53 protein-coding genes, 1 tRNA gene and 1 other RNA gene (1 of these 55 running past the window's edge) are annotated in these 42193 nt (G+C 46.9%); 39 read left to right on the top strand and 16 right to left on the bottom strand.

The features are described 5' to 3' along the window. Positions 1-75: 75 nt before the first annotated feature. A complete protein-coding gene (locus tag HPY28_RS26120; protein WP_017246883.1) occupies positions 76-486 on the bottom strand; it encodes a DoxX family protein in 411 nt (136 codons plus the stop codon). 199 nt (positions 487-685) lie between these two features. Between HPY28_RS26120 and HPY28_RS26115 the strand changes: the two genes are divergently transcribed. Further along, positions 686-1033, top strand: coding sequence for a winged helix-turn-helix transcriptional regulator (locus HPY28_RS26115; protein WP_017246884.1), 348 nt, complete (start codon positions 686-688; stop codon positions 1031-1033). 95 nt (positions 1034-1128) lie between these two features. Here HPY28_RS26115 and HPY28_RS26110 read toward each other — a convergent pair whose 3' ends face one another. Next, positions 1129-1485: a helix-turn-helix domain-containing protein gene (locus tag HPY28_RS26110; RefSeq protein ID WP_026042917.1), complete on the bottom strand. Its 357-nt coding sequence runs from the start codon at positions 1483-1485 to the stop codon at positions 1129-1131. A gap of 166 nt (positions 1486-1651) precedes the next feature. Between HPY28_RS26110 and HPY28_RS26105 the strand changes: the two genes are divergently transcribed. Together HPY28_RS26105 and HPY28_RS26100 are read left to right on the top strand one after the other, a co-directional pair. Then, complete coding sequence (locus HPY28_RS26105) at positions 1652-1864, top strand: helix-turn-helix domain-containing protein (RefSeq protein ID WP_017246886.1); 213 nt, start codon at positions 1652-1654, stop codon at positions 1862-1864. 22 nt (positions 1865-1886) lie between these two features. Continuing rightward, on the top strand, positions 1887-2138 hold the full coding sequence (locus HPY28_RS26100; protein WP_174231703.1) for a hypothetical protein: 252 nt from the start codon (positions 1887-1889) through the stop codon (positions 2136-2138). A gap of 18 nt (positions 2139-2156) precedes the next feature. On the opposite strand, the gene nagE is transcribed toward HPY28_RS26100, so the two are convergent. From nagE to HPY28_RS26070, 6 genes are all read right to left on the bottom strand, one after another. Continuing rightward, complete coding sequence (gene nagE, locus HPY28_RS26095; RefSeq protein ID WP_174231702.1) at positions 2157-3596, bottom strand: N-acetylglucosamine-specific PTS transporter subunit IIBC; 1440 nt, start codon at positions 3594-3596, stop codon at positions 2157-2159. A 152-nt stretch (positions 3597-3748) separates the two neighbouring features. Beyond that, positions 3749-5461, bottom strand: a complete 1713-nt coding sequence (ptsP, locus tag HPY28_RS26090; protein ID WP_174231701.1) for a phosphoenolpyruvate--protein phosphotransferase — start codon at positions 5459-5461, stop codon at positions 3749-3751. 31 nt (positions 5462-5492) lie between these two features. Continuing rightward, positions 5493-5759: an HPr family phosphocarrier protein gene (locus HPY28_RS26085; protein ID WP_012683821.1), complete on the bottom strand. Its 267-nt coding sequence runs from the start codon at positions 5757-5759 to the stop codon at positions 5493-5495. 30 nt (positions 5760-5789) lie between these two features. Continuing rightward, positions 5790-6287 carry a PTS sugar transporter subunit IIA gene (locus HPY28_RS26080; protein ID WP_174231700.1) on the bottom strand — a complete coding sequence of 166 codons (498 nt, stop codon included), beginning with the start codon at positions 6285-6287 and terminating at the stop codon, positions 5790-5792. A 129-nt stretch (positions 6288-6416) separates the two neighbouring features. Next, complete coding sequence (gene glcT, locus HPY28_RS26075; RefSeq protein WP_017246891.1) at positions 6417-7274, bottom strand: glucose PTS transporter transcription antiterminator GlcT; 858 nt, start codon at positions 7272-7274, stop codon at positions 6417-6419. A gap of 369 nt (positions 7275-7643) precedes the next feature. Further along, positions 7644-8141, bottom strand: coding sequence for a ribonuclease H-like YkuK family protein (locus HPY28_RS26070; protein WP_017246892.1), 498 nt, complete (start codon positions 8139-8141; stop codon positions 7644-7646). 184 nt (positions 8142-8325) lie between these two features. On the opposite strand from HPY28_RS26070, the gene tadA reads away from it, so the two are divergent. Further along, the gene (gene tadA, locus HPY28_RS26065) at positions 8326-8808 is read left to right on the top strand and encodes a tRNA adenosine(34) deaminase TadA (protein ID WP_017246893.1); all 483 of its coding nucleotides are present in this window, start codon (positions 8326-8328) and stop codon (positions 8806-8808) included. Positions 8809-8847: 39 nt separating this feature from the next. Here the strand turns inward: tadA and HPY28_RS26060 are convergent, their stop codons facing one another. After that, positions 8848-9567, bottom strand: a complete 720-nt coding sequence (locus tag HPY28_RS26060) for a pseudouridine synthase (RefSeq protein ID WP_174231699.1) — start codon at positions 9565-9567, stop codon at positions 8848-8850. Positions 9568-9725: 158 nt separating this feature from the next. Between HPY28_RS26060 and HPY28_RS26055 the strand changes: the two genes are divergently transcribed. Beyond that, positions 9726-9814 (top strand) — tRNA-Ser (locus HPY28_RS26055). A 490-nt stretch (positions 9815-10304) separates the two neighbouring features. On the opposite strand, the gene HPY28_RS26050 is transcribed toward HPY28_RS26055, so the two are convergent. After that, complete coding sequence (locus HPY28_RS26050) at positions 10305-11510, bottom strand: MFS transporter (protein WP_017246895.1); 1206 nt, start codon at positions 11508-11510, stop codon at positions 10305-10307. Positions 11511-11650: 140 nt separating this feature from the next. Then, positions 11651-11953 carry an ArsR/SmtB family transcription factor gene (locus HPY28_RS26045; RefSeq protein ID WP_026042918.1) on the bottom strand — a complete coding sequence of 101 codons (303 nt, stop codon included), beginning with the start codon at positions 11951-11953 and terminating at the stop codon, positions 11651-11653. A 720-nt stretch (positions 11954-12673) separates the two neighbouring features. On the opposite strand from HPY28_RS26045, the gene HPY28_RS26040 reads away from it, so the two are divergent. Beyond that, positions 12674-13027 carry a hypothetical protein gene (locus tag HPY28_RS26040; protein ID WP_017246897.1) on the top strand — a complete coding sequence of 118 codons (354 nt, stop codon included), beginning with the start codon at positions 12674-12676 and terminating at the stop codon, positions 13025-13027. Positions 13028-13461: 434 nt separating this feature from the next. Here HPY28_RS26040 and HPY28_RS26035 read toward each other — a convergent pair whose 3' ends face one another. Beyond that, positions 13462-13920 (bottom strand): hypothetical protein, encoded by a 459-nt coding sequence (locus tag HPY28_RS26035; RefSeq protein WP_217368928.1) that lies wholly within the window; start codon positions 13918-13920, stop codon positions 13462-13464. Between the two features lie 436 nt (positions 13921-14356). On the opposite strand from HPY28_RS26035, the gene HPY28_RS26030 reads away from it, so the two are divergent. Beyond that, on the top strand, positions 14357-14938 hold the full coding sequence (locus HPY28_RS26030; protein WP_174231698.1) for a DUF3238 domain-containing protein: 582 nt from the start codon (positions 14357-14359) through the stop codon (positions 14936-14938). Positions 14939-15327: 389 nt separating this feature from the next. On the opposite strand, the gene HPY28_RS26025 is transcribed toward HPY28_RS26030, so the two are convergent. After that, on the bottom strand, positions 15328-15756 hold the full coding sequence (locus HPY28_RS26025; RefSeq protein WP_173624242.1) for a DUF4275 family protein: 429 nt from the start codon (positions 15754-15756) through the stop codon (positions 15328-15330). Positions 15757-15931: 175 nt separating this feature from the next. Between HPY28_RS26025 and HPY28_RS26020 the strand changes: the two genes are divergently transcribed. The 8 genes from HPY28_RS26020 to HPY28_RS25985 all read left to right on the top strand — a co-directional run bounded on the left by HPY28_RS26020 (position 15932) and on the right by HPY28_RS25985 (position 21421). Beyond that, the gene (locus HPY28_RS26020; protein WP_017246901.1) at positions 15932-16513 is read left to right on the top strand and encodes a sulfurtransferase TusA family protein; all 582 of its coding nucleotides are present in this window, start codon (positions 15932-15934) and stop codon (positions 16511-16513) included. A gap of 13 nt (positions 16514-16526) precedes the next feature. Further along, the gene (locus HPY28_RS26015; protein WP_017246902.1) at positions 16527-17678 is read left to right on the top strand and encodes an MBL fold metallo-hydrolase; all 1152 of its coding nucleotides are present in this window, start codon (positions 16527-16529) and stop codon (positions 17676-17678) included. Between the two features lie 216 nt (positions 17679-17894). Beyond that, positions 17895-18119 carry a sulfurtransferase TusA family protein gene (locus HPY28_RS26010; protein WP_173624239.1) on the top strand — a complete coding sequence of 75 codons (225 nt, stop codon included), beginning with the start codon at positions 17895-17897 and terminating at the stop codon, positions 18117-18119. Positions 18120-18446: 327 nt separating this feature from the next. Continuing rightward, complete coding sequence (locus HPY28_RS26005) at positions 18447-19235, top strand: sulfite exporter TauE/SafE family protein (protein WP_174231697.1); 789 nt, start codon at positions 18447-18449, stop codon at positions 19233-19235. A gap of 84 nt (positions 19236-19319) precedes the next feature. After that, the gene (locus HPY28_RS26000) at positions 19320-19805 is read left to right on the top strand and encodes a DsrE/DsrF/DrsH-like family protein (RefSeq protein ID WP_174231696.1); all 486 of its coding nucleotides are present in this window, start codon (positions 19320-19322) and stop codon (positions 19803-19805) included. Between the two features lie 114 nt (positions 19806-19919). Next, positions 19920-20186 carry a metal-sensitive transcriptional regulator gene (locus tag HPY28_RS25995; protein WP_012683835.1) on the top strand — a complete coding sequence of 89 codons (267 nt, stop codon included), beginning with the start codon at positions 19920-19922 and terminating at the stop codon, positions 20184-20186. Between the two features lie 24 nt (positions 20187-20210). Continuing rightward, a complete protein-coding gene (locus HPY28_RS25990) occupies positions 20211-20600 on the top strand; it encodes a rhodanese-like domain-containing protein (protein ID WP_017246906.1) in 390 nt (129 codons plus the stop codon). Positions 20601-20788: 188 nt separating this feature from the next. Continuing rightward, complete coding sequence (locus HPY28_RS25985; RefSeq protein WP_017246907.1) at positions 20789-21421, top strand: NAD(P)-dependent oxidoreductase; 633 nt, start codon at positions 20789-20791, stop codon at positions 21419-21421. Between the two features lie 78 nt (positions 21422-21499). Here the strand turns inward: HPY28_RS25985 and HPY28_RS25980 are convergent, their stop codons facing one another. After that, complete coding sequence (locus tag HPY28_RS25980) at positions 21500-21808, bottom strand: DUF4870 domain-containing protein (RefSeq protein WP_017246908.1); 309 nt, start codon at positions 21806-21808, stop codon at positions 21500-21502. Between the two features lie 238 nt (positions 21809-22046). Here HPY28_RS25980 and HPY28_RS25975 point away from each other — a divergent pair, with 238 nt between their 5' ends. Together HPY28_RS25975 and HPY28_RS25970 are read left to right on the top strand one after the other, a co-directional pair. Further along, positions 22047-22646: a class I SAM-dependent methyltransferase gene (locus HPY28_RS25975; protein ID WP_017246909.1), complete on the top strand. Its 600-nt coding sequence runs from the start codon at positions 22047-22049 to the stop codon at positions 22644-22646. A gap of 12 nt (positions 22647-22658) precedes the next feature. Then, positions 22659-23318: a DedA family protein gene (locus HPY28_RS25970; RefSeq protein ID WP_173624236.1), complete on the top strand. Its 660-nt coding sequence runs from the start codon at positions 22659-22661 to the stop codon at positions 23316-23318. A 117-nt stretch (positions 23319-23435) separates the two neighbouring features. Here HPY28_RS25970 and HPY28_RS25965 read toward each other — a convergent pair whose 3' ends face one another. Next, entirely contained in the window at positions 23436-24326 is an 891-nt protein-coding gene (locus HPY28_RS25965; protein ID WP_173624235.1) for an EamA family transporter, read from the bottom strand. A 214-nt stretch (positions 24327-24540) separates the two neighbouring features. On the opposite strand from HPY28_RS25965, the gene HPY28_RS25960 reads away from it, so the two are divergent. From HPY28_RS25960 to HPY28_RS25915, 10 genes are all read left to right on the top strand, one after another. Then, a complete protein-coding gene (locus HPY28_RS25960; RefSeq protein ID WP_174231695.1) occupies positions 24541-26301 on the top strand; it encodes an HD domain-containing phosphohydrolase in 1761 nt (586 codons plus the stop codon). Between the two features lie 55 nt (positions 26302-26356). Then, positions 26357-26621: signal recognition particle sRNA large type (gene ffs / locus HPY28_RS25955), an RNA gene on the top strand. Between the two features lie 231 nt (positions 26622-26852). Next, positions 26853-28286 (top strand): PAS domain-containing sensor histidine kinase, encoded by a 1434-nt coding sequence (locus HPY28_RS25950; protein ID WP_174231694.1) that lies wholly within the window; start codon positions 26853-26855, stop codon positions 28284-28286. A 140-nt stretch (positions 28287-28426) separates the two neighbouring features. Then, positions 28427-30130, top strand: a complete 1704-nt coding sequence (gene dnaX / locus HPY28_RS25945; RefSeq protein ID WP_017246914.1) for a DNA polymerase III subunit gamma/tau — start codon at positions 28427-28429, stop codon at positions 30128-30130. A gap of 45 nt (positions 30131-30175) precedes the next feature. Next, entirely contained in the window at positions 30176-30487 is a 312-nt protein-coding gene (locus HPY28_RS25940) for a YbaB/EbfC family nucleoid-associated protein (protein ID WP_026042919.1), read from the top strand. Positions 30488-30515: 28 nt separating this feature from the next. Continuing rightward, positions 30516-31112: a recombination mediator RecR gene (gene recR, locus HPY28_RS25935; protein ID WP_017246916.1), complete on the top strand. Its 597-nt coding sequence runs from the start codon at positions 30516-30518 to the stop codon at positions 31110-31112. A gap of 75 nt (positions 31113-31187) precedes the next feature. Next, positions 31188-31661 carry an SRPBCC family protein gene (locus HPY28_RS25930; RefSeq protein WP_106836613.1) on the top strand — a complete coding sequence of 158 codons (474 nt, stop codon included), beginning with the start codon at positions 31188-31190 and terminating at the stop codon, positions 31659-31661. 59 nt (positions 31662-31720) lie between these two features. Beyond that, positions 31721-32698, top strand: coding sequence for a CPBP family intramembrane glutamic endopeptidase (locus tag HPY28_RS25925; protein WP_069852540.1), 978 nt, complete (start codon positions 31721-31723; stop codon positions 32696-32698). Positions 32699-32713: 15 nt separating this feature from the next. Further along, complete coding sequence (locus HPY28_RS25920; RefSeq protein ID WP_012683849.1) at positions 32714-32944, top strand: DUF2508 family protein; 231 nt, start codon at positions 32714-32716, stop codon at positions 32942-32944. A 12-nt stretch (positions 32945-32956) separates the two neighbouring features. Further along, positions 32957-33223: a pro-sigmaK processing inhibitor BofA family protein gene (locus HPY28_RS25915; RefSeq protein ID WP_007719887.1), complete on the top strand. Its 267-nt coding sequence runs from the start codon at positions 32957-32959 to the stop codon at positions 33221-33223. 16 nt (positions 33224-33239) lie between these two features. On the opposite strand, the gene HPY28_RS25910 is transcribed toward HPY28_RS25915, so the two are convergent. After that, the gene (locus tag HPY28_RS25910; protein WP_174226444.1) at positions 33240-33767 is read right to left on the bottom strand and encodes a hypothetical protein; all 528 of its coding nucleotides are present in this window, start codon (positions 33765-33767) and stop codon (positions 33240-33242) included. Between the two features lie 209 nt (positions 33768-33976). On the opposite strand from HPY28_RS25910, the gene HPY28_RS25905 reads away from it, so the two are divergent. The 12 genes from HPY28_RS25905 to rsmI all read left to right on the top strand — a co-directional run. Beyond that, complete coding sequence (locus tag HPY28_RS25905; RefSeq protein ID WP_174226445.1) at positions 33977-34966, top strand: hypothetical protein; 990 nt, start codon at positions 33977-33979, stop codon at positions 34964-34966. Between the two features lie 60 nt (positions 34967-35026). Continuing rightward, positions 35027-35209 carry a sigma factor G inhibitor Gin gene (locus tag HPY28_RS25900; RefSeq protein ID WP_007719893.1) on the top strand — a complete coding sequence of 61 codons (183 nt, stop codon included), beginning with the start codon at positions 35027-35029 and terminating at the stop codon, positions 35207-35209. A gap of 104 nt (positions 35210-35313) precedes the next feature. After that, positions 35314-36786, top strand: a complete 1473-nt coding sequence (locus tag HPY28_RS25895; protein WP_174231693.1) for an aminotransferase class I/II-fold pyridoxal phosphate-dependent enzyme — start codon at positions 35314-35316, stop codon at positions 36784-36786. A 39-nt stretch (positions 36787-36825) separates the two neighbouring features. Then, the gene (gene tmk, locus HPY28_RS25890) at positions 36826-37467 is read left to right on the top strand and encodes a dTMP kinase (protein ID WP_017246923.1); all 642 of its coding nucleotides are present in this window, start codon (positions 36826-36828) and stop codon (positions 37465-37467) included. A gap of 171 nt (positions 37468-37638) precedes the next feature. After that, on the top strand, positions 37639-37968 hold the full coding sequence (locus HPY28_RS25885) for a cyclic-di-AMP receptor (protein ID WP_007719896.1): 330 nt from the start codon (positions 37639-37641) through the stop codon (positions 37966-37968). 90 nt (positions 37969-38058) lie between these two features. Continuing rightward, positions 38059-38505: a YaaR family protein gene (locus HPY28_RS25880; protein ID WP_007719898.1), complete on the top strand. Its 447-nt coding sequence runs from the start codon at positions 38059-38061 to the stop codon at positions 38503-38505. 16 nt (positions 38506-38521) lie between these two features. Beyond that, on the top strand, positions 38522-39502 hold the full coding sequence (gene holB / locus HPY28_RS25875; protein WP_069852552.1) for a DNA polymerase III subunit delta': 981 nt from the start codon (positions 38522-38524) through the stop codon (positions 39500-39502). Between the two features lie 3 nt (positions 39503-39505). After that, positions 39506-40321 (top strand): PSP1 domain-containing protein, encoded by an 816-nt coding sequence (locus HPY28_RS25870; RefSeq protein WP_017246925.1) that lies wholly within the window; start codon positions 39506-39508, stop codon positions 40319-40321. A gap of 28 nt (positions 40322-40349) precedes the next feature. Continuing rightward, positions 40350-40721, top strand: a complete 372-nt coding sequence (gene yabA / locus HPY28_RS25865; RefSeq protein WP_017246926.1) for a DNA replication initiation control protein YabA — start codon at positions 40350-40352, stop codon at positions 40719-40721. A gap of 108 nt (positions 40722-40829) precedes the next feature. Further along, positions 40830-41597 carry a tRNA1(Val) (adenine(37)-N6)-methyltransferase gene (locus HPY28_RS25860; protein WP_017246927.1) on the top strand — a complete coding sequence of 256 codons (768 nt, stop codon included), beginning with the start codon at positions 40830-40832 and terminating at the stop codon, positions 41595-41597. Beyond that, a complete protein-coding gene (locus HPY28_RS25855; RefSeq protein ID WP_069852557.1) occupies positions 41572-41847 on the top strand; it encodes a GIY-YIG nuclease family protein in 276 nt (91 codons plus the stop codon). Before HPY28_RS25860 ends, HPY28_RS25855 begins: the two co-directional genes overlap by 26 nt. Then, positions 41844-42193, top strand: the 5' portion of a protein-coding gene (gene rsmI, locus HPY28_RS25850; RefSeq protein WP_017246929.1) for a 16S rRNA (cytidine(1402)-2'-O)-methyltransferase. Its footprint extends 523 nt past the window's final position; 350 of the gene's 873 nt are visible here — the first part of the coding sequence; the start codon lies at positions 41844-41846; its stop codon lies beyond the right edge, outside the window. Before HPY28_RS25855 ends, rsmI begins: the two co-directional genes overlap by 4 nt.

Here is a 42193-nt window from a genome sequence, read left to right as displayed (position 1 = left end):
ACTTAAATATAATACGTGTCCAACTTTATGGGGTCATTTCACTTCAGACTGGCTTTTATACGTGTAACAATGGAATTACTCAACCGAGCTTTTTCCAAACAGAATAGTGTCCAGTGCGAACTTGGAGCTGCCGCTGATGCCAAGAGCAACCAACATCGCAAGCAAGGCCAGATCCAATTCATAACCAGCTCCACCTTCACCGCCCAAGAAGCCAGCAGCGAGCTTGGCTGTAAAGATGGCACCAATCATAACAACAGACAAAGCACCTGCGAACACGCGAGTACCCAGACCCAGAATCAAGGCGATACCACCGACTACCTCCAAGAAGGCTACGAGATAAGCAATGAATGCAGGAAGTCCCATGGTTCCGAAGAAACCAGCGACATTTTCCAGCCCCATTTGGAATTTAGCCACTCCATGAATGGCAAAAGTAAGACCAGCAATCACACGTAGAATAAGTGCGCTCCATTCAAAACGATTTGACATGTATGAATCCCTCCGATAAATTTAAATGTGTAACAAAGTTACTTTTCGTTAGTAAGTATACAATAATAATTTCTTAAGTCAAGTCATTCGATTAAAATCCCAACGGTTGGCAAGTGCAATTTTCAAGGTTGATTCGCATCATTGGTTTTGATGGATTGAACAAAGAGCGGTATACTGAAAGGAGAATGAGGTGATACCTATGAAAGAGTCTACCCTCTGTCCGAAGTTCGAAAAAGGTATGCAGTTGTTGGGAAAGCGATGGACAGGTCTAATCCTATACCAGTTGTTGTCGGGACCACAGCGATTTTGTGCATTGGAAGGGGCACTGCCAGTTAGCGGAAGGCTACTTTCTGAGCGTTTGAAGGATTTGGAGAAGGAAGGACTCGTGCATCGGCAGGTGTTTACTGATTCTGCACCTGTCCGCGTAGAGTATTCCTTAACGGAGATGGGGAAAGCTCTGACTCCAGTGCTCAAAGGGATTGAGACCTGGTCGCAGAGCTGGATCGAGTTGAATGCAGACGAAATGGCTAACGACAGCGAAGAATAACACAGCCTATATAAAAAAGCATCAGGTGAGTACGCCTGACGCTTGCCACGATGAAAACCCCTGGAGACAGGGGTTTTTCTGTTATCTGTTCATCTTTACGAAGGATCTTCGTTCTTTTCTTGCAAAGCCTTCCACTTTAAAAATTCAATATGGCGCTTGACCTCAACCAGCTCGTCCTCTGACAGGCCATCGACATCTAAGAAGGTCGCCGGTGTTTCCCGGACAGAACCGCGTTGCCAGGTTGGTTCCTCCGTGCGCCCGTGGAGAAAATCGGTGGATACTTCAAATAAATCTGCGACTTTGGAAATCAGATGAAAATCGACGCCCTTCTTTTCGCCTGACTCGATCCGCGAAAGTACGGTATTATGTATGCCCAGCTTTTCAGCTAATTGAAGTTGAGACCATTGTTTTTGTTCGCGCAGCCATTTTATGCGTTGACCAATTATGGACATCGTGAGACCACCTTTATCGTTTTGGCAATTCCATTCTAACAATTTTCCAAAACGGAAAAAACAAGATTGCTAATATGACAAAATCTGTATTGACTTTGCTAAAATTGAAAGGATATGATGTAACTATAAATATTTGCCATTTTTGCAAATCAGGAGGGGATAACTGGTGGAACGACTCAACCTCCCTTTTATCGCGCAACGACGTAATGAGTGCAAGCTGACCTTGCAAGAGATGGCGGAAGCACTCGGGTTTCGAAATGCTTCGACATACTTGAAGTACGAGAAGGGAGAATATGACTTCAAGGCTAATCATTTGCCAGTGTTGGCTAAAAAACTAAGATGTAACATGCTTGATCTTTTTATCCGAATGGTTTGCTGATTTAGCAAAAGGGGTGGGGGGCTTGAACGCTTGGGAGGCAAATAGAAGGCAGCTGGAAATATGGAGAAAAACCGTCGCTTACGAAATTGAAATGATGGCGCCACAGAGTATGCCGGCTTGCGAGGGATTTCTCGAGCGCTTGGTACTATTTGAAAAGGAGTTGGAAAACAACGCGGGATGCCCATATCGTACGACACATGGTGGGAATGATGCCGGGTCGCGTCCGTTACCCGTTCAGGAAACAGAAAAAAGCCCGGTACGGACTTCACCGTGACCGGGCATTCGTTGTATTTTATAGCTTGCTGATCTCTTCTTTTAGCAGCTCCGAATGGGTTCCGAAGACGACTTGCACGCTTCCTTGACCCAGTCGCATAACACCTGCTGCACCGAGGTCCTTCAAGGCTTTGTCGTTGACCTTCTTGTCATCCTTCAAGACGAGACGCAAACGAGTGATGCAAGCGTCTACGCTAACGACGTTTTCTTTTCCACCAATGTGAGTGAGCACTTGGATCGCTTTATCCTGCATCGAATTGTTCCTTCCTGTAGCTGTAACTGTCATTTCTTCGTCATCTTCTCGTCCTGGCGTCTTGAGGTTCAGCTTCACGATCAGGAAACGGAACAGGAAGTAGTAGACCACGGCGAATGCCAGACCAATCGGAATGATCATCCAAGCATTCGTAGAGAGGTGGTAGTTGATGCCGTAGTCGATCAGACCCGCTGAGAATCCAAAGCCGTGCTTGATACCCATAGAGGTCACGATATACCCGGACACACCCGTCAATATCGCGTGAACAAAATACAGGAGTGGAGCAGCGAACATGAACGCAAATTCAACTACCTCGGTAATCCCGGTCAGGAACGAAGCGAGAGCTGCACCGATAAACATAGAAGCAACTACTTTGCGTTTTTCAGGACGCGCTGAGTGAATAATAGCGAAAGCCGCTCCAGGAAGTGCGAACATCATGATCGGATAGAAACCAGTCATAAACATTCCTGCTGATGGGTCTCCCGCAAAGAAACGATGCAAGTCGCCGTGTACGACTTTTCCTGTCGCATCGGTAAAGTCACCGATCTGGAACCAGGCAATCGCATTGAGTACGTGGTGCAGACCAAATGGAACGAGCAATCGGTTGAAGAATCCGAACAAGAAAGAACCTGTTGCGCCGAGACCTACGATCCAAGAGCCCAATGAGTCAAGGGCAATCTGGATGGGCCCCCAAATGATCCCGAAAATCAAACCGATGACAACCATGGAAAGAGAAGTGATGATCGGGACGAAGCGTTTTCCACCGAAGAAGCCTAGCCATTCTGGTAGCTTGATCGAATGGTAGCGGTTGTAGAAAAACGCTGCCATACCACCCGCCATAATACCGCCGATGACACCCATGTTCAGTTTTATATCATCCGCGATGAAAGGCAAGGCAGCAGGAACAGCTGCAAGTACTTTCGTTAATACGACGTAGGCGATGACAGCAGCCAAAGCAGCAACAGCATCTCCTGCCAATCCAATGGCAACACCGACAGCAAAGATTAAAGCCAGGTTGTCAAAAATGGCTGAACCACCAGCAGCCAAAAGCGGAGCGATGTAGGAGTCCATGAATGCACCAAAGGCGCCGAGATTGAGGTCCTTCTCGAATTTGAGAAGACCAAAGCTTTGCAAAATCGCTGCGGCTGGCAACGTTGCAACCGGGAGCATGAGGGCTCTCCCAATCTTTTGCAGAAAAGCGAGCATAGGATAAAACCTCCTTGGAATGAAATGAATTTATCAGGGAAGCCGCTCTCCGGATGAATGGCAAAATGATGAGGGCACAAGGAATAAGCCGGAGAGAGACCATTCTGATCGATATGTTGAAAGCGCTTACACTACTCAGGCGACAAAACCTTTTATAAGGCTTTGTCTTTCAGATAGTGAACAACCTCGTCTACAGTAGAGAGTGTAAGAACGTGTATGGCCAGTTGCTTCGCTTCCTCTACGCTGGTGGAGCGGATACGTTCTTTGACTTTTGGCATCACCGAAGCGGCACCGCTGAACTCATCGAGTCCCAATCCGAGCAGGAGCTTGGTTGCCAACGGATCTCCCGCCATTTCTCCACACAGCCCAGTCCAAATGCCCGCCCGATGGGAAGCCTCGATGACTTGGGAAATCAATCGTAATACGGCCGGATGGTAGTAGCTGTACAGCTCGGCAATATTGGCATTCATCCGGTCTACGGCCAGCGTATATTGAACGAGATCATTCGTGCCGATGCTGAAAAAGTCTACCTCTTTCGCAAACGCATCTGCTTGCAGGCAAGCACCCGGAATCTCCATCATCATGCCTACTGCGATCTTCTCGTCAAAAGCAATTCCTTCTGCCCGAAGCTCTGCTTTCGCTTGCTCTAACAATCGTTTGGCTTCACGCAGCTGCTCCAGATGGGAAATCATCGGGAACATGATCAGCAGGCGACCAAATGCACTGGCACGCAAGAGAGCGCGTAATTGCACCAGGAACAATTCCGGTCTGGCTAATGAGATGCGCATTGCGCGGAAGCCAAGGAACGGGTTTTCCTCCTGTGGAAGCGCGAGTGCTGGCAAATGCTTGTCACCGCCAACATCTAAGGTGCGAATGATGACTGGCTTGTCGCCAAAAGCAGCGGCTACATGCTTATATGCAGCAAATTGTTCGGCCTCATCGGGAAGGGTGCTGCGATCCATGAACAAAAACTCGGAGCGGAACAACCCGATTCCTTCTACACCAGATGCGACCAGTGCATCCGATTCTTCTGGCACGGCCATGTTTGCCATCAGGTGAACGCGGTGCCCATCGGTTGTTTCGGCAGGCAGCTCCTTAATGGCTTCGTACATTTTGCGTTCCTTTTCTTCCTGCGCGGCTTTTTCCTGATAGGCTGCCAGTGTATCCGCATCAGGCGAAACAATCAGCTGTCCAGAGGTTCCATCGATGATCAGCAAACTTCCGGAGTCTACTTTTTCCATTAAGGTATCGCCTGCACCCATGACAGCGGGAATACCGAGAGAGCGTGCCAATATGGCTGCATGAGAGGTAGCGCCACCTTTGGCCGTGACAATTCCTCGTACATGCTGGAGTGGAAGCTGAAGCGTCTCAGATGGGGTGACGTCCCATGCAACCAGGATGAAAGGCTCTTCCGGGTAGGAGATGACGGTGTCACCGCCCGAAATATTTCGAATCAGACGGCGGCTCACATCACGAATATCATCCGCACGCTCTTTCATGTAGGCATCGTCCATACTCTCAAAGAGAGCAATGAATTGATCGGCTACTTGCGAGACGGCGGCAGATGCCGCCAGTTGTTGATTTTCGATGAGCGCACTCATCTCCCCGACAAATGCCGGGTCATCCAAAAAGGCGATATGAGCAGAGAGGATGGCCGCTTTTTCCGAGCCTAATTGTTCCTCTGTCTGTTCCTTTAGCTTTTCCAGTTGTTCGCGTGCTTGCTCTACGCTTTTGCTAAGTAGTCCTAGCTCCTGCGTCGTATCCACTGGAGTGGTGGACTCTGCCTGCGCGATGGCTGTTTCGTGTGTGAGGCGTAAAACAGGGGCAATCGAAATGCCAGCGGAAACCGGGATTCCTTTTAACATACATCCTTCACCTTCCTGTCCGTCGTTTACACTATATGTTTGACGAGGATTGCTCCAATAGCTGCTGAATCGCAGTGGCTACGTTTTGTTCATCCGCGCCGTCGATCTGAACGGTCAGGGTGTCGCCTTGGGAAACACCCAACGTCATGATGCCGAGAATGCTTTTGCCATCTGCGTGTTTTGTCCCTTTGCTCAGCGTAATTTTTGACTGAGATTGCGACGAACAATTCACGAGCAGAGCTGCTGGTCTCGCGTGGAGCCCACCCTCTACATTGACGGTTACTTCAAATTGAACCATGTTGTACCTCCTTCAACCATGCGCTTCGCTTTATTTTAAGACGACAGTCATCAGTGGCTCTTGACCTGCTTGCACAGTTGCTTTTGCCACCACATTTTTTTCAGCAACCCGATCACCGTTTGTAATAACGATCGGTGTTACAATCGGACAACCCGCCTCTTCCAGTACGCTCTTGTCGAATTGGATGAGCTTGTCGCCAGCTTTCACTTGATCGCCAACGGAGACAAATGGGGTAAAGCCTTTCCCGTTTAATTTCACGGTATCGATTCCAATATGCATCAATATCTCAAGACCACTTTCAGTCGACAGCCCGATAGCATGGTGAGTAGGGAAAAGATGCGTTACCTTTCCATCGACAGGGGAGACGAGAGTGTCTGCACTTGGCAAAATCGCTACTCCATCACCGACGACTTTCCCTGCGAATACAGGATCAGGAACTTCGGACAGGGGGAGTACGGTACCTGTTAAAGGTGCAAGACAGGTTACCTCTTGTTGTTGTTTTTTCCGGGAAAAAAGACTGCGTAGCATAGTATCCTCCTTTTGCGTCTGAACCAAAAAAGGCATGAGACGGTTGAATTCATACGACGACATACTTACTATGTCCGTATGATCTCACCGCTCATGCCTAGTCGAGCTAGTAACACGCAGGATTATGATTTAATTTTGTTGTAATAAGCGATAAAGGTGCAGAGCCATGTAACCAACCTCGTCTTCTGGTACAGCGATCTCGAGACGGGTGGAGATGTATTCAGCCAGCTCTGTTGCCAATTGATAGGCTTCTGGCATGGTGGTTTTGACTCGGTCCAGAAGCGGGTTCTTGATGAATTTTTGTTGACGGATGCGCTCAACGGCAAAGCGCAAATGGGTAATGAGGCGAACGTAGTCAATGGTACTGCGTTCAATCGTAATAGCTGTTCGCTCTTCAATCAGGCTTACCAAATCCGTGATGATGTTGGTGAATTGGACAGCCTTTTTTACTGGGACGTAGCTGATCGCGGAGTGAATGTGCAAGGCCAGAAATCCGATTTCACTATCGGGAATGTCCAGGTCGAATGCGTTCTTGATCATATCCGCTGCCCGGTTCGCCAGCGCGTACTCCTTCGTGTACAGCGTCTGGATTTCGAACAAGAACGGATTCACGATTTCCATGCCGTTATTGAGCCGATAGATGGCAAACTGGATATGGTCAGGCAAGGCAACGTGGACGTGTTCGTTCAATTCTGGCGTAATCTCACTCGCAATGAGAGCGATAATTTCTTCCGCAATTCCTACGACAGCAGGATCTACTTGGCTCAAGATGTTCTGATACTGCTTCTGATGGTTCTCATTTTCGAGCCTGAAGCGCTTTTCCACACGCGAGTCATGGGCGGGGATGGTATTCCCGGGTTTTGCGCCAAATCCGATTCCTTTTCCGAACAGGACAATTTCTTGTCCGGGTCCGGGTTCTTCCACGAGTACGACGTTATGGTTCAACACACGCGTAATTGCGTACGTTTTTTCCTTTTCACGGGACAATCCATTCCACCACCTTTAGATAGACAAAAACGGTCCATGACCGTATTTGCTTACCGCAAGCGGTCACATCCAATTTAATGAAAAATGTCGATGAACCATGACATTAATCAGAAAAAAGAGCCGAAAAAACCTTTTTAACAAGAAAAAGATCTTCTCGGCTCATGCCTGCATTACCAGTAACACGCCTTGTGAAAACGCTTCAATTAAAGCTTATAATAGCTCACGTCTCGTACATTGTCAATCACCCTGTTAACGGGAAAAAACACGGTGGGCAGGAGAAGCAGAAGCCTGTCCCGAATTGTTTGAACCAAGCAGGATAAGGGCAAAACAAAGCCAAGCGGACGCCTCATTAGCAATCCGCCTGGTTTGTTACTTGGTGTACTTGTCGGCAATCGTAGATGCACAGAAGGAGTTCGGTTTGATTTCGGCACGAAAGTGATTGGTTTCTGCTAAGCTCAACAAAGACTGGATAAACTTACGGGTAGGGCCATTCGTACCGATATCAAAATGCAGGCGGATGGGAGTATCTAAGTGGTGGTCCCGCAAATATTGGCGTACTTCTGTGGCAAGTCCGACTGCGTACATCGCTTCCTGAAATATACGCTGTTGCAAGGATGCGTACCGGCGTTCTTGAAATTTGTGATAAAAGAAGGTGCCCCCATGGCCGGGACGAATCACTGTGATCACAAGAGCAAAAAAAGTCCCGCGGCTTTTTAATTGAGAGTCGGCCCCCACAATAATTTCAAATGGACCACCTATTGATGAGATGGTATGTTCGATGTGGGAAAACACTTCTTCTTTTGCCAGTAGACCTCTAGTCGGACTGTGAAAGCGATCAAATAACGTATTTGCAGAGGTTAAGCCCACTCACATCCCTCCAGAAAGAGGCTAACAATGATTTGCATACTTCTTCCTTACATCATTAATGTATGTAATCTCGCAGATAGTATGTGAACGGGTAGGGACAAAAACTTCTTGAATCAACTTTTTTGGGTAAAATGGTCCGTTTGTTCGGGACGAAAGACTGTTTTTGAAGGAGCTTTAGAGAAACGTGATACAAGCAAATGAACATGATTATTATATGAAACAAGCCATGGAAGAGGCCCGGAAAGCTGCTGCGATTGGCGAGGTTCCGATCGGTGCGGTCATCGTGCGCGACGGGGAAATCGTAGGTCGCGGCTACAATTTGCGGGAAACACAAAAAGACCCTACCTTGCACGCGGAATTGATCGCGATACGGGAGGCAAGTGAACGCTTGGGTGGATGGCGCTTGATCGGGTGTACGCTGTACGTGACGTTGGAGCCGTGTCCGATGTGTGCAGGTGCAATCGTTCAAAGCCGTATCGAACAGGTCGTGTATGGCGCTCGCGATCCGAAGGCTGGCTGTGCCGGGACATTAATGAACCTGCTCGCGGAACCGCGCTTCAATCATCAGGTGCCAGTCTTAGAGGGTGTTCTTGCAGAGGAATGCGGGCAGATGCTCAAGGACTTCTTTCGTGGATTGCGAAAAAAAAGACAGCCGGTACAGGAATGACCGGGCTGTCTGGACAAACTGTCTGCATGCAGGCGGTTTTTATTTGTTTACGTTTTGCAGCATGTGCAGCTCTTCTTCGGTCAGTTCGCGATACTCACCAGGGGCGAGTGACGGGTCAAGGTGAAGCGGGCCCATACGAATCCGTTGCAGATAGGTGACTTGCAGGTCGAAAGCAGCAAACATCCGTTTTACCTGATGGAACTTTCCTTCCATGATGGTGACGCGAATCTCTGATGTTTCTCCTGAAGAGATAATCTCCAGCTTGGCTGGCAGTGTAGTGAAGTCCTCCAATTCCACGCCTTTGGCAAACTCCTGTACATGGTGCTCAGTAACTCGGCCATCGATACGGGCAAAGTACTCCTTGTCCACTTTCTTTTTCGGGGACAAGAGACTATGGGAGAGGTGACCGTCATTGGTCAAGAGTAAGAGACCCTCTGTATCAATATCCAGTCGGCCTACCGGATGCACCTTGATAGCCCACTCGTACGGGAGCAAATCCACTACGGTTTCATGGACATTGTCCTCTGTAGCAGAAACGACTCCAGGCGGCTTGTTCAGTAAAACGTATACCCAGCGCTTAAAGTTAAGCGGTTCTCCATCCACAAGAATTTCCTGTTCCTCGGCAATGACATGCATCCCCGGGTCTGTTGCGACAACGCCGTCCACGACGATCAGTCGCTGTTTCACTAAGGCTTTCACTTCCTTGCGCGTGCCGATAGCCATATTGGCCAGCACCTTGTCCAAACGTTCACGTTTCATATATGTTCCTCGCTTTTCTTCTGATCGGATACAATCGTGTGTGCTGTTATTAGTTTGGCCTAATGAGCCGCGCAAATCAAGGGGAATGCAAAGGAATGAGTCTTGCATTTTTGACTGTATTTTGCTATAGTAAATAATGTTTCTGACAAACTAAATATGGAGAGATACCCAAGTGGTCATAAGGGGACGCACTCGAAATGCGTTAGGCGTCGTGAGGCGTGCGTGGGTTCGAATCCCACTCTCTCCGCTTAGATTTTTCGGATCGAAGAGAATGAAGCATATTTTTGCCAGTGAGGCAGAGGTATGCTTCTTTTTTTATATCACAAAAACTGTAAGCAAATTTTAATTTTGCGTCTAATAACGGGTACCGCCAGCAAAACGTGGTTATCTTAACTCCAATGTGACAATCACTATTAAATCAATGGTTGTCACATTGTTTACATGTATTCAAAGTAGTTTTAAATTAGTTTAATTATCTCAGAACTTTTCGTAGACCAAGCCAAAGATTGCTACCCGCGCCTTCGCTCGGGCTACACCCCCCATCTAATAACCGATGTACCGTCAACCAAATGACATAATACCCACATTAAGGATTTGAATGCAATAACAACCTCGATTTCCTTAGCGTACAGGAAATCGAGGTTGTTAAGTTTAATTAAGGGTTTGTTATTTTGATTCCTTTGTAGCTAGTGCTGTTTAAAGAAAATAAAGTTGTAGACTAGGAGGTAGCACCTGAATCAGTCTGACAAAGCCTGTTCTTGCGGCATGCCTTCTTTTTTTGCCTCTTGTCTTATCCATGAAAATAATAATAACGAGGCCGCGACTGCAATTGCCACACCGATCGTCCCGAACCACGGGATGGATGACAAGGATATCCGATCCACGGCGAGGCCGCCGATTCCCGCTCCTGCTGCCATCGATAATTGCATCGTGGACTGATTGAGACTAAGCATAATGCCTGAATAATTGGGTTCGATCCGTACCAAATTATACTGCTGTGTAGGACCGCTAGACCAGGCGGCGAACGACCACAGCATAAGGATGGCTACAACCGGCAACCATGAATGCGTGAATATGACGGCAACCGTGAGTAAAATCAAGGCGGCGATATGCAGCAACATACTCCAAGTCAAGGTGGGGGCTACCCCCCATTTATCCGTACTGTAGCCGCCGAATTTGGAACCAATTAAGCTGGCCACGCCGAACGCCAACAATACTCCGCTGAGCACTTCTTCATTTAAGCCCGCAACCTTGAGTAGATAAGGAGAAATGTAGGTATACGCTATAGAGTAGCCACCGAGCCAAAAGAAAGTGATCGAGAGTCCAAGAGCCACTTTTCTGCTTTTGAGGAGAGCAAGTTGCTTGGCTAAAGGTACGGGGGCATCCCCCTTTACTTGCGGGATCGTTTTATACAGAACAAAGATGGCAAGAAGACCCATTATGGCAATGAAACCGAATACTGATTTCCAGCCGTATGCCTCAGCGATCATGCGTCCGAGAGGAACCCCGATAATTAATGATGTAGTAAACCCCATCACTACGGTTGCAATTGAACTCGCCTGTTTACCTTCTGGCGCGATTTTCGCTGCTATATCCAAGGCGGTAACAACAACCATTCCAGCGCCTAAAGCCATTAACACGCGCGCAAGCACAAAAAGTCCGAATCCCGGCAGTACAAAAGACAAAATGTTGGCAAACACGAAAAGTCCCAGTGCACCAACGAGCAGCTTTTGCCTTTCAATTTTTGCCGTCAAAGCCATCAATATGGGGGTGCAAATAGCATATACAAAGGAAAAAACGGTCACAAACTGCCCTGCCGAAGTAATGGAGATCCCAAGCGTATCCGAGATCTTGTCTAAAATACCTGAAATGACATACTCGGATGTCCCAACCAAAAAACTGACAATCGCCAAAAAATAAACCTTCCAAGTACTCCCCTTCAATTTCACCACTCCTAATTTTTTCACATCTATATATAATGAATTATCGATGTGTTTCACATTAAAAATCTACACATCTCAATATATCGATATGTAGGATTGAAACAAACCGAATCCTCAAGAGAGCATTCAGCTTGTTGTCATTAAATCTCGTTATTGAAAAATGAACCGATTTCGCGGATCGCTTCCTCGTTTCTTTTGAAGTACGTATACTTACCGATCCGTTCCGCTGTGACCAGACCTGCCCGTTGGAGTATCGATAAATACTGGGAAGTTGTAGACTGTGTCATCTTCAGCGTTTCCGTGACTTGACAAACACATACCCCGACTTTCCTCATATCAATCCCTTCGTGGGGCGTAAAATGTTTTTCAGGCTCTTTCAACCAATGCAAAATTTGCAATCGCGACTCGTTGGACAGTGCTTTAAAGATTTCAATCGGTTCCATACACATTATAATATCGCAAATTATCGATGTGTCAACATGAAAAAGCTGCGGCGGCTGTATGAATAACTTAGCGCGGGTTTTATGTCATTTCGTTGGCTGTACCCCTAACCTAACTCAATGTACTATGAATACTATAAAACCAAATATAGATATCAAGTATTTAAAGAAATAAAAAGAATGGGTAACTCTACATTGAATACTGTAAAGTCACCCATTCTGACTAGTTAAGTTAAACGCGGATTAACAACGTTAAGGGGATGCGGACAGCTAAAAACGCCGATTTTAACCAAAATAAGGCATGCAGCACAAGACCAATTATGTTGTATCCATGAGGGTGAATCTTACTCTTTTTAGAGCTTTACGCAACACAATTTAGCCTCAAGATTGTATTTCACAATGCAACACAATCGTTAACGTGGTTTTTTCGCGTTCTGCTGGTGCTACCCTTAAACGAGAAGATTTTTACGACCAGGTTCATGGAATGGTGCCATATAATATTAGCTCCGATATGTTTTTTAAAAGCAACTTCGAAATGGGTCACTTTGTCGCTTTCATACATATAGAAGAAAAATGAGGTTTTTTTACAACCAATGCCCCCAAAAAAAATCTTAATATGATACGAAAACGCAATGAAATTGCGTAAAAACGAATGGAATAATTTATGAAAAACGGTTGTTTTTTACCTTCTTTTTTTACCTATAAGGTAGGACGGTGAAAAGCATGAACGATGAGTTATTAATAGAGGAGTGTAGAAGAGTTTTAAGAAGGATCGCTTGGCGGTTGCAGTATCAAGCAAAGAAGATTTCCACCCGAGAGCTTCCGATCATAGAAAATATCTGTGGGCAGAATCAAATGTCTTCTGTAGATTCTAAGTTACACTTAGAAGAAATGTTGAATTCCCTTCCGGATAAAGCAAGATTTGTTATTGAGCAAGTAGTGATCAATGGAGTTCCAGAAGAAATAGTTGCACAGCATTTAGGCATATCTCAACAAGGCGTAAACAAATACAAACGGAAATATTTAGGGATACTTCGAAAAAAATTAGAGTCTAACCTGCAAGCAGTTAAGTCGTAGGCCCTCCCAAATGGAGGGTTTTTTTAAAATTTTTTATAACACGAATAGCCCGATCAACGTCTTGATTAGGCTAAATCCCTTTGCTACCGGTTATGTTTAAACACCTTACCAAACGAGCTACAAAGGCCCTTTTATGCGTTTTTATTCTAGGTGTAGGGTTGGCTAGTCATTAAAAAATCGAAATTTACCTCATTAGAGCCGTTCAGATGATTGGTCACTCCATCAAAAAAGAACCCGATCACGCTCTAATTTATAACAAGAGCCCCAACTAAAAAGTTGAGGCTCTTGTTTGGGCGACCGCCAACCAAATGACAAATAAGCCATTTTTTCCCTTAACGTGGGTTTCTGGGTACTTTGCTGGCGGTACCCCATTTACTAGCCTATTGACGCTCATAATGATCTGGTCGGTTCGAAGGAGATTCGATCCTTACAGATCACAAGGTCTCCTTTTTCCGCTTATTTTCAACATAGGTTAGAAAAGCTTGCATTCCTTTAAGCCAAAGAGCCAAAAAGGGTGTCGTAACTGGTAGTACTATCAGGGCATATAGGGGTGCTAATTTAAAATAGTCATGCATGATATCATTCGCTGTAATCTCTGTTGACGGGGTCATTACACGCTCAAAGCCATACTCTAAAATAAGCATCAGCGTAGCACCAACTGACCCCATGAAAAGGGGGATTATAAAACCTAGAAAAGCACATAAAACCCAATATACCCATAGGCGAATGTTCCTGAATGCCTGGAAGTAACCTGAAATACCAGAAATAACAGATACAGGAAATAGGGATGTCACAAAAAACCATAACCATCCCCCAAACGATGCTCCCCCAACCGACATGCCGCCAGCTGCGAAATCTCCGAGGAAAGAAATGATAAAACTCAAAAAAAACATAGTTACCAAACCGTAAATAAGACCTACTAACGTAGAGCGCACTTTAATACAAATGGTCGCTCCCTCCCCCAAGTGAATTAGTTTCAATATTATTATTATTTATCAATAAATTCCACATATTATCAAATACATTTCATCAGTGGGTCGCGATATCTTTGTTATTTAAGCGTCTTTCGCTACTTATGCTTGAATGCTAATTACTTGGCCTAGTAGATTTGACCTATTCTGAGATTTTCGATGTCGTGGCATAAATGACCGAAATTCCTTTAATTGAAGGACAATTTATCAAAAAGTTTAACGTTCGGTTGTAGAAAACCAATCCTGATTACCTATATGGGTGAAGGTGATTGATATCAACATAGCATGAAGGTTGGGCGACCTTTATGTTATGCGCCCTTATCATTCATCTTATAATTCCTATAGGAGATGGATATAAATGGCAAATATTGTAGAATTGCGTGTAGCAGCGTTTATCCCTGAAGAATGGTTATTAGTTACTTCTGATCCTTATAACAATTATTATGGTGAAGGAAACAACCGTGATTTTACCTACTGGACGGAAAATCAGAATAAGCTATTTAAAATGGCTCAACACATTGTGATTAATTGGAATACTTCCACAATTGATGTATACAAAGCGGTGGGACCAACTAGAACGAAAATTGAAAATAGGGCAACCGGAAAGGAATATATTAAAGAATATCCGTTGACAAGCGACAAGGATATCACATATAAGAATACAGTTTTAACCCCAACGACTGCGTCCCTATATATCAAAGGTTCGGCTGGAAATTCTGCTTTGCCGGAACTTTCTCCTGCGATTGACTGGGAGTACAACATTTCTGTTGATAGAAAAACTGGACGTGAAAGTTTTAATGGAAGACATGATGGTTTCCCTAATCATGAGATTTATAAACGAATTGATAAAGGGACTCCAGTAGAACTTTATAGATTCTATAAGAAGACACCTGGACATTTGGTTGATCCAATGGATGTTGAAGTGAATTTTTCAAAATAAAGTTCAGAGAATCGGAAAGTCGGCTATCCAACTAATGGATAGCCGACTTTCTACAACACCGTACGTACCTTTCGGTATACGGCGGTTATTCTCGAAGAAGATAGACGATTGTGAAGGCTAAACCCAACACGAATAGCCCGATCAACATCTTGATCAGGCCAAATTCCTTTGCTACCGGTTATGTTTAGACCCCTTACCAAACGAGCTACAAAGGCCCTTTTATGCGTTTTTATTCTAGGTGTAGGTGGAAGGGGATTGGATAGTCATTGAAAAATCGAAATTTACCCCATTAGAGCCGTTCAGAATGATTGGTCACTCCATCAAAAAAGGAAGCATAGCGGCATACCCCTAAAGGTATCCGGATGCTTCCTCTTTTTGTTTTCCCCATCCTACTTCCTACAAAAATAAGGCCCACACCATTGGGTTTCATGGGTCTTCACATACGTCCACGTAAAATCCTTATCCACGACATACACATCGTATTCCGTTTCCAAGTCCGCGACAGAAAACACCGCAGCATTTTCCAAGATCAACACTTCATTGGAAAGCTGGTAAAACACATAGTACGACTCATGGGCAACTTTCTGAAAGGCTTCATCCGCTTCCTCGCGTTCAAGACAATCCCTCAGCTTATTGCTGAATAAATGCCACAGATACCCCTGGTAGCCGTCTTTATTTTTGAGAAAAATCCTCTCTTTATCTTCTTCGGTCAGATGGCTCGCAAAATGCTTCTCCCACTCTTCCCGTAAGTACGGTCCCCAAATAGACAGCTCTGTTGTCTTCGTGTTCTTCTCCTTCATCCGATCAGCTAGTTTCATTGGGCGCCTCCATGTTGACACAAGATCATTTCTAAGAAAATACGTATGAATGAGTGAGTCGGTCACGTCTCACCTATTGACAAAGAAAAACGAGGCGCATATTATAATACCCATAGGGGTATACGTATAAAATTGATCAATCACATTTCCACTCAAAACATAGGAGGTAGACAAAATGTCTGCACAACCGAATTTTAACGCTGATAAAACGTTAGATTGCAAAGGCTTGGCATGTCCAATGCCTGTCGTACGCACAAAAAAAACGATGGAAGAGATGTTACCGGGTCAAGTGATGGAGGTACAAGCGACTGATAAAGGCTCAATGGCCGATTTGAAAAGCTGGGCAAACAATACCGGGCATGAATTTCTGGGCACGATTCAGGAGGGGGAAGTATTCAAGCATTTCCTGCGAAAAGCGAGTACCCATGAGGTGAAGGAGGAGACAAACTTCCTACGGACCATTTCCAATGAAGAATTGCAAAAAAGGCTGGAAGCCAACGAGAAGCTGACACTCATTGATGTGCGAGAGCCGGCAGAATACGCTTTTCACCGCATTCCTGTAGCCATTTCAATACCTCTGGGAGTATTAGAGCAGCGCTTGGATGAGCTACAGCTCGATGATGACATCTACATCATCTGCCGATCCGGTAAACGCAGCGACATGGCTTGTCAGTTGCTGGCCGAAAAAGGTTTTACCAAAATCACCAATGTAGTACCGGGTATGTCTGGCTGGAATGGCCCGGCAGAAAAACAATAAGGGGGAGAGAAAGATGATGGAACAACAAACAAGTGTGAAGGCGATGACAGCACACGAGCTAACGCAGCTTCTTTTTGCGCAGGAGGAATTGTTTATTCTCGACGTTCGCAATACGAGCGATTACGAGGCTTGGCAAATCGAAGGGCATCGAGTAGTGAGCATGAACATCCCTTACTTTGATTTGCTGGATGGGGTGGAGACTGTTCTTGAGAAAATCCCTGTGAAACAGAAGGTGTTGGTCGTCTGTGCAAAAGAGGGCTCTTCCATTTTTGTCGCAGAGATGCTAGCAGAAGCGGGCTTTACGGATGTTTCTTACCTGCAAGGAGGAATGAAGGCGTGGAGTGAGCATCTGGAGCCAGTGAAGGTGGGAGACCTCCGTGATGGCGGAGCGATTTATCAGTTTGTCCGCATTGGAAAAGGCTGCTTGTCTTACATGATCGTATCAGGAGGGGAGGCGGCTGTCGTCGATACGTTGCGGATGACGGATGTGTACGAAGCATTTGCAGCAAAGCATCAGTGGACGATCAAGCACACCATCGATACTCATCTGCATGCCGACCATATTTCCGGTGGAAAGAAGCTGGCAGATCGGCTCGATGCATCGTATTGGCTCCCAGAAAAAGATGCGGAAGAAGTTACGTATTCCTATCGTAAGCTAGAGGAAGGGCAAGAAATCCAAGTGGGTACCACCAAAATTGTGATCCTGCCGATCTATTCCCCCGGACATACCATCGGGAGTACATCACTGGTTGTTGATGATACGTATTTTCTCACGGGAGACAGTCTGTTCGTCGCTTCGATCGGACGCCCGGATTTGGCTGGGAAAGCAGAAGATTGGGTGGGAGACCTGCACAACACCCTGTATAATCGATATAAAGAGCTTCCCGAGCATTTAGTCGTGTTGCCTGCTCATTTTGGCAGCTACATGGAGATGGGTCCAATGGGTGCCGTATCTGCCCGTTTGGGTGACCTGTATCGCAACAATCCAGGACTAACGATTGCGGATGAAAGTGAATTCAGGCATATCGTTACGCATCATTTGCCGCCGCAGCCGAATGCGTATCAAGAGATTCGTCAAGTGAATATGGGGAAATTAAAGCCGAGCGAAGAGGAACAACAAGAGATGGAAGTAGGGCCAAATCGCTGCGCCATTCACGATAAATAACGAAAAGGTTGTTCAAAAAATCGTCTTTTGATCACGAAGTAGTCCTGAAAAGTTGAATCGGCATCGAAATTGGCGTTCACCTTCAAAGTCCGGTGCTCATGTAGGTCCCCTACACTCGGCTCCTTCTTTTTCAAGTTCTCGCCACTTTCTCGGTGCTGAAAAGCCGACTTTTTGAACACTCATTTATATTCATTTATATAACAGGAGGAATGAAAAATGGCGGATATTGTGGTAGATACAAAAGGTCTGGCTTGCCCGATGCCAATCGTCAAAGCAAAAAAAGCCATGGACGGAATGCAATCCGGTCAAATCATGGAAGTACTCTCGACGGACAAAGGCTCTCTGAACGACTTCACTGCTTGGGTCAAACAAACAGGGAATGAGCTGGTTTCCCATGAGGTTGAGAACGGTGTGTACAAATTTTTAGTGAAAAAGCTGTAAGGAGACAGAAGCGAGCACTTTTGACCGTTTTTGTAGTGCTCGCTTACTCCTGATTTTCATAAACGATACGTACGCCAAGGTGCGTATAGATTTCTTCTTTGTAGTGGCCATTGGGGCATTGCTTTTCACTGAACAAGGCATTTTTGTGTGAGCGCAAAGGTTCTTGGCAGGTGGGGCACCGATGCTGAAAAATGGATTTGAAAAAGCGGACCATTTAAATCACCTTATTCACAGTTATTTACTTGGAATTAATTTTACTTGAAGAAGGCTCATTTGAAAAGAGGGTTGAGCATTCCGATGTGTTAGGTAGGAATGCGAGGAGGATATATGGACGTTTTACTGCTTCTGCTCATGGTCTCTCTCGGTTTTGTCGGCTCCTTTTTTTCCGGATTGCTCGGGATCGGCGGAGCGATCATCAGCTACCCGATGCTCCTGTTTATACCACCGGCACTAGGTGTGGCGCAGTTTTCCGCCCAGGAAGTTTCGGTGATATCGATGTTTCAAGTATTTTTCGCGTCGCTGTCTGGCGTACTGGCTTTCCGCAAAAGAAACGGAAAAAACTCGCCCCTGATTCATAAAGAACTCGTCAGAGATATGGGGGGAAGCATCTTGGCGGGCAGCCTGATTGGTGCGGCTCTCTCCCGATACTTGTCGAATGAAAACATCAATGTGGTGTACGGGATACTGGCGATCATCGCCGTGATTTTGATGCTCGTGAAAAATAGGGGGACAGAAGCGGCAGCAGGGGAGGTCGCATATAACCGCTTCATTGCTGCTGGTGCTGCGTTTGCCGTAGGAATCGTATCCGGGATTGTCGGTGCAGGGGGAGCGTTCATCCTCATTCCGATTATGCTGACCGTGTTGAAAATACCCACGCGGGTGACGATTGCCTCATCTTTGGCTATTGTATTCATCTCCGCAATAGGTGGTGTGATCGGGAAGCTGTCGGGTGGGCAAATTCCGCTCTTGCCCGTTTTGTATACGGTCATCGGAAGTGTTTTGGGTGCACCGGTGGGCAGTATGATCAGCGCCAAGAGCGATGTGAAATATTTGCGCTATGGCCTAATTGTGCTGATTTGTGGAACGGCCATCAAGATTTGGAGTGACATTCTATAAGGAAAGATGCTTTTCGTTGCAAAAGCTTCTTTCGTTTATTTCTATACCCATACAAGTATAAGTATATAGGAGAGGTGTTCTTACATGGAAAAACAACAAAAAGAAAAAACGACGATTGTGTTGTTCAGCGGTGACTTGGATAAAGCGATTGCAGCCTTTATTATTGCGAACGGAGCTGCGGCCTATGATCATGATGTCACGATTTTCTTCACCTTCTGGGGACTGAATACCATGCGCAAGGACGAGATCGTGAAAGTAGAAAAGGGGTGGCTTGAAAAAGCGTTCGGTTGGATGATGCCAAGAGGCGCCAAGAAGCTAGGACTGTCTAAAATGAACATGATGGGCATGGGGCCAGAGATGATCAAGCATGTCATGAAAAAGCACAATGCCCTGACGCTTCCACAACTCATCGAGCTGGCTCAGGAGCAGGGAGTGAAGCTGGTCGCTTGTACGATGACGATGGACTTGCTCGGTCTCAAACAGGAGGAATTGCTCGAAGGAATGGAGTATGCAGGTGTGGCCGCTTATTTGGGGGATGCGACACAGGCAAAAGTAAACCTATTCATTTAAGCAGCACGCGTAGGCAGCTTGCTTGACATTACCTGGATTTCGCATAAGATACCTGTATGTAAGGTAGTTCCAAGATTGATACGTATGTCTTGTCGTGAAACAGGAGGAATTCATATGGATTACAACTACAGTGACGATATCAAAAGACGTTTAAAACGAATCGAAGGACAAGTCCGCGGTGTGCTGAAAATGATGGACGAGCAGAAAAACTGCAAAGACGTAGTAGCGCAGCTCTCCGCTGTTCGCAACGCTTCAGATAAGGCTATTGCCCAGATTGTAGCGGAAAACTTGCAACGCTGTTTGTTAGAAGAGCAGGCTGCTGGAGGAGACACGAGCAAGCTGGTGAAAGAAGCCGTAGAGCTTTTGGTCAAGAGCCGTTAAACCGATTTTGGAGAGGAGCTTCCTATGAGTTTCACTACGATTCTTTTGCTGTTAGCCTACGCGATCATCATTTGGTATTTGGTCTCTCGCTTCCTTCCTGTGAAAGGATTAGAAAATCTCAAGTCAGATCAGTTCAAGGAACGGGTCAACCAAAAAAGCAGGGTGCTGCTCATCGACGTACGCGAGCCGCACGAATATAAAGCGGGTCACATTCCATCAGCGGTGAACATCCCTTTGTCTCAGCTCGACCATCGTGCAAAGGAAATTTCCAGCAAAAACGATATATTGCTATACTGTCGGAGCGGGATGCGTAGTAAGCAGGCAGCAAAAATTTTAAAGAAACACGGCATTCCTCAGATGGCCCATCTACAAGGCGGGTTCATTACTTGGAGTGGTCCGACGAAAAAGAAATAACAGCTAGCACCTGGTGTATGTTTGAATACCCGGGTGCTTTTTTCATGCGATAAAAAACAGGGTTGACATTTCGTTTCGTTGTAACTACAATGATTACAACAAGGTGATGCGGTAAGCGCCTATTCTTTTTAAAAGAGTTGTAACTAATTCGGTTACATCTACAACATACAAAATGGAGGAATATCATCATGAAGATTGCAATTGTAGCAGCAAGCGGTAAAGCAGGTAAGGTAATTATGAAAGAAGCGCTGGATCGTGGCCATCAAGTGACAGCGATTGTGCGTGATGCATCGAAAATCGAGCAAGCCGACGTAGCTGTGATTCAGAAAGATGTGTTTGACCTGACAGCGGCAGATTTGAACGGCTTTGACGTAGTCGTGAATGCCTTTGGGGCACCAGCAGGTCAAGAACATCTGCACGTAGAATCAGGGAAGGCTTTGATTGAAGCCTTGAAGGGTGCTCCTTCTACACGTTTGCTCGTTGTAGGTGGTGCAGGTAGTCTGTTTGTAGACGAAGCAAAAACACTGCGTCTCGTAGAAACTCCTGATTTCCCTAAGGCTTACTTGGCAACTGCGCAAAAGCATGGAGAGTACTTGCATGTATTGGAAGAGTCAAACGGCATTCAATGGACGTATATCAGTCCATCTGCCTTTTTTGACCCAGCAGGGGAGAGAACAGGCGCGTACCAACTCGGAAAAGACCATCTGTTAGTGAACGCTAGCGGACAGAGCTATGTGAGCTATGCCGATTATGCTGTAGCCATGCTCGATGAAATCGAAAATCCGAAGCATCGCAATGAGCGCTTCACAGTAGGCTCCTAATCTCGATTGGAATTAGGCTCCTTAACAAAAAGACCAGCTTCCTACAAAAGGATAGCTGGTCTTTGTTGTGTATCGAGATTATCTGCCAATCCAACCGACGAATGGGTAGGAAAACGGGCGTCCATTTAAGGAATAAATGATACCTTTGATCGGGTAGTAGATCGCCATCAGTCCAAACACAATCAGGAACGGAATCCCAATCAACAAGAAGGTGAAGAACCAGGAAATAGCGATGAGCACCGTCATAATGATGTGGAAGAACAAAGCTTGCAGCGCCATATTTTTGGCGTCACGATTTTGTACGAGCAGCCAGACAAGAATGGGCACAAGGATCGGTGCAAAAAATGTGCTAGCGTGCGTTATGACTTTTACACCTTTATAATCCATAAATAAGTCCTCCTTGATTAGATGTAAAACTTGATCTACTGTCATTGTAACGTATGGATATCACTCAAAAAACCATCATAAGCGTGATTATTTGATCCGACTATAGACGGAGGAATTTTTATTTCCATTCGTTTACTGTTATAGTAGTAAGAAAATCTTTCGTTTTTGGTAGATAATTCGTAATGTTTTTTGGATATGATAAATGGATAAGCAAGAACTGAGAAGGGAGCATATAGACATGATGATCGATTGTCATCATCCGTCCAGCATGAAGGATCGGATGATGTTCTTCTATAATTTTTTGCGGTCACCTGGCCAGGTAGGCAGTATTACTCCTAGCTCCCGTGCGCTTTGTAAACAAATGGTTGCGCCCATCGACTGGGAGCACGCACATACAATTGTAGAATTAGGAGCAGGAACGGGGATTTTTACGAAGTGGATCGAGCAAAAGAAAAAACCGGAAGCCGTACTGGTATCTTTTGAAAAGGAGACCAAGATGCGCAAAAGGTTGGAACCACTATTTCCCGATGTACGATTCCACGAAGATGCGGTAGATTTGAATCGGGTTCTTTCGGACGCGGGATTGGGCAAAGCCGACTGTATTTTGTCAGGACTGCCATTTGCCAACTTTCCACAAGAGCTGCGTGATCAAATTATGGATCAGGTATATCATGCACTAAAACCAGGTGGAGTATTTGTCGCCTTTCAATATTCGCTGCAAATGAAAAAGCAGCTTTCCTCTGTATTTGAGCAAGTATCGGTGAAGATGGTTCCATTGAATCTGCCACCTGCCTTTGTCTACATTTGCCGGAAGGATGATAGCAAGGGTGTCGGCTAGGAGGATTTCTACATGATTGTCGATATGCTGTCCGAGTCTGTGGGTCAGTTTGGCTATTTTGCTCTTTTCTTTATGTTATGGCTAGGGATTGTTGGTATGCCGATTCCTGACGAGGTGATCGTGCTGTCTGCAGGAGTGCTGACCTCGATGGGAATTCTGCATGTTGTTCCTGCATTTATTGCGACCTATTTGGGTGTCGTGTCTGGGCTGTCATTGGGATATGTGCTCGGAAGATGGCTAGGTGCACCTGCACTGAACTGGATTAGTCGCAAAAAAGGAATGAACAAGTACGTAGATCAAGCACAGTCGCTGCTCGATCGTTACGGAAGCTACGCTCTATGTATCAGCTATTTCTTTCCTGTCGTCAGACATGTGGTTCCTTACTTAGTCGGGATCGGGAAAATGACGTTTCCACGGTACGCCCTGTTTTCGTATACCACCGGCTTTGTATGGACGTTGATCTTGTTTTTGCTTGGTCATTTCATGGGAAATAAGGTGGAGATGCTTACTTCTTATGTGGCCTTGTTGAATAATCGAACCGTGATTTTCTCTGTCTTAGGTGTACTGGTTCTCATTGCTGCTGCTTATTATGGGTTTACTGTTTGGAAAAAACAAAAAAGCATCGCAGCTGCACCACAGCCTCTGATGATCGATCGTGATCGGCAAGAGTAATCTGAATGTAATCATAACGAACCCTCTGCGCGGAGCAGAGGTTTTTTTGCTTTTTATCATAAAAAAACCCCGTCCGTATGTGCGGCAGTGGCACAATGGAGGGGCTTTGGACAACGATTAAGAGGTAGCCTTGTTTCTTCGAATGTTTCGCTGGCGCAGCCATTCCGGCAAGATGATTCCGAGTAAAATGATCACGACACCGCTCACTTGGAGTAGAGTGACAGATTCATTCAGAATGACATAGGAGGAGAGCACAGCCATAGGTAGCTCAGCTGCTCCTAGTATAGCTCCCATCCCCGGCCCTATATGGGGCATACCATAATTGAAAAAAACGGTCGGGATAAAAATACCGAAGAAGGCGAGCAAAAATACGTATGGAAACAACCCGTCCAACAATGCTCCGTTGAATAGAAAAGCGGGTGGGTAAATCAGGCTGGCCAACAGAAAAGAGCCAGTCGCCATGCTGGAACTACGAATCCACGGATTAATTGCAATGGCAATTTTCCCGCTGAACAAAATAAACAATGTAAAAGAAACGGCTGAGAGTAGACCGAAGACGACACCAAGGATATGAAATTGGGCCAAACCGCCGCTCTCAAAAATTCCTCCTGAAAGAAGGGTTCCTGTCAGCAGCAATAGGAGGGAAAAAATCGTCTCCTTCCCCGGCATTCGGCGAGTCATCACAGCTTCAACCAGTACGCCCATCCATGTGAACTGAAACAAAAGGACGATGGCGATCGAGGCAGGGATATATTGCAGGGCATTGTAGTACATAATTCCCGTGGAGCCGACAGACAGACCTACGGCGACCAATAAAAACAACTGGCGGAGGGGAGGCTTGGTCCGCAGGAAGAAAAGAGCGGGTATCCAAGTCAGCACAAAACCCAAAAACATTTGCCCACCAATTACTTCTGCGGGCGAATAGCCTTGCTTGTAGGCAAGCTTTACGATGGTTGATAGTATGCCGTAACTACATGCTCCGAGAAAAACCAGGAGGATGTATCTCATCTGATGCATCTCCTCACATACGATAATAATTCTTAGCTAGGATATTACGACAGCGTCCGTTTGTCTATGGATGAAGAAGATTCCATTTTTAGTTCGAACAAAGGTTTATGTTTGATCCCAGCGGGAAATAGTGAAATGACACTATATAATCGTACCCACTATAAATGGTGTAGCTATTGACTTGGTGAACAGCTTAGATAAAAGGGGGAGGCTTGTGTACCAGAAGTGGAGGGATCGATTATTTTCTACATTTTTATTGTTGATTCTAGGACCAACTATTCTTGTTTGCTTCCTTTTTTATGATCAGTCCACAGAGGCAGTGTTTGAACTATACAAGACGAACATGGATGCGAATATAGGGCTCGTCGATGAACGGCTTTTGTCCCTTTTTCAGTCTATCCAAAAGGATACCGATGAATTGGCGAATAGACTGGCCATGCGTATCACAGAGGAACCATCTTTTGACGAAGGAAAGAAGAATGGCTTTCGGCGTGAGTGGACATCGGAGGAACAAGTCCAAAATCTATTCGAGCGTTTCTCCCGCAACCAAAACGTGGTAGGAAATATTGTTTTTCTCGGTGAGGATGGAAGGGTTTTCTCATTACACGAAGATAAGAGCTGGAGTGCGGATAATCAATTTATGGAACGAGAGCAATGGGGAGCCGGAGAAAACAGGGTGGATTTTCTTACCAAAAGGGAGCAAGAGGAGCGCCCAAGATCATTTTTTCTCGATAAGCGCCTGGAGAGTTCGAATCCAAAAGCTACGGGACTTTTATTGGTGGAAATCAATCTGGATAAACTGACTGACTGGATCCGTACCTATGTGGTTCCAAAAGAGTATGGCATGATGGTCCTTTCCCCCTCCCGAACCATTATGATTCACACCGATAAAGCTATGATTGGAAATCATGTTTCGGCGCTTCCTCATTATGAAATGGCACGCAGTCAGTGGGAACAATCCAATGAAAATGGCCTCTTTTCGTTGCTCATCCAAGGCAAGGACATTTACGTATACCGTCAAGTATCAGAAAAAAGCGGTGGTGCTTATTTTGAATGGTTGCCGAGAGAGGGGATAAACGAACGATTACAACGATTGAACCTCATCTTTTGTTTCACCCTTTTTATTGTTGTTTTATTTGCCTGTTATGTGGCTCATCGTTTATCAAAATGGATTGGTGAGCCGATCTATAGCTTGGTATCCGCCACGGACTCGATGTTGAAAGGTGATTTTTCCATACGCGTCCCGATACAGGGGATGAAAGAAATAACGTTACTGGAGAATAAGTTCAACACGATGGCAGAACAGATGCATGCATTAATTACTCGAGAGCGGGAGTATTCCCAACAGAGCTTGGATCAAATCGTTCGCAGCTTTTATTTAGCCGTAGAGATGAAGGACCCTTATACAGCAGGACATACAGAACGAGTTACGCACTATGCCCTTATCATTTACGATTATTTACAGCAACAGGAGCAGCTTGCCTTTTCACGAGATGATTTACGTTATGCTGGCTTAATGCATGATATCGGAAAAGTAGCCATTCCTGATCACGTCCTTTTAAAAACAGGAAAGCTATCACCTGACGAGTATGAATGCATGAAAACTCATTCCATCATCAGTGGAGAAATTGTGGAGCAGATAGAAAATCTGTCACATATCAGTTCAGGGGTAAGGCATCATCATGAGCGCTGGGATGGAAAAGGTTACCCTGATCAGCTCAAAGGGGGAGAAATTCCACTGATTGGCCGTATTCTGGCTGTAGCAGATACATTTGATGCCATGACTTCTACGCGTTCCTATCGCAAAGCCACGTCAGCAGAAGAGGCATACGAAGAAATTCTGCGATGTGAAGGAACTCAGTTCGACCCCTCCATTGTTTCGATTTTTAAGAAGGCTTTTGAGGATGGAGCTATTCAGATTATACAATCGGCGGATTGTAAGGGAAGAGTTAGTAAGGATAGAGAGATTTCCTAGCACTGGATAGGTTTACTCCTTGCTATCGGTTACTAACTTTGGTATTCTAGTTCTACCGTGCTAGACGGGGAGGTTGCGGTGCCCTGTAACCTGCAATCCGCAATAGCAGGGTTGAATTCCTATCCTAGGTTTTCTTATGTGAGGCTGCCTTATGGCGGCGGTGTTGAGGAGCGGGTCCTGTGCAACGCGAACCCATGAACCTGGTCAGGTCCGGAAGGAAGCAGCCATAAGTGGATCATCGCGTGTGCCGCAGGGTAGCCTGCTCTGAGCTGCTACCATAAGTAACGCTCGGATAAGGATTATCGAAGATAGGTGCACGGTACTTATCACGCATGTACAGATAGCATGTTTCCGAAGGGAAGCATGCTATTTTTATTTTGCGATCCATTTATTTTTTGTTGGAAATTGACGATAACTAGCGAAACATTTCCGTGCTTTTCAAGTGGATAGAATGAAGGTTTTTATGAGTATTTTCACGAATTTTCATAATAGGCGGAAAGGATTTGGTTTCTTTCCTTTCAAAATACGTCATAGGCCAGGAGGGACAAGCTATGAGTGCTCTTTCTTCGTTACATCTCGTTGGCTCGTCCGGTCGATTGCAGCGGTTCATGCATCAACTGCCTACTGCCGTTTTATTGGTGAATCAAGCGGGTAGTATCGTGGAGGTCAACGAACAACTGCTTCGTGTAACCGGATATTCACGCGATCAACTTATCAATCAGCCTATCAGCTCTCTTCTTCCCCATCGAGGTTCCATGGAGCACCTGTATGAGGAATATTTGCGAAAGGAAGAAGAAGTGGGAACCAAAGGCGAGGTCGAACTGGAATGGTGTGATAAACAGGGGGGATGCAGGAGCACATCTGTCATGATCATGGCACAGCAAGCAGAAGAACTTCTGTACATGATCCATTTTCCCCAACTCGCAAAAGAAAGCGACCAGCTTTTGTCGCAACGATTGCTGACCAAACTGACCTATGATACAAGCATGGGCTTGTTTATCCTCGACGAGAAATCGATCATTATCGAAGCCAGTCAGACGGCGTGCAAGCTACTGGGTATGGAGAGACTGGACGTCATCAATAAACACGTTGATCAAGTATTTAGCGGCATCCCCGAACCGCATCGGTTCATTAAAAAAGAACTGTTGGAAGGCGTAAAGCTGCAAAATGTCGCGACTTCCTGGACCAATGACAACCAACGCTATGAGCTGATTGTCGACGCAAATACGCTCCAAGACGAGTCAGGGAAAACAGTAGGGGCGTTTATTCTTTTCAAAGACATAACAAACCTTCGATCCTTCGCTCAAAAGCTCGAGCGGAATGAACGCTTGGCGATGATCGGGCAAATTGCTGCTGGTACAGCACACGAGATTCGCAATCCGCTTACCTCAATCAAAGGATTTCTGCAAATGTTCCTCAGATTATTCGGTGACAGCGGCATGGACAGGGAGAAAACGTACACCGAAATCATGCTCACCGAAATCAATCGCATCAATTCTTTAGTCAGTGAATTCCTATTATTGAGCAAGCCGCGTAATATTCAATATTCTATGGTCGACTTAAATACTGTTTTTGAGGAAATTTTGCCGATCGTCGAGTCACAGGCGAATCTGTACGGAATTGATGTCCAGTTTGCCTCTCGGGGTAAGCTTCCGATGGTCGTCGGGGATACCGAGCTATTGAAGCAAGTGTTCATTAATATATGCAAAAACGGAATAGAAGCAATGGGAGAGCAAGGGTCGCTTCGGATTTCCCATCATTTCGATCAGAGTGGCGACAAAGTGAGTATCGATATTCACGATACAGGTCCGGGCATCCCGCTTTACATTATTGATAAGATTTTTGATCCGTTTTTTACGACAAAAGAGGAAGGGACAGGGCTCGGATTGTCTGTCTGCCAAAAAATCATTCACGATATTGGCGGTCAAATCCGTGTCTCCTCCAAAGGGTTTGGGACGACCTTCCATATCATGCTACCGTATTAGGAGCAGAATGCGTCCCGCACAATTGTGAACGGGGCGTTTTTCTGTGAGACATGTCCGTTCACTTTGTACGAACGGTGGCAATCGTGTATACTGAATAGGATATAGAAGAGGACTGTGCAGATGGGGAGTGTCACACGAACATGGCTTATACCGCGCTATACCGCGTATACCGACCGCAGACTTTTCAAGACGTAGTCGGACAAGAGCATGTTACGACAACCTTGCGTAATGCTTTACGCGAAAATAGGCTGTCCCATGCCTATTTATTCAACGGTCCCCGAGGTACGGGAAAAACAAGTGCAGCCAAAATTATGGCGAAAGCAGTGAACTGCGAGCAGCCCATAGATGGCGAACCATGCAATCAATGCGATACGTGTAGAGCCATCTCCAACGGTTCTGTAACGGATGTGCTGGAAATCGACGCGGCATCCAACCGTGGTGTTGAAGAGATCCGCGACATTCGCGACAAAGTGAAATTTGCCCCGAGCGACGTCAGGTATAAAGTGTACATCATCGATGAGGTGCATATGCTGACGACAGAGGCATTTAACGCTTTGTTAAAAACCCTCGAAGAGCCGCCGTCCCACGTCATTTTTATTTTGGCGACAACAGAGCCGCACAAGCTGCCAGCGACGATTATCTCTCGTTGCCAGCGCTTTGATTTTCACCGAATTCCACTGAGAGTGATGGTCGATCTCTTGCAAAAGATTTGCCAATCACAAGGGGTGCAGGTGGAGGAGCAGGCCCTGCAGCTCGTAGCGAAGATGGCTGAAGGTGGAGCCCGTGATGCTCTTAGCTTGTTGGACCAAGCGATTAGCTATAGCAAGGACGAGGTTCGTGCTAGTGATATTATGCAGATTACGGGCACAGTTGCCCAATCTTACTTTTCTGTGCTTGCGCGACATATTGCCGAAAACGATGTTGCACAGGTCATGGAGCAATTTGATAAAGTCATGGTGCAAGGGAAGGACCCGGAGCAGTTCCTGCACGATTTCCTCTACTATTACCGCGATATGCTGTTATTGAAGACAGCGCCGCAGTTGGAAGAGATTGTCGAGCGGACCATGATTGATGATCAGTTTGCAGAGGTTGCAAAGCTGTACTCGTTTCCGGTGCTTTACGCAGCGATTGAGACCTGCAATCAGGCTTTGTCGCAGTTAAAATGGTCGACCTATGCAAGGGTGTTAGTTGAACTGACCCTTGCCAAAATGTGCCAGCCTAATGCGAATGCGAATGCGACGGAATCTATGGGAGCCTCACCCGTTAATAGCGAGGAACTGACCGCGATGTCCAATCGCATCCGCGTTTTGGAAGAGCGTTTGGTTCAAGTGATGCAAGGTCAGGTGAGCATTCCCGGCCAACAAAAGGCCGAAGAAACGCGCAAGAACGAGCCAAGGCGCATAGCCGCGGCTTCTGGTGGTTCACGAACCCCGATGAATAGAGTCAGGGAAGTCGCGAAGGCCATGGATGAGAATTTGGCGAGACAGGTGCGCGGGCAGTGGAGTCAAATTTTGACTGAACTGAAAAAGATCAAGATCCAGTACCAGGCTTGGCTAGTCAATGGTCAACCGGTAGCTGCCGGCAATGATGCTGTTGTCGTAACCTTCAACAGTGCCATCCATTGCGATAAGACGATGGAGGCAGAGCTTCGGAGCGTGATCGAGCGCGTTATGTCTACGGTGCTGGGCAAGCCCCTGCAGCTCTTGTCTGTCATGGAGGAAGAGTGGCAAAGTGTAGACCAGCAGGTTGGTCAAAAAGACGCTTCTGATGAGCCAGAAGAGGACCCGTTTTTGGCGGAAGCCATCAAGCTCGTCGGAGAAGGTCTTGTTGAAGTCAAAGACTAAATCATACACTCATAACCATTTAGGGAGGATACCTCAATGAAAAACATGCAGCAAATGCAACAAATGATGAAGCAAGTGAAAAAAATGCAGGAAGATATGCAAAAAGCGCAAGAAGGCTTGAAAGAGAGAATCGTGGAAGGCTCTGCTGGTGGCGGTGCTATCACTGTGAAAATCGATGGACATAAGCAAATTAAAGACATCGTGATCAAGCCAGAAGTAGTAGACCCTGAAGATGTAGAAATGCTGCAAGACCTGGTGCTCACTGCTGTGAACGATGCACTGCGCAAAGCAGATGAAATGGTAGGTAAGGAAATGGGTAAATTTACCGGAGGCATGAACATCCCAGGCCTGTTCTAAAAATTGGGCAGGAAAAGAGGAGTAGGCGATGTTTTATCCAGAACCGGTCTCAAAGCTCATTGATGGTTTTATGAAATTGCCCGGCATTGGTCCAAAAACGGCTGGGCGGCTTGCCTTTTTTGTGCTCAATATGAAAGAGGACGACGTGCTTGATCTGGCAAAAGCATTGGTTAATGCCAAGCGTCAGCTTCATTACTGCTCGGTCTGCAACAATATTACCGATCTCGATCCATGCCATATTTGTCGGGACAAACGTCGTGACGGCTCAGTCATCTGTGTGGTGCAAGAGCCGCGAGACGTCGTAGCGATGGAGAAGACGAGAGAGTTTGAAGGGTATTATCACGTTTTGCACGGGGCGATTTCTCCTATGGATGGGATCGGTCCGGAGGATATTCGCATTCCCGACCTGTTGAAGCGCCTCGGTGACGAGCAGGTGAAGGAAGTCATTTTGGCGACCAATCCGAATATCGAAGGGGAAGCGACAGCGATGTACATTTCCCGGCTGATTAAACCTTTTGGCATTCGCGTGACGCGTATCGCGCACGGCTTGCCAGTCGGTGGAGATTTGGAGTACGCCGATGAAGTCACGCTGACCAAAGCATTGGAAGGCAGACGCGACCTGTAAGGAAATTGAAAAAGTCGAAACGAAAAGAAGACGGGGGCTGCCTGTCTTTTTTTCGTTTCGAGAGGAGGATGCAGTATGCCGGTTATTCGTATGGAGTTTTTGATAGATGCTCCGCGACAGGACTGCTTCGATGCTGCCAGAAGCATTGATTTGCATATGGAATCGACCGCCAGCACAAAGGAGAAAGCGATTGGGGGAGTAACGAGCGGACTGATAAACCTGGGGGAGACGGTTACCTGGGAAGCCATTCACTTCGGTATCAAGCAGAATTTGACGGTGAAAATCACAGAGATGGAGGAACCGCGCTATTTCGTGGATGAGATGGTTTCTGGCGCATTCAAACGGTTTCATCACACGCATGAGTTCATTCCGATAACGGAGAATCAGACGAGGATGATCGATATTTTTGACTACACATCTCCGCTGGGTATTTTGGGGAAGCTCGCGGATTGGTTGTTCTTGGAGGCGTATATGACGCGGTTTTTGCGGACGCGCAATGAATATCTCAAGCAAGTAGCAGAAGCACAGATAAAAGCTTTGCAATCCTGATAGAAATGCCGGACTTTTTTGAATGGACGAGACATACAGTGAAATAGGAGCGTGAGGAGATGCTGACAGGACCAGGACTGTCGCTTGCGAGTGGGATACGGCGACAAAAGTCCACTCCATGGGCGATCATGCTGTTTATTGGGTATTGGCTCATGTTTGCTGCGGAGCTATCCATGATACGTTTTCACAAGGGGGAAGACGGAAAGTGGGTCGCTACCACCATCGGGCAACCGGAGGTATGGCTAGGATTACTTGCATTTGCAGTGACGGTATTTAGCTTCATTGCGACCGTTGGTTTTATTGTGAGCTTGCTCCGAGAAAGACGGCAGAAGACGTCATGGCTATGGCAATATGACGAACTCACAGGGAATGATGTACTGCATATTGTTGCTTGGCTGCATGTGTTTCAAACAGGCGTACTACTGTTGTATGGGTTTTTACTGGAAGGTACCTTCTTTTCCACCGGTACGATCGGAGGGATATTGGAATCAGCTATTTTTCAACTGTTCCTGTTGATTTTGATTCCGCTGTGGTTTCGTGGAAGACTGGGGGAAATCGGCGTTCGCCGACCTGTACGACTAGGCCGGATGCTGTTGATGCTCGCTGCTCTGTTTCTTTTGATTGCACTGGTGCTGGATGCGGTGGTGACGAACCCAATTGCGGACTGGTTTGGACTGTCTCTGTCATCAGAGCGAGAGCAGCTGATCGAAAAAGAGATTGTGCAGGCGAAAGAAACGGATATTTTGGCGGCGCTCACCTCACTTCTGGTCATTGGCATATTGGTTCCGATTGCGGAAGAGATTTTGTTTCGCGGCGTGATTCAGACTTATCTGGTTCGGAGAATCGGGCCCATTATGGGTATCTTCCTGAGCAGTTTCTGGTTTGGGCTCCTTCATATGGATATCGCTCTGTTCGCTCCGCTTTTTGTCATTGGACTTCTACTCGGATTCGTTCGACATCGGTACCAATCAATTTGGGGAGCTGTTTTGTTGCATGCAGTGAACAATATGACAGGAGTACTTTACTACTTTCACTGAGGGGGAAGCTTGCAGGTGAGTAGGTGGAGAAAAAAAGCGCGGTTCGTGGTGGAATGGAATGAAGCGAGCTTGGATGTGGCAGTCAATCAGGCGCGAATGGACTGGCAGCATGCTCGCCATCTTGTGGAGATCAGTGAACCGGATGGCGGTTTGGATGATGTCATTTATTATTTGCATGTGACCGAAAAGCGGTATATGTATTTGCTCGCGCAAGCAAAGCGCGAGAGGAATCGCCAACAGGCATAGGAGGAAAAGCCGATGACTACAGGGTGGGTTATAGCACTGATTGTAGTTGGGATTTTGCTGGTGATTGCCGCCAGCAAATCTGTCACGGGCCCAATCAGGTGGATTGGATTTGGGATCATGCAAGTCGTAATTGGCGCACTATTGCTGTTTTTCACCAATCTGGTTGGAGAGTTGGCTAACTTCCACATCCCGATCAACCCGGTGACGGCTCTGCTCGTCGGACTTCTCCGCTTGCCTGGATTGGCGGCGTTGATTGTCATCAAGCTATGGGTTATGTAAAGGTGTATCGATTCGCTTATCCATCGGTAAGCAAAAAAGCAACGCCGCGATCCTCGTATTTCACCCGGCTACGACCTGGCTGACGAAAGGAAGCAAGGAGGGCGAGGAGGCGTGGCAGCGCAACGATCAACGTTCCGGTGATCAAGGTGAGCGCGTATCCTTTCGAAAGCCACACATAAGCCCCGGCTGCTATCGCCATACTTCCCACGATTACCGTGAGCTCACTGCCCCGATAGACAGATAGCGGGATGGGAAGTGGATAGCCTGCACCCCACCACGGAGAGACGAGCATATCGGCAGTTGTCTTTGGCTTATGGCCGCGTAGAAGGGCATACAGTCGAAATAAAACCAAATGACAGATCGGTATTACAGGTAGAATCGCTAACGTCACAATCAGCGTATAAGCGGGTACTTGTAGTATGAAAGAGTGCGAAATAAGGGACAAGCCTAGTAACAACAGTTGAAAAAGGTAGCCGACGAATCGCCAGCGAAAACGATGGAGTAGCTTGTAGCTATAGATCGTATGGGCGGCGGTTTCCTTCATGAGAAGTCACTTCCTTTTACAGCGGTCTGGATGAATGAAAGTCTGCGTTTCCATTATCGCACAGTCGCAAATCTTGAGAAAGCTCATACAAGGAATGAAACAAGCCGTTTGTCTAGCATGACTGGACTGACGGCTTGTTGTTATGGGTAGGATAAAAGGAACGATATGGAAGCTGATTCGGTAGGGCGTGATGAGGAGGGAAGGAAAGCGTGAGGCTATGGGTCATTTCAGAGGAGGTCGTAAACAGATTCGGCAATGAGTTCGGAGCGTGTGGGATTGAGCTGTCTGTTTACCAAACAGATTCCTCAGATGAAGTCGCTGATGGGTTTTTACTGACAAAAGAGACTGATGGCAAGCTTTTGCAGGAAAGGACGCAACAGCTGGGAACGGGGCCATGGCTCACACTTGTCTACGGAAGCGACGTGCCATACGACTGGGCGAATACTTTACATGCCCAATACGAGCACACCGGGGAGCATGAGGTCATTCGCATGGCGTTATTTACTCACGAGCGTGCTTTGCTTGGAGGGGAACCCAATGGGAGATGGATGCGGTTTCTCTGTAAACACCTCGCTCGCTACTCACTGGTATCGATGGTATGCGGGATGCGTGAGGTGGATGAAGTGCTTCGGCAATTACCGCGCTATTTGGCGTGGAAGGAGCAGTTCTACATCGAACTTGGTGCCAGTTGCGATGAGAAAGGAATTTCTCTGCTACAAGTTAGTCGCGCGCTCGGTATGGACAAACGAATCGGTCAGGGATGGCTCTATCCTTCCCGTCAAGACTCTTCCTTCATCGTTCGATGGCTTGAAAAAGAGTGCAGGCTCGTTCTACAAAAAGTGAATATACAGCGGATCGTACTTTGGGGAGAGGACTGGCTATGGGAGCATATGTCTTCTGACTGGTTGGCTGAAAAAGACGTTGCGGTGTACACCGGAGAGGACAAGCCAATTCCGAACAAAAGGATGATGGGTTGGACGCTATACGATTCGTGGCAGGATGCTGTAAAGGATGCGGATTTGCTCGTGATCGGAAATGCCGCGGGAACGACCATTGCAGAGCTGCCGTTACCCGAGCTGGTTGACGCGATGAGGCAGTCCTACGTCATTGATGCGGCAGCTTGCTTCCCTGTGCAGGAAGCCCAGTCCTACTTCCAAGCCTACCGAGCTATCGGCGAAAACACGAACGTTTGGGAATGATGCTGATTATAATAGGGTATAATGGTTGATATATTGAGGAAAAGGGCAGGCGTTTTCACTATGGAAAAAGTTGCTCAGCGATGTATCGTCTGTGAACAGGAGCAGAATGACGGAATCGCCATTTGTGAGCAGTTTATCTGTCAACGGTGCGAACAGGAAATGGTCAATACCGATGTACAGGATGAAAAGTATCCATTTTTTATTCATCAGATGAGACGCATTTGGTTGCGAAAAGATGCGTGAAGAAAGAAGGCATCGGTGCATTCCGGTGTCTTTTTTTTGCTGGCCTCATGCGTGTCCAAATCATGCTAAAATAGGGGAATAAAAATAAAGGACGTGAGTCGCGCGTGTTGGAGAGAGATGTTGAATTTCGGGAGCGACAAAAGCGTGCGCCCCTTTATGAACAGCTTGAACGGCACGCCAAGCATCGGCCGCATCCGTTTCATGTGCCAGGACATAAAATGGGCCACAGCTTTGACAACCATGCCAAAAATCGCTTTCAAGATATATTGGAGCTGGATGTAACGGAAATTAGCGGGACAGATGACCTGCATCAGCCACAAGGTGTCATTGCAGAAGCGCAGGATTTGGCGGCGCAAGCCTTCCATGCGGAACAGACCAAGTTTTTGATCGGGGGAAGTACAGTAGGAAATATCGCTCTCATCATGACGGTATGCAGACCGGGTGACAAGATTCTCGTACAACGCAATTGCCATAAGTCTGTATTCAACGGCATTATGATGGCAAGAGCAACCCCGATCTTTTTAGTACCTGCCGTCGATCTGGCAACAGGAGTCGCTGCGGGTGTAAGGCGCGAAGATGTAGAGCGTGCGTTGCTTACACACCCCGATGCCAAGGCAGTGTTTTTGACGAATCCTACCTACTATGGAATGGGTATCGATTTGGCGAAAATGGCGGCTACGGTTCATCGGTTTGATGTACCGCTTTTGATAGACGAAGCTCACGGTGCCCACTACGGGTTTCATCCTGCTTTTCCGCGTTCTGCTATGCAGGAAGGTGCGGATGCTTCGGTCCAATCGACACACAAAATGGGAACAGCGATGACGATGTCCTCGATGTTGCATATTCAGGGGGAGCGGATTGATCGTGAACGGTTGTTCCGTCATCTCGCTATGCTTCAGTCTTCCAGCCCGTCGTATGTGCTGATGGCTTCACTCGATTTAGCCAGACGTCATATGGCGCTTGCGGCGACCGAAGAGTGGAACAGGTTGTTGCCACTTTTGGACAAGTTTCGAGAGCGACTCGATCGATTGGACTGGCTGGATTGGCCACGGTTGTCCACGAATAGCGTATACGCTACGCTTGACCCGTTGAAGCTATTTTTCCATTTGCGAACAGCCCAATTCAGTGGATTTGAGTTGCAGAAGTGGATGGAAAAGCACGGGATTTTCTCGGAGCTGGCGGATGACTCTCATGTACTCCTTGCAGCCTCGACAGGGACATCCTCCCGTGACTTGGACGCTTTGTGGAGACTTTTTGAATCGATGGCGCCACAAGTAAAACCAGGGGAGGAACGCGTTCTTTTGACGGGAGTTGTGTCTTCCCATTATTTGCGCGAGCAGGCATTGCCGATGCATGAAGCCGTTGACTGCCCAATGGAGTCGATTCTTTTGGAGCAGGCGCTGGGACGCATTGTGGCAGAGATGGTGATTCCATATCCGCCAGGGATTCCAGTGTTGGTGCCAGGCGAGCGGATCGATGAAGAAAGTCTGACGATGCTGAAGGAATTGGCGAGAGGACAAACGCGATTCCATGGCGTACAGGACGACCAGCTACAAACGATACAGGTTTTACGATAATCTAAGCAACTGGCCTGCTACAACAGGGGTGGAAGGAGTATGGAAGTGGCAACAGGAAAGAAAGGCCGATTTATTACGATAGAAGGCGGAGAAGGGGCCGGAAAATCCACCGTCATCGCCAAGCTGTACGAAGAGCTGAAGGCGCGTGGAGTCGATGTACTTTTGACTCGTGAGCCCGGTGGAATTGATATCGCCGAAAAAATCCGGGAAATTATTTTGAATCCGGCCCACACACAGATGGATGAAAGAACCGAGGCTCTCTTGTATGCGGCAGCACGTGGCCAGCATTTAGCGGAAAAGGTGTTACCTGCTTTGGCAGAGGGCAAGCTGGTACTGTGCGACCGTTTTATCGACAGTAGTCTTGCCTATCAAGGACATGCGCGGGGATTGGGCATTGATGCTGTCTACCAGATTAACCGATTTGCTGTTGGTGATTGCATGCCGGAATTGACCTTGTTCTTTGATGTACAGCCTGAAATCGGATTGGCGCGGATTAATGCCTCCCGTGGACGCGAAGTGAATCGTCTCGATCTGGAAGGGATGCGTTTCCATGAGCTTGTTCGGGAAGGGTATCAGCTGGTTATGGAACGCGACCCAGAACGTTTTGTCGTGATTGATGCCGAGCAGCCGATGGAACATGTATATCAATCTGCCCTACAGGCACTGCTAGACAGGTTATAAATGGTTGTTCAAAAAGTCGTCTTTTGATCAAGCTGTAAGGTTCCCTGTACCGCAGGATGATGTACATGCTGTATAATATGTTTAAGCGAAATAACGTACCAAGCCTACGTGTTTTTCATACAATGAAGAAGTCAAATTGGGAATGGATCATGGGAGAAAGGGTGATAGCCGATGAAAATGGTAGTTGCGGTCGTCCAAGATAAAGACAGTGGTCGTCTGTCTCAACAATTGGTGAAAAAAGGTTTTCGTGCTACGAAGCTGGCTAGTACGGGTAGCTTTTTACGCGCCGGTAACACAACTTTTTTGATCGGTACGTCTGACGAAAGCGTGCCGGAAGTAATCGACATCATTGCGCATAATTGCAAATCCCGCAAACAAATGGTCACTCCCGTCTCTCCACTCAGTAATGCTGTAGACTCGTTCATGCCATATCCGCTGGAAGTACAGGTGGGTGGTGCGGCAGTATTCGTATTGGATGTCGGAGAGTTCCACTCATTTTAGTGGTTCCTTCTCTCTTTTTTTGCAACTTTCGTATATACTTGATCTCACGGGGATAAACCCTGTATTGGATCGGGCGACGGAGGTGGCGATATGAAAATCAGTGATGGGTTACGGCCTAAACTGGACTTGATTAAAACGACGGATTCACGTAAGAATCCTCAACTGGAAAAGCTGAATTTTGGCACGATGATTCAAGGAGAAGACGAACGTATGTCTCAGGAGAAGCTTACCCGGCTACTGACAGACATAGACAGGCAGGGACAGATTCTTGCTCGTTCCCGCGCCGTTCGTGACTTCTATGCTTATAAAAATCTCGTCAAGCAGTTCATGGAAGAGGCTGTGAAGTTTGGCATTGCCTTGGACGATAGACGAGGAATGAATCGGCGTGGCCGTAGCAGGCTGTACAAAATCGTCAAAGAAGTGGATGCAGAGCTGCTCAAACTAACAGATGAGCTCTTGAGCGAGCAAGCACCAACGATTGATTTGTTAGCCAGGATTGGCGAAATCCGCGGCATGTTGATCAATTTGTATTTTTAGTGGGTGTGAAACCATCATGACATGGACCCGATTTTCTCAGCAGCCACGAGCACAGGAACTGCTGTATCATAGTTTGCGCAACGAACGACTGGCACACGCCTACTTGCTGGCGGGTCCCAAAGGTTCAGGTAAAAAGCAGATGGCCCTGCATCTGGCGAAGTCCCTTTTTTGTTCGGAAAGGGAGGCAGACGCCTGCGGGGCCTGTGTTACATGCAGGCGCATAGAGGGTGGCAATCACCCGGATGTGTTGTTTATTACGCCTGATGGGGCTTCGATTAAAATCGACCAGATCCGTTCATTGCAAAAAGAAATGGCGATGCGCGCTGTCGAGTCGTCACGCAAGGTATATATCATCGAGCACGTCGATAAAATGACGACACAGGCTGCCAACAGTCTGCTCAAGTTTCTGGAGGAACCGCCCGCCGGTGTACTGGCACTGCTTTTGACAGAGCACAGCCATGCGATTCTTCCTACGATTTTATCTCGATGCCAAATCGTTCAATTTTCACCACTTTCTGCAGAATTGATTGCGGAAAAGTTGCGTGCAGAGGGCGTTTTAGCGGGAATGGCACAGGTTGCTTCCCACATTACGACAAATGTGGAAGAAGCCATGACACTCAGCCAATCAGAATCGTTTGCACAGCTAAGAAATCTAGTGATACAATTGGTGCAGGAGTGTAAACAGCGCAATTCATCTGCACTCTTAACGATCCATGATATGTTGCAAAAGAGCGACAAAAGTAAAGAGGAACTACCCCTCTTTTTAGATTTGCTCATCCTTTGGCTGCGCGATATCCTGTATTTGCAAGTAGGCAGGCATGCCCATCTCATTAACAGCGACCAACAGGATGTGCTGCAAGGACAAGCACTGGTATGGACAAAAGCTGAGCTCTTGCGTGGGATAGATTTGGTCATGGAGACGAAAAATCGGATAGAGCGAAATGCCAACGCACAGTTGGCTCTTGAGCGGTTGGTTCTTCAATTCCAGGAGGGATAACCCTTGTACGAGGTTGTTGGGGTCCGCTTTAAAAAAGCGGGCAAAATATATTACTTCGACCCTGACCGACTGCCGATTGAGCAAGACTGCACCGTCATCGTTGAAACGGCGCGAGGGGTCGAGTTTGGTAAGGTCGTCATTGGCAAAAAAGAAGTAGCTGAGTCTGATGTCGTATTGCCGCTGAAAAAGGTCATTCGGATGGCAGACGAGCGAGATGCAAAACAGGTGGATGAAAACAAGCAAGCCGCCAAGAATGCTTTTGCTGTATGTCAGACGAAGATCAAAGAGCACAAGCTCGATATGAAGCTGGTCGATGTGGAATACACGTTTGACCGCAACAAGATTATCTTTTATTTTACCGCTGACGGCAGGGTTGATTTCCGTGAGCTGGTAAAAGACCTCGCTTCCGTATTCCGTACCCGAATTGAGCTTCGCCAGATCGGTGTGCGTGACGAAGCCAAAATGCTTGGCGGGATCGGGCCTTGTGGCAGGTTGCTTTGCTGTTCGACGTTCCTCGGCGATTTCGAGCCTGTCTCGATCAAAATGGCCAAGGACCAAAATCTTTCGTTGAATCCAGCCAAAATCTCTGGTCTATGCGGCCGGTTGATGTGCTGTTTAAAATACGAGAACGACAACTATGAAAGCTCGAAGGATGAGATGCCGGACATTGGCAAAATGGTCACCACCCCGATGGGAAATGGACGAGTCGTTTCCGTAAACGTACTTGATCAATCTGTCCAAGTAGAGCTTTCAATCGACAAGCGTGTCACCGAATTTGGATTGGATGAGATTGCGATAGGTCTCCCCACCTTTGAATAAAGCGTGGGGGTAGGGGAGAGGTGAGCTAGTGGACAAACGGGAAATCTTCGTCAAGATGGCGAGCATTGAAGAACGTATTGGTGACCTTTATAAAGAAATTGGTGAACTGAAAGACGTCATCGTTGTTTTGATGGAGGAAAACGCCCAATTACTCGTTGAAAACCAGCACCTTCGCAACCGACTAGACAGGAAAAAGACCGGCGCCCAAGCAAAACAAAAGGGAACAAGCCCTGTCGCGAAGGAAAAAGCCAAAAAGGCAGTGGTCGGAGAAGGATATGACAACCTCGCCCGTTTGTACGCGGAAGGATTTCATATTTGCAATGTGCATTTCGGCAGCCTGCGAAAAGAAGGGGATTGCCTGTTCTGTCTCTCATTCCTGAGCGGCGGCCCTCAAAAATAAGCGGTGAGTAACCAGCACCACATGAAAAAGCGACCTGGGCCACGTGTCAGGTCGCTTTTTTCCGGATAGGAATAATAAGACAAGAACAAAAGGGAGTACGAGCCGTAGATGGAACCTGTCACCAACGTGCCGCTTTACGAAACAGAGCGCATCGATGATTTATTGACACATGAAATGAAAATAATCCAGAGCCACGAAGTGTTTTGCTTTTCGATGGACGCGGTTCTTTTAGCGCGATTCGCATCGGTGCCAAAGCGCGGAAAAGTATTGGATATGTGCACGGGCAATGGGGCGATACCACTCATTATGACCACGCGTACGCCAGAAGCCAGTTTTGATGGAATCGAAATTCAAGAGCGTTTGTTCAGCATGGCAAGCCGCAATGTGACGTTGAATGGTTTGAACGAACGAATTACGATGCATCATGGCGATGTGAAGGATGCGGTGTCGTTGTTCGGGCACGGGAACTTCGATTTGATCACGTGCAATCCGCCGTATATGCCTGCGACGAGCGGGGAGAAAAACATCAGCGAGCACTTTGCGATCGCCCGGCATGAGATTATGCTGTCCTTGGAGGATGTCATTCGCGTGGGGAGTCAGTTGCTAAAAAACGGTGGAAAGCTGGCGCTCGTGCATCGATCCACACGTTTGATCGACATCATTTCGCTTATGCGCCAATACGGCATCGAGCCGAAACGGATGCGTCTGGTTTACCCGCGCAAGGAAGCAGAGCCGAATATGGTTCTGATCGAGGGAATAAGGGGTGGAAAGCCGGAGCTGAGAATTCAGCCGCCGCTGATTGTGTATGAAAATGGAGAGCAATACTGTGAAGAACTACAGGAAATCTATTATGGCAGACGAGATTCCCTCGAGTAAGAGTCACTATGTCTACATCCTGTCTTGTGCGGATGGGACACTCTACACTGGATATACGACAGAGCTGATCCGCCGCTTGGCTGCTCATAATGAAGGAAAAGGTGCCAAGTATACGAGAGGCCGCGGGCCAGTGAAGCTGCTCTATTGGGAAGAAGGAGCAGACCGTTCCTGGGGTCTCAAGCGTGAAGAGAGCATCAAACGATTAACGCGCAAGAAAAAAGAAGAATTGATTGGAGGGGCTTCCGAATGAATGTGCAACGCAGTTTTGCGTCAGAAGAAGCAGGAGTCCTTTATTTGGTGGCTACACCTATCGGCAATCTCGATGATATCACGGTGCGGTGTCTAAATACGTTGCGTGAAGTCGATGTCATCGCGTGTGAAGATACGCGCCAGACAAGAAAGCTGCTGAATCATTTTCAAATCGAAAAACGTACGGTCAGCTATCACGAGCATAATAAGGAAGCAAGTGGAAATGGGCTGTTGCAGTGGCTTGCCGAGGGCAAGAAGATTGCCTTGGTAAGCGACGCTGGCTTGCCGGCTATTTCCGACCCGGGTGCGGAGCTGGTACGAGATGCGACCGCAGCGGGATTTCCTGT

Source organism: Brevibacillus sp. HB1.2 (assembly GCF_013332495.1).
In the GTDB taxonomy this organism is placed as follows: domain Bacteria; phylum Bacillota; class Bacilli; order Brevibacillales; family Brevibacillaceae; genus Brevibacillus; species Brevibacillus porteri.
Note: the sequence above shows the minus strand (reverse complement) of the source record. Positions and strands in the feature narration are given on the sequence as shown.

Excerpts from the sequence above, each read along its gene's own strand:
- HPY28_RS25925 (WP_069852540.1), top strand. The coding sequence starts at position 31,721 with ATGCTGACAGGACCAGGACTGTCGCTTGCGAGTGGGATACGGCGACAA.
- HPY28_RS26015 (WP_017246902.1), top strand. The coding sequence starts at position 16,527 with ATGATGGAACAACAAACAAGTGTGAAGGCGATGACAGCACACGAGCTA.
- holB (WP_069852552.1), top strand. The coding sequence starts at position 38,522 with ATGACATGGACCCGATTTTCTCAGCAGCCACGAGCACAGGAACTGCTG.
- HPY28_RS26020 (WP_017246901.1), top strand. The coding sequence starts at position 15,932 with ATGTCTGCACAACCGAATTTTAACGCTGATAAAACGTTAGATTGCAAA.
- HPY28_RS26110 (WP_026042917.1), bottom strand. The coding sequence starts at position 1,485 with ATGTCCATAATTGGTCAACGCATAAAATGGCTGCGCGAACAAAAACAA.
- HPY28_RS25965 (WP_173624235.1), bottom strand. The coding sequence starts at position 24,326 with ATGAGATACATCCTCCTGGTTTTTCTCGGAGCATGTAGTTACGGCATA.
- HPY28_RS26010 (WP_173624239.1), top strand. The coding sequence starts at position 17,895 with ATGGCGGATATTGTGGTAGATACAAAAGGTCTGGCTTGCCCGATGCCA.
- HPY28_RS25990 (WP_017246906.1), top strand. The coding sequence starts at position 20,211 with ATGAGTTTCACTACGATTCTTTTGCTGTTAGCCTACGCGATCATCATT.
- HPY28_RS25995 (WP_012683835.1), top strand. The coding sequence starts at position 19,920 with ATGGATTACAACTACAGTGACGATATCAAAAGACGTTTAAAACGAATC.
- HPY28_RS25915 (WP_007719887.1), top strand. The coding sequence starts at position 32,957 with ATGACTACAGGGTGGGTTATAGCACTGATTGTAGTTGGGATTTTGCTG.
- HPY28_RS26120 (WP_017246883.1), bottom strand. The coding sequence starts at position 486 with ATGTCAAATCGTTTTGAATGGAGCGCACTTATTCTACGTGTGATTGCT.
- HPY28_RS25880 (WP_007719898.1), top strand. The coding sequence starts at position 38,059 with ATGAAAATCAGTGATGGGTTACGGCCTAAACTGGACTTGATTAAAACG.
- HPY28_RS26045 (WP_026042918.1), bottom strand. The coding sequence starts at position 11,953 with ATGGAACCGATTGAAATCTTTAAAGCACTGTCCAACGAGTCGCGATTG.
- HPY28_RS25860 (WP_017246927.1), top strand. The coding sequence starts at position 40,830 with ATGGAACCTGTCACCAACGTGCCGCTTTACGAAACAGAGCGCATCGAT.
- tmk (WP_017246923.1), top strand. The coding sequence starts at position 36,826 with ATGGAAGTGGCAACAGGAAAGAAAGGCCGATTTATTACGATAGAAGGC.
- HPY28_RS25970 (WP_173624236.1), top strand. The coding sequence starts at position 22,659 with ATGATTGTCGATATGCTGTCCGAGTCTGTGGGTCAGTTTGGCTATTTT.
- HPY28_RS25930 (WP_106836613.1), top strand. The coding sequence starts at position 31,188 with ATGCCGGTTATTCGTATGGAGTTTTTGATAGATGCTCCGCGACAGGAC.
- recR (WP_017246916.1), top strand. The coding sequence starts at position 30,516 with ATGTTTTATCCAGAACCGGTCTCAAAGCTCATTGATGGTTTTATGAAA.
- HPY28_RS26115 (WP_017246884.1), top strand. The coding sequence starts at position 686 with ATGAAAGAGTCTACCCTCTGTCCGAAGTTCGAAAAAGGTATGCAGTTG.
- HPY28_RS26025 (WP_173624242.1), bottom strand. The coding sequence starts at position 15,756 with ATGAAACTAGCTGATCGGATGAAGGAGAAGAACACGAAGACAACAGAG.
- ptsP (WP_174231701.1), bottom strand. The coding sequence starts at position 5,461 with ATGTTAAAAGGAATCCCGGTTTCCGCTGGCATTTCGATTGCCCCTGTT.
- HPY28_RS25855 (WP_069852557.1), top strand. The coding sequence starts at position 41,572 with ATGGCAGACGAGATTCCCTCGAGTAAGAGTCACTATGTCTACATCCTG.
- HPY28_RS25885 (WP_007719896.1), top strand. The coding sequence starts at position 37,639 with ATGAAAATGGTAGTTGCGGTCGTCCAAGATAAAGACAGTGGTCGTCTG.
- HPY28_RS25985 (WP_017246907.1), top strand. The coding sequence starts at position 20,789 with ATGAAGATTGCAATTGTAGCAGCAAGCGGTAAAGCAGGTAAGGTAATT.
- HPY28_RS26005 (WP_174231697.1), top strand. The coding sequence starts at position 18,447 with ATGGACGTTTTACTGCTTCTGCTCATGGTCTCTCTCGGTTTTGTCGGC.
- HPY28_RS25980 (WP_017246908.1), bottom strand. The coding sequence starts at position 21,808 with ATGGATTATAAAGGTGTAAAAGTCATAACGCACGCTAGCACATTTTTT.
- dnaX (WP_017246914.1), top strand. The coding sequence starts at position 28,427 with ATGGCTTATACCGCGCTATACCGCGTATACCGACCGCAGACTTTTCAA.
- HPY28_RS26035 (WP_217368928.1), bottom strand. The coding sequence starts at position 13,920 with ATGTTTTTTTTGAGTTTTATCATTTCTTTCCTCGGAGATTTCGCAGCT.
- HPY28_RS26000 (WP_174231696.1), top strand. The coding sequence starts at position 19,320 with ATGGAAAAACAACAAAAAGAAAAAACGACGATTGTGTTGTTCAGCGGT.
- HPY28_RS26080 (WP_174231700.1), bottom strand. The coding sequence starts at position 6,287 with ATGCTACGCAGTCTTTTTTCCCGGAAAAAACAACAACAAGAGGTAACC.
- HPY28_RS25950 (WP_174231694.1), top strand. The coding sequence starts at position 26,853 with ATGAGTGCTCTTTCTTCGTTACATCTCGTTGGCTCGTCCGGTCGATTG.
- HPY28_RS26085 (WP_012683821.1), bottom strand. The coding sequence starts at position 5,759 with ATGGTTCAATTTGAAGTAACCGTCAATGTAGAGGGTGGGCTCCACGCG.
- HPY28_RS25975 (WP_017246909.1), top strand. The coding sequence starts at position 22,047 with ATGATGATCGATTGTCATCATCCGTCCAGCATGAAGGATCGGATGATG.
- HPY28_RS25900 (WP_007719893.1), top strand. The coding sequence starts at position 35,027 with ATGGAAAAAGTTGCTCAGCGATGTATCGTCTGTGAACAGGAGCAGAAT.
- HPY28_RS25910 (WP_174226444.1), bottom strand. The coding sequence starts at position 33,767 with ATGAAGGAAACCGCCGCCCATACGATCTATAGCTACAAGCTACTCCAT.
- nagE (WP_174231702.1), bottom strand. The coding sequence starts at position 3,596 with ATGCTCGCTTTTCTGCAAAAGATTGGGAGAGCCCTCATGCTCCCGGTT.
- HPY28_RS25940 (WP_026042919.1), top strand. The coding sequence starts at position 30,176 with ATGCAGCAAATGCAACAAATGATGAAGCAAGTGAAAAAAATGCAGGAA.
- HPY28_RS26030 (WP_174231698.1), top strand. The coding sequence starts at position 14,357 with ATGGCAAATATTGTAGAATTGCGTGTAGCAGCGTTTATCCCTGAAGAA.
- HPY28_RS26040 (WP_017246897.1), top strand. The coding sequence starts at position 12,674 with ATGAACGATGAGTTATTAATAGAGGAGTGTAGAAGAGTTTTAAGAAGG.
- HPY28_RS26060 (WP_174231699.1), bottom strand. The coding sequence starts at position 9,567 with ATGAAACGTGAACGTTTGGACAAGGTGCTGGCCAATATGGCTATCGGC.